The sequence below is a fragment of the Maricaulis sp. ABE4_448 genome (genome assembly GCF_056160825.1).
Genome location: NZ_JBSWXX010000003.1, coordinates 451,523 through 506,432, shown reverse-complemented (window position 1 = coordinate 506,432; position 54,910 = coordinate 451,523). Strand labels below are relative to the sequence as shown.

Annotated in this window: 59 protein-coding genes and 2 tRNA genes (2 of these 61 cut by a window edge); 25 read left to right on the top strand and 36 right to left on the bottom strand. The window is 64.1% G+C overall.

Annotated features, from left to right (window positions below; all coding sequences use genetic code 11):
- Positions 1-345 carry the 3' end of a DUF2855 family protein gene (locus ACXAJV_RS11490; RefSeq protein ID WP_475085426.1) on the top strand. 744 nt of this gene lie to the left of the window's left edge, so the window shows 345 of its 1,089 coding nt (coding positions 745-1,089); its start codon lies beyond the left edge, outside the window; it ends in the stop codon at positions 343-345.
- A gap of 56 nt (positions 346-401) precedes the next feature.
- On the opposite strand, the gene kynU is transcribed toward ACXAJV_RS11490, so the two are convergent.
- Positions 402-1,637 (bottom strand): kynureninase, encoded by a 1,236-nt coding sequence (gene kynU / locus ACXAJV_RS11485; protein ID WP_475085424.1) that lies wholly within the window; start codon positions 1,635-1,637, stop codon positions 402-404.
- 18 nt (positions 1,638-1,655) lie between these two features.
- Entirely contained in the window at positions 1,656-2,504 is an 849-nt protein-coding gene (gene kynA / locus ACXAJV_RS11480; protein ID WP_475085422.1) for a tryptophan 2,3-dioxygenase, read from the bottom strand.
- A 152-nt stretch (positions 2,505-2,656) separates the two neighbouring features.
- On the opposite strand from kynA, the gene ACXAJV_RS11475 reads away from it, so the two are divergent.
- Positions 2,657-3,244: a HupE/UreJ family protein gene (locus ACXAJV_RS11475; RefSeq protein WP_475085421.1), complete on the top strand. Its 588-nt coding sequence runs from the start codon at positions 2,657-2,659 to the stop codon at positions 3,242-3,244.
- A 55-nt stretch (positions 3,245-3,299) separates the two neighbouring features.
- Here ACXAJV_RS11475 and ACXAJV_RS11470 read toward each other — a convergent pair whose 3' ends face one another.
- The 4 genes from ACXAJV_RS11470 to ACXAJV_RS11455 form a co-directional block, all read right to left on the bottom strand.
- Positions 3,300-4,226 carry a peptidase gene (locus tag ACXAJV_RS11470; RefSeq protein WP_475085419.1) on the bottom strand — a complete coding sequence of 309 codons (927 nt, stop codon included), beginning with the start codon at positions 4,224-4,226 and terminating at the stop codon, positions 3,300-3,302.
- Between the two features lie 165 nt (positions 4,227-4,391).
- Positions 4,392-6,287: a M2 family metallopeptidase gene (locus tag ACXAJV_RS11465; protein ID WP_475085418.1), complete on the bottom strand. Its 1,896-nt coding sequence runs from the start codon at positions 6,285-6,287 to the stop codon at positions 4,392-4,394.
- 73 nt (positions 6,288-6,360) lie between these two features.
- On the bottom strand, positions 6,361-6,816 hold the full coding sequence (locus ACXAJV_RS11460; RefSeq protein ID WP_475085416.1) for a YaiI/YqxD family protein: 456 nt from the start codon (positions 6,814-6,816) through the stop codon (positions 6,361-6,363).
- Positions 6,813-7,946 carry a M14 family metallopeptidase gene (locus tag ACXAJV_RS11455; RefSeq protein WP_475085415.1) on the bottom strand — a complete coding sequence of 378 codons (1,134 nt, stop codon included), beginning with the start codon at positions 7,944-7,946 and terminating at the stop codon, positions 6,813-6,815. The genes ACXAJV_RS11460 and ACXAJV_RS11455 overlap by 4 nt, the downstream gene beginning before the upstream one ends.
- Positions 7,947-8,065: 119 nt before the next feature.
- Here ACXAJV_RS11455 and ACXAJV_RS11450 point away from each other — a divergent pair, with 119 nt between their 5' ends.
- On the top strand, positions 8,066-8,548 hold the full coding sequence (locus tag ACXAJV_RS11450; RefSeq protein ID WP_475085414.1) for a hypothetical protein: 483 nt from the start codon (positions 8,066-8,068) through the stop codon (positions 8,546-8,548).
- Here ACXAJV_RS11450 and ACXAJV_RS11445 read toward each other — a convergent pair.
- Positions 8,491-9,165 carry a protein-methionine-sulfoxide reductase heme-binding subunit MsrQ gene (locus ACXAJV_RS11445; protein WP_475085412.1) on the bottom strand — a complete coding sequence of 225 codons (675 nt, stop codon included), beginning with the start codon at positions 9,163-9,165 and terminating at the stop codon, positions 8,491-8,493. The genes ACXAJV_RS11450 and ACXAJV_RS11445 overlap by 58 nt on opposite strands.
- 3 nt (positions 9,166-9,168) lie before the next feature.
- Positions 9,169-10,182: a protein-methionine-sulfoxide reductase catalytic subunit MsrP gene (gene msrP / locus ACXAJV_RS11440; RefSeq protein ID WP_475085410.1), complete on the bottom strand. Its 1,014-nt coding sequence runs from the start codon at positions 10,180-10,182 to the stop codon at positions 9,169-9,171.
- A gap of 178 nt (positions 10,183-10,360) precedes the next feature.
- Here msrP and ACXAJV_RS11435 point away from each other — a divergent pair, with 178 nt between their 5' ends.
- From ACXAJV_RS11435 to ACXAJV_RS11420, 4 genes are read left to right on the top strand one after another with little or no spacing between them, the layout of a single operon-like run.
- Positions 10,361-11,905, top strand: coding sequence for a GNAT family N-acetyltransferase (locus ACXAJV_RS11435; RefSeq protein WP_475085409.1), 1,545 nt, complete (start codon positions 10,361-10,363; stop codon positions 11,903-11,905).
- Positions 11,893-12,375: a GNAT family N-acetyltransferase gene (locus ACXAJV_RS11430; RefSeq protein WP_475085408.1), complete on the top strand. Its 483-nt coding sequence runs from the start codon at positions 11,893-11,895 to the stop codon at positions 12,373-12,375. The genes ACXAJV_RS11435 and ACXAJV_RS11430 overlap by 13 nt, the downstream gene beginning before the upstream one ends.
- Positions 12,372-13,862 (top strand): RimK family protein, encoded by a 1,491-nt coding sequence (locus ACXAJV_RS11425; protein WP_475085407.1) that lies wholly within the window; start codon positions 12,372-12,374, stop codon positions 13,860-13,862. The genes ACXAJV_RS11430 and ACXAJV_RS11425 overlap by 4 nt, the downstream gene beginning before the upstream one ends.
- Complete coding sequence (locus ACXAJV_RS11420; RefSeq protein ID WP_475085406.1) at positions 13,855-14,247, top strand: GFA family protein; 393 nt, start codon at positions 13,855-13,857, stop codon at positions 14,245-14,247. Before ACXAJV_RS11425 ends, ACXAJV_RS11420 begins: the two co-directional genes overlap by 8 nt.
- 9 nt (positions 14,248-14,256) lie before the next feature.
- Here the strand turns inward: ACXAJV_RS11420 and ACXAJV_RS11415 are convergent, their stop codons facing one another.
- Together ACXAJV_RS11415 and ACXAJV_RS11410 are read right to left on the bottom strand one after the other, a co-directional pair.
- Complete coding sequence (locus ACXAJV_RS11415) at positions 14,257-14,385, bottom strand: entericidin A/B family lipoprotein (RefSeq protein ID WP_271186615.1); 129 nt, start codon at positions 14,383-14,385, stop codon at positions 14,257-14,259.
- A gap of 112 nt (positions 14,386-14,497) precedes the next feature.
- The gene (locus tag ACXAJV_RS11410) at positions 14,498-14,626 is read right to left on the bottom strand and encodes an entericidin A/B family lipoprotein (RefSeq protein ID WP_475085404.1); all 129 of its coding nucleotides are present in this window, start codon (positions 14,624-14,626) and stop codon (positions 14,498-14,500) included.
- 190 nt (positions 14,627-14,816) lie between these two features.
- On the opposite strand from ACXAJV_RS11410, the gene ACXAJV_RS11405 reads away from it, so the two are divergent.
- Positions 14,817-15,569, top strand: a complete 753-nt coding sequence (locus ACXAJV_RS11405; RefSeq protein WP_475085403.1) for a siderophore-interacting protein — start codon at positions 14,817-14,819, stop codon at positions 15,567-15,569.
- Between the two features lie 134 nt (positions 15,570-15,703).
- Here the strand turns inward: ACXAJV_RS11405 and ACXAJV_RS11400 are convergent.
- A tRNA-Ser gene (locus tag ACXAJV_RS11400) sits at positions 15,704-15,791 on the bottom strand.
- 204 nt (positions 15,792-15,995) lie between these two features.
- Here ACXAJV_RS11400 and ACXAJV_RS11395 point away from each other — a divergent pair.
- The 6 genes from ACXAJV_RS11395 (at position 15,996) to ACXAJV_RS11370 (ending at position 21,439) form a co-directional block, all read left to right on the top strand.
- Positions 15,996-16,868 carry a septal ring lytic transglycosylase RlpA family protein gene (locus ACXAJV_RS11395; RefSeq protein ID WP_475085402.1) on the top strand — a complete coding sequence of 291 codons (873 nt, stop codon included), beginning with the start codon at positions 15,996-15,998 and terminating at the stop codon, positions 16,866-16,868.
- A 99-nt stretch (positions 16,869-16,967) separates the two neighbouring features.
- Complete coding sequence (locus ACXAJV_RS11390; protein WP_475085400.1) at positions 16,968-18,113, top strand: D-alanyl-D-alanine carboxypeptidase family protein; 1,146 nt, start codon at positions 16,968-16,970, stop codon at positions 18,111-18,113.
- A gap of 5 nt (positions 18,114-18,118) precedes the next feature.
- Entirely contained in the window at positions 18,119-18,751 is a 633-nt protein-coding gene (tmk, locus tag ACXAJV_RS11385; protein WP_475085399.1) for a dTMP kinase, read from the top strand.
- Positions 18,748-19,791 carry a DNA polymerase III subunit delta' gene (locus ACXAJV_RS11380; RefSeq protein ID WP_475085398.1) on the top strand — a complete coding sequence of 348 codons (1,044 nt, stop codon included), beginning with the start codon at positions 18,748-18,750 and terminating at the stop codon, positions 19,789-19,791. The genes tmk and ACXAJV_RS11380 overlap by 4 nt, the downstream gene beginning before the upstream one ends.
- 8 nt (positions 19,792-19,799) lie before the next feature.
- Positions 19,800-20,582, top strand: coding sequence for a TatD family hydrolase (locus tag ACXAJV_RS11375; protein WP_475085396.1), 783 nt, complete (start codon positions 19,800-19,802; stop codon positions 20,580-20,582).
- Positions 20,579-21,439, top strand: coding sequence for an MBL fold metallo-hydrolase (locus ACXAJV_RS11370; protein ID WP_475085394.1), 861 nt, complete (start codon positions 20,579-20,581; stop codon positions 21,437-21,439). Before ACXAJV_RS11375 ends, ACXAJV_RS11370 begins: the two co-directional genes overlap by 4 nt.
- 6 nt (positions 21,440-21,445) lie before the next feature.
- Here the strand turns inward: ACXAJV_RS11370 and ACXAJV_RS11365 are convergent, their stop codons facing one another.
- A complete protein-coding gene (locus tag ACXAJV_RS11365) occupies positions 21,446-21,895 on the bottom strand; it encodes a DUF411 domain-containing protein (protein ID WP_475085393.1) in 450 nt (149 codons plus the stop codon).
- Positions 21,896-21,977: 82 nt separating this feature from the next.
- On the bottom strand, positions 21,978-22,145 hold the full coding sequence (locus tag ACXAJV_RS11360) for a hypothetical protein (protein WP_475085392.1): 168 nt from the start codon (positions 22,143-22,145) through the stop codon (positions 21,978-21,980).
- A 383-nt stretch (positions 22,146-22,528) separates the two neighbouring features.
- Between ACXAJV_RS11360 and mazG the strand changes: the two genes are divergently transcribed.
- Positions 22,529-23,347, top strand: a complete 819-nt coding sequence (gene mazG / locus ACXAJV_RS11355; RefSeq protein WP_475085390.1) for a nucleoside triphosphate pyrophosphohydrolase — start codon at positions 22,529-22,531, stop codon at positions 23,345-23,347.
- A gap of 8 nt (positions 23,348-23,355) precedes the next feature.
- On the opposite strand, the gene hflX is transcribed toward mazG, so the two are convergent.
- From hflX to dusB, 10 genes are all read right to left on the bottom strand, one after another.
- Positions 23,356-24,705 carry a GTPase HflX gene (gene hflX / locus ACXAJV_RS11350; protein ID WP_475085389.1) on the bottom strand — a complete coding sequence of 450 codons (1,350 nt, stop codon included), beginning with the start codon at positions 24,703-24,705 and terminating at the stop codon, positions 23,356-23,358.
- A complete protein-coding gene (gene hfq / locus ACXAJV_RS11345; protein WP_291887800.1) occupies positions 24,702-24,977 on the bottom strand; it encodes an RNA chaperone Hfq in 276 nt (91 codons plus the stop codon). The genes hflX and hfq overlap by 4 nt, the downstream gene beginning before the upstream one ends.
- A gap of 107 nt (positions 24,978-25,084) precedes the next feature.
- Positions 25,085-25,933 carry a D-amino-acid transaminase gene (locus tag ACXAJV_RS11340; RefSeq protein WP_475085386.1) on the bottom strand — a complete coding sequence of 283 codons (849 nt, stop codon included), beginning with the start codon at positions 25,931-25,933 and terminating at the stop codon, positions 25,085-25,087.
- A 10-nt stretch (positions 25,934-25,943) separates the two neighbouring features.
- Complete coding sequence (locus ACXAJV_RS11335; protein WP_475085385.1) at positions 25,944-27,347, bottom strand: potassium transporter TrkG; 1,404 nt, start codon at positions 27,345-27,347, stop codon at positions 25,944-25,946.
- A gap of 3 nt (positions 27,348-27,350) precedes the next feature.
- Positions 27,351-28,724, bottom strand: a complete 1,374-nt coding sequence (trkA, locus tag ACXAJV_RS11330; RefSeq protein WP_271186658.1) for a Trk system potassium transporter TrkA — start codon at positions 28,722-28,724, stop codon at positions 27,351-27,353.
- A 21-nt stretch (positions 28,725-28,745) separates the two neighbouring features.
- The gene (gene ntrX, locus ACXAJV_RS11325; RefSeq protein WP_475085384.1) at positions 28,746-30,134 is read right to left on the bottom strand and encodes a nitrogen assimilation response regulator NtrX; all 1,389 of its coding nucleotides are present in this window, start codon (positions 30,132-30,134) and stop codon (positions 28,746-28,748) included.
- A gap of 3 nt (positions 30,135-30,137) precedes the next feature.
- Entirely contained in the window at positions 30,138-32,351 is a 2,214-nt protein-coding gene (locus ACXAJV_RS11320) for a sensor histidine kinase (RefSeq protein WP_475085382.1), read from the bottom strand.
- Between the two features lie 77 nt (positions 32,352-32,428).
- Positions 32,429-33,697, bottom strand: coding sequence for a sigma-54-dependent transcriptional regulator (locus ACXAJV_RS11315; RefSeq protein ID WP_475085380.1), 1,269 nt, complete (start codon positions 33,695-33,697; stop codon positions 32,429-32,431).
- Entirely contained in the window at positions 33,697-34,746 is a 1,050-nt protein-coding gene (locus tag ACXAJV_RS11310) for a two-component system sensor histidine kinase NtrB (RefSeq protein ID WP_475085379.1), read from the bottom strand. The genes ACXAJV_RS11315 and ACXAJV_RS11310 overlap by 1 nt, the downstream gene beginning before the upstream one ends.
- Positions 34,743-35,744: a tRNA dihydrouridine synthase DusB gene (gene dusB / locus ACXAJV_RS11305; protein WP_475085378.1), complete on the bottom strand. Its 1,002-nt coding sequence runs from the start codon at positions 35,742-35,744 to the stop codon at positions 34,743-34,745. Before dusB ends, ACXAJV_RS11310 begins: the two co-directional genes overlap by 4 nt.
- 84 nt (positions 35,745-35,828) lie before the next feature.
- Here dusB and ACXAJV_RS11300 point away from each other — a divergent pair, with 84 nt between their 5' ends.
- A complete protein-coding gene (locus ACXAJV_RS11300; protein WP_475085376.1) occupies positions 35,829-36,980 on the top strand; it encodes a bifunctional 2-C-methyl-D-erythritol 4-phosphate cytidylyltransferase/2-C-methyl-D-erythritol 2,4-cyclodiphosphate synthase in 1,152 nt (383 codons plus the stop codon).
- Positions 36,977-37,477, top strand: coding sequence for a CinA family protein (locus ACXAJV_RS11295; RefSeq protein WP_475085375.1), 501 nt, complete (start codon positions 36,977-36,979; stop codon positions 37,475-37,477). Before ACXAJV_RS11300 ends, ACXAJV_RS11295 begins: the two co-directional genes overlap by 4 nt.
- Here the strand turns inward: ACXAJV_RS11295 and ACXAJV_RS11290 are convergent.
- Together ACXAJV_RS11290 and lipA are read right to left on the bottom strand one after the other, a co-directional pair.
- On the bottom strand, positions 37,448-37,948 hold the full coding sequence (locus ACXAJV_RS11290) for a type II toxin-antitoxin system RatA family toxin (protein ID WP_475085374.1): 501 nt from the start codon (positions 37,946-37,948) through the stop codon (positions 37,448-37,450). The two genes, ACXAJV_RS11295 and ACXAJV_RS11290, sit on opposite strands and share 30 nt — an antisense overlap.
- A gap of 10 nt (positions 37,949-37,958) precedes the next feature.
- Positions 37,959-38,936, bottom strand: a complete 978-nt coding sequence (lipA, locus tag ACXAJV_RS11285) for a lipoyl synthase (RefSeq protein WP_475085372.1) — start codon at positions 38,934-38,936, stop codon at positions 37,959-37,961.
- Positions 38,937-39,319: 383 nt separating this feature from the next.
- On the opposite strand from lipA, the gene ACXAJV_RS11280 reads away from it, so the two are divergent.
- Positions 39,320-40,468, top strand: coding sequence for a peptidoglycan-binding domain-containing protein (locus tag ACXAJV_RS11280; RefSeq protein WP_475085371.1), 1,149 nt, complete (start codon positions 39,320-39,322; stop codon positions 40,466-40,468).
- Between the two features lie 60 nt (positions 40,469-40,528).
- Positions 40,529-41,014: a thioredoxin domain-containing protein gene (locus ACXAJV_RS11275; RefSeq protein WP_475085370.1), complete on the top strand. Its 486-nt coding sequence runs from the start codon at positions 40,529-40,531 to the stop codon at positions 41,012-41,014.
- A gap of 677 nt (positions 41,015-41,691) precedes the next feature.
- Here ACXAJV_RS11275 and ACXAJV_RS11270 read toward each other — a convergent pair.
- Positions 41,692-42,315: a class I SAM-dependent methyltransferase gene (locus ACXAJV_RS11270; RefSeq protein ID WP_475085368.1), complete on the bottom strand. Its 624-nt coding sequence runs from the start codon at positions 42,313-42,315 to the stop codon at positions 41,692-41,694.
- A gap of 90 nt (positions 42,316-42,405) precedes the next feature.
- On the opposite strand from ACXAJV_RS11270, the gene ACXAJV_RS11265 reads away from it, so the two are divergent.
- Positions 42,406-43,302 (top strand): LysR family transcriptional regulator, encoded by an 897-nt coding sequence (locus tag ACXAJV_RS11265; protein ID WP_475085366.1) that lies wholly within the window; start codon positions 42,406-42,408, stop codon positions 43,300-43,302.
- Between the two features lie 71 nt (positions 43,303-43,373).
- On the opposite strand, the gene rpsI is transcribed toward ACXAJV_RS11265, so the two are convergent.
- Entirely contained in the window at positions 43,374-43,871 is a 498-nt protein-coding gene (gene rpsI, locus ACXAJV_RS11260) for a 30S ribosomal protein S9 (protein ID WP_475085365.1), read from the bottom strand.
- A 1-nt stretch (position 43,872) separates the two neighbouring features.
- Positions 43,873-44,337: a 50S ribosomal protein L13 gene (gene rplM, locus ACXAJV_RS11255; protein WP_475085364.1), complete on the bottom strand. Its 465-nt coding sequence runs from the start codon at positions 44,335-44,337 to the stop codon at positions 43,873-43,875.
- Positions 44,338-44,561: 224 nt separating this feature from the next.
- On the opposite strand from rplM, the gene ACXAJV_RS11250 reads away from it, so the two are divergent.
- Both ACXAJV_RS11250 and ACXAJV_RS11245 read left to right on the top strand, forming a co-directional pair.
- Positions 44,562-45,977 (top strand): alkaline phosphatase PhoX, encoded by a 1,416-nt coding sequence (locus tag ACXAJV_RS11250; RefSeq protein ID WP_475085362.1) that lies wholly within the window; start codon positions 44,562-44,564, stop codon positions 45,975-45,977.
- On the top strand, positions 45,878-47,002 hold the full coding sequence (locus ACXAJV_RS11245) for a hypothetical protein (protein ID WP_475085463.1): 1,125 nt from the start codon (positions 45,878-45,880) through the stop codon (positions 47,000-47,002). The genes ACXAJV_RS11250 and ACXAJV_RS11245 overlap by 100 nt, the downstream gene beginning before the upstream one ends.
- On the opposite strand, the gene ACXAJV_RS11240 is transcribed toward ACXAJV_RS11245, so the two are convergent.
- Positions 46,999-48,024 carry a COX15/CtaA family protein gene (locus ACXAJV_RS11240; protein ID WP_475085360.1) on the bottom strand — a complete coding sequence of 342 codons (1,026 nt, stop codon included), beginning with the start codon at positions 48,022-48,024 and terminating at the stop codon, positions 46,999-47,001. The genes ACXAJV_RS11245 and ACXAJV_RS11240 overlap by 4 nt on opposite strands.
- Positions 48,025-48,188: 164 nt before the next feature.
- Here ACXAJV_RS11240 and ACXAJV_RS11235 point away from each other — a divergent pair, with 164 nt between their 5' ends.
- Complete coding sequence (locus ACXAJV_RS11235; RefSeq protein ID WP_475085359.1) at positions 48,189-49,433, top strand: NAD(P)/FAD-dependent oxidoreductase; 1,245 nt, start codon at positions 48,189-48,191, stop codon at positions 49,431-49,433.
- 31 nt (positions 49,434-49,464) lie between these two features.
- Positions 49,465-49,833 carry a VOC family protein gene (locus ACXAJV_RS11230; protein ID WP_475085358.1) on the top strand — a complete coding sequence of 123 codons (369 nt, stop codon included), beginning with the start codon at positions 49,465-49,467 and terminating at the stop codon, positions 49,831-49,833.
- A 26-nt stretch (positions 49,834-49,859) separates the two neighbouring features.
- Here ACXAJV_RS11230 and ACXAJV_RS11225 read toward each other — a convergent pair.
- The 6 genes from ACXAJV_RS11225 to ACXAJV_RS11200 all read right to left on the bottom strand — a co-directional run bounded on the left by ACXAJV_RS11225 (position 49,860) and on the right by ACXAJV_RS11200 (position 53,590).
- Positions 49,860-49,937 (bottom strand) — tRNA-Pro (locus ACXAJV_RS11225).
- Positions 49,938-50,043: 106 nt separating this feature from the next.
- Positions 50,044-50,490 (bottom strand): MerR family transcriptional regulator, encoded by a 447-nt coding sequence (locus ACXAJV_RS11220; RefSeq protein WP_475085357.1) that lies wholly within the window; start codon positions 50,488-50,490, stop codon positions 50,044-50,046.
- Between the two features lie 35 nt (positions 50,491-50,525).
- Entirely contained in the window at positions 50,526-50,831 is a 306-nt protein-coding gene (locus tag ACXAJV_RS11215; RefSeq protein WP_475085356.1) for an integration host factor subunit alpha, read from the bottom strand.
- A 97-nt stretch (positions 50,832-50,928) separates the two neighbouring features.
- Positions 50,929-51,906 carry a beta-ketoacyl-ACP synthase III gene (locus ACXAJV_RS11210; protein WP_475085355.1) on the bottom strand — a complete coding sequence of 326 codons (978 nt, stop codon included), beginning with the start codon at positions 51,904-51,906 and terminating at the stop codon, positions 50,929-50,931.
- The gene (plsX, locus tag ACXAJV_RS11205; RefSeq protein WP_475085354.1) at positions 51,903-52,958 is read right to left on the bottom strand and encodes a phosphate acyltransferase PlsX; all 1,056 of its coding nucleotides are present in this window, start codon (positions 52,956-52,958) and stop codon (positions 51,903-51,905) included. The genes ACXAJV_RS11210 and plsX overlap by 4 nt, the downstream gene beginning before the upstream one ends.
- Positions 52,959-53,053: 95 nt before the next feature.
- Complete coding sequence (locus tag ACXAJV_RS11200; protein WP_475085352.1) at positions 53,054-53,590, bottom strand: ubiquinol-cytochrome C chaperone family protein; 537 nt, start codon at positions 53,588-53,590, stop codon at positions 53,054-53,056.
- 119 nt (positions 53,591-53,709) lie between these two features.
- Here ACXAJV_RS11200 and ACXAJV_RS11195 point away from each other — a divergent pair, with 119 nt between their 5' ends.
- On the top strand, positions 53,710-54,204 hold the full coding sequence (locus ACXAJV_RS11195) for an outer membrane protein assembly factor BamE (RefSeq protein ID WP_475085351.1): 495 nt from the start codon (positions 53,710-53,712) through the stop codon (positions 54,202-54,204).
- Positions 54,205-54,313: 109 nt separating this feature from the next.
- Here the strand turns inward: ACXAJV_RS11195 and ACXAJV_RS11190 are convergent, their stop codons facing one another.
- A protein-coding gene (locus tag ACXAJV_RS11190) for an acyl-CoA thioesterase (protein ID WP_475085350.1) crosses the window boundary here: on the bottom strand, positions 54,314-54,910 show its 3' portion. Its footprint extends 189 nt past the window's final position; 597 of the gene's 786 nt are visible here — the last part of the coding sequence; its start codon lies beyond the right edge, outside the window; its stop codon occupies positions 54,314-54,316.

Genomic DNA, 54,910 nt, shown 5'->3' with positions numbered 1-54,910 from the left:
CGCGAGACCGTGCATACGCATTTCGGCGACGCGCTGAAGCATGATTGTGTCGTCGGTTCGACGAATAATCGCGGTTTCGGCCAGGTCGACGGCCTGCCCGGTCCGCGCCCGGCCTTCTTCTTTGCGCCGGACCAGATCCGCAAGCGGCACAAGGATTGGGGCGCTGACGGGTTTGCCAGCCGTTATGCCGCTGCGGAAAGTCATTTCCTGGCCCATCTTGCCCGCGCCGGCGACAGCTGGGTCAGCGTCGATACGCGGACCGGTTTCGACGGTGCCCAGGCCGTGATGACGGATCTGGCGGCCAATGGCGGCAACCCCGCCATCGGGCATGTGATCCGGTTGTAGATGCGGACACGCATCTGCCGTGGCCGGGCGCGGCGAAAACGGCGGTTTATCCCCGCCTAGGTCACGGCAGCGCGGGCGTGGAAGTGCGGTTTATCCCACGCCTGCGTGGCCATGATATCCTGCAGAATTTCGACGGCCTGCCACACATCCTCGTGGCTGACATAAAGCGGGGTGAAGCCGAAACGCATAATGCCCGGATCGCGGTAATCGCCGATCACACCGCGATCGATCAGGGCCTGGACGATCGGATAGCCCTGATCATGCGTGAAGGAGACCTGGCTGCCGCGGATTGCGGCATCGCGCGGACTGGCCAGTGTGAAGCCGTGCCCGGCCAGGCGAGCCTCGACCTGCTCGATGAAAAGGTCACACAATGCAACAGATTTGGTGCGGATATGGGTCATCTGTGTATCCGCAAAGATGTCCAGACCGCACTCCAGTGAGGCCATTGCGAGGATGCTCGGCGAGGAACATCTGAACCGGTCTATGCCGGGGGCTGGCTCATATATGTCACTGAAATCAAACGGCCGTGCATGGCCCAGCCAGCCGCTGAGCACCGGCATGACACGGTCCTGGTGACGCTCCGCGACGAAAATGAAGGCCGGGGCACCCGGTCCGCCATTGAGATATTTATAGCCGCAGCCGACCGCGAAATCGGCATTGCAGGCATTCAGGTCGATCGGCAGGGCGCCGGCCGAGTGGCACAGATCCCAGATCACCAGCACACCCTTGTCCTGGGCCGCGCGCGTGATTGCCTGCATATCGTGCAGATAGCCGGTCTTGTAGTGGGCCTGGGTGATCAGCAGCGCTGCGACCGTCTCGTCGAGCGCATCGACCAGCTCTTCGGTGGCAACCAGCCTGTGCTCGACCCGGCCGCCGGAGGCCGCGGCCAGACCCTGCATCATGTAGACATTGGTCGGGAAATTCCCGGTCTCGGACAGGATGACGGGCCGTTCGGGCCGCAATTGAATACAGGCCGACAGGGCCTTGAAAATATTGATGGACGTCGAATCGGCAACAACGACTTCCTCCGGCTTCGCCCCGATCAGCGGAGCCACCTTGCCGCCCAGCCGGCGCGGCATGTCCATCCAGTGATTGGTGTTCCAGGAGCGGATCAGATCCTGGCCCCATTCGCGTTCGACCACATCGGCCATCCGCGCCGCGGCCGTCTTTGGCCGGGCCCCCAGCGAATTGCCGTCCAGATAGATCACACCCTCGGGCAGGTCGAACAGGTCGCGGAAACCGCGCAGCGGATCGGCGGCATCAAGGGCGCGGACGTCTTCGAGCGTTTTCATGCGAGGCCTCGTGAAGCTTCAGAGCGTGGTGCGCACGGTCCAGATTTCCGGGAAGAAGCGCAGATCCAGCGCTTTGACGAGATAGGACACACCCGACGTGCCGCCGGTGCCCTTGCGATAGCCGATAATGCGCTCGACCGTCTTCATGTGGTTGAAGCGCCATTGCTGGAATTTGTGCTCCAGATCGACCAGTTTTTCGCCCAGCTCATAGGCTTCCCAATGGGTCTCGCTGTCGCGATAGATGGTGCGCCAGACATCCTCGACCGCTTCGGACGGTGCATAGGGCTGGGTCCAGTCACGCTCGACCAGTTCAGCCGGAATGGCATAGCCGCGGCGGGCGAGCAGGCGCAGGGTCTCGTCCCACAGGCTGGGAAGTTCCAGCGCCCGCGTCACCATCTTGTGGGCCGGCGGATTATCCTTGTGCACGCGGGCGAGGGCGGCATTCTTGTTGCCCAGCCGGTATTCCAGCGTGCGGTACTGAAAGGACTGGAAACCCGAGCTCTGACCCAGCGCGTCGCGGAAGGCGAGATAGTCGGCCGGGGTCATGGTGGAGAGCACGTCCCAGGCGTGGATCAGCTGTTCCTGGATGCGGCTGACGCGAGCAAACATCTTCAGCGCCGGCCCGATCTCGTCACGCCGCAGATGGGCGATACCGCCCTCGGTCTCGTGCAGGACCAGCTTCATCCACAGCTCGCCGACCTGGTGGATGACGATGAACAGCATCTCGTCATGCTCTTCGGTCTGGCATTTCTGCGAGGTGAGGAGCCGTTCCAGCCCCAGATAGCCGCCATAGGACATGGCGTCCTTGAAGTCCCAGTGGATGTTCTCGCCGGACACGTCCACGCTGGACGAGAATTGCTCGCTCATTCTGCCTCTCCCGCGGATCGGTTCGGGCGGATCGGGCCGCCGTCTTGTTTGTATTGTCCCGGTCTAGCCTGCTTCGCGGCCAACCGCGAGCCGCGCTTGAAGCGGGCGGCGGGTGTGGCTAGCGTCTGCGCGCATCATGAGGGGGAGACAGCATGCTTGCCGAAGTCAGCGAACAGACCGTGTGGGACGTGATCGGGCTCTATCTGCAGCTCGGCTACACGCACATCCTGCCCAAGGGGCTGGACCATATCCTGTTTGTGCTGGCGCTGTTCTTCGCCTCGACCCGTCTCAAGCCGCTGGTCTGGCAGATCTCGGCCTTCACCGTTGCCCATACGCTGACACTCGGTCTGGCAACGCTGGGCCTGGTCACACTGCCGGGCTCGATCGTCGAACCGATCATCGCCCTGTCGATCGCCTTCGTCGCGGTGGAAAATCTCGTCTTCAAGGACATGACCCGCTGGCGGCCGATGATCGTCTTTGTTTTCGGTCTCTTCCACGGGCTCGGCTTTGCCGGCGTACTTTCCGAACTCGGCCTGCCCGCCGGGCAACTGGTGCCGGCCCTCTTGAGCTTCAATGCCGGTGTGGAATTGGGGCAGTTGACGATTGTGCTCGGCTGCTGGCTCGCGCTGCACCGCTTCCGCGACACGACCTGGTATCCCTGGCTCGTCCGGATCGTGTCGATCGGCATCGCCCTGATCGCGCTCTGGTGGACGCTGGAGCGGACGCTTCTCGGCGGCTAGCGTAAATGAAAAGGGCGACCGCCTGGCCGCCCTTCCGATCGCCTGAAAGACGGCGCTATTTCCCGCCCGGCGCGTAGCCGAGCCGAATTTCCGAAATCCGCAGCGTGGTATCCGCCCGGCTGGAACTATAGGTCCCGACATAGATGTCGTAAACGCCGCGCGTACCGGCCGTGAAGCTGATGCCGGCATCCGTGCCGATCGCGTCATCATTGCAGAACCACTGACCGTCCGGAGCGTTGATCGCCAGGGTCGTGTCTGCGCTGCCGTGCGTGTAGATGTGCAGCGTGCCCGAGCCGTTATAGGTCAGCTGGACCGTCGGCGCGTAATCGACATAGCCGCGGCACTGGCTGGAGATTGCATCGGCCGCGCGGATATTGCCACCCGCCTGCAGGTGGATCTGTTCCGGATCCGGCAGGAAGCCGCCATTCACGGTGACATTGTAGCGGGCCGGTGCCGAGATATCGACGCCGCTGGCGCTCTGCATGTTGAGCCCGCCACGCACGGTGGCTTCGCCGAGTTCTGAAATGAACAGGGTGGCCGGAACACCCGATCCCGTCGAATAGGTGCCGACCCAGATGTCGTAGCGGCCCGATTGGGGTCTCTGCCAATGGAGGAGGGGGTTAAAGGGGGCGTCCGCGCCATCATCGTCGCAATACCAGCGCCCGTCCGGACCGTTCACCACCAGCGTGGTGTCGGCTTCGGAGTCGACATTGATGAAAAGGTCCTGCGAGCCGGCCGTGTAGTAGAGCGAAAAGTCCGGTGCATTGGCGATATAGCCGCGGCAGTTGGAAAACCGGTTCTGCGCCCGGATCGATCCGCCGGCGGTCAGACGCCGCACATACGGGTCAGGAAGAAAGCCGGAGGACAGGTTGATCGAGCCGAAGGACGGCTGAAGCGAATAGTCCTGGGCTGATACCACCGGCGCAAGGAAGAGCGCTGCGGCAAGGCCGGCGGCGGCCGGACGAAGGAAATCCTGGAACATGAGCAACCCCCTGTCTGCTGCTGTGACAGGGTAAGCCGCAACGCCTGCACGCGGCAATTGCAGAATGGCCTGCTTCGACAATTTGCCGATCTGTGAAATTGCCTCCCGGATGAGAAAAAGGCGGCCCCGAAGGACCGCCTTTTCCGATTTGCAATGAAGCGGAGTCTACCAGCCGCAATTGCGGTCGGCATTCTCTTCTTCCAGATGCTGCATCAGCGGCTGGAAGTAGGAGATGATGGCCGAGCCATCCATTTCCCGGGTGCCGGTGAAGGCTTCCAGTGCGTCCGGCCAGGGCTGGGACGCGCCCATTTCCATCATCGCATTGAAGCGTGCGCCGACTTCCTCGTTTCCATAGATTGAGCAGCGGTGCAGCGGGCCTTCCCAACCGGCCATGTCGCAGGCGGCTTCGTGGAATTGGAACTGCATGATGAAGCTCAGGAAATACCGCAGGTACGGAACATTGTTCGCAATGTGATATTTCGAGCCCGGATCGAAGGCGTCGCCCGGCCGGTCGACCGGCGGCACAATGCCCTGATAGCTCTCGCGCAGCGCCCACCACTGCTCATTATACTCTTCCGGCGTGATCTCGCCGCGCAGGACCTGCCAGCGCCACTGATCCATCATCACGGCGAAGGGCAGGAAGGCGATCTTGTCGAGCGCCGTATCCATCAGCAGCGACAGGTCGGCGCTTTCGTCCGGCATGTCGGCCTCGTCGAGCAGACCGATCTGCACCAGGTATTCCGGCGTCACGGAGAGCGCGATGAAATCACCGATCGCTTCGTGGAAACCGTCATGGGCGCCGGTCTGGAACAGGACATCCTGTTCGTTATAGGCGCGCTGGTAGAAATTGTGACCGAGCTCATGGTGCACGGTGACGAAGTCGTCGCCATTGATGCGCGTGCACATCTTGATGCGCAGATCGTCTTCGTAATCCATGTTCCAGGCCGAGGCGTGACAGGCCACCTGGCGGTCACGCGGCTGGGTGATCAGCGAGCGATCCCAGAACGTGTCCGGCAGCGGCTCCATGCCCAGCGAGGTGAAGAAGCTTTCGGCGGTCTCGACCATCTGGTGCTGGTCATAGCCGGCCTCGACGAGCAGGTCGTCGAGATTATAGGCCGGACCGCTGTCGCTGACCGAGGCCACATCGCTGAGCGATGCCCAGGACTGGGCCCACATATTGCCCAGAAGATCGGCCCGGATCGGGCCTTCAGCCGCCTGGATCTCGTCGCCATAGAGATCGTTGAGATTGGAGCGGACATGGCAGTGCAGCTGCTGATAAAGCGGCTCCACCTGGCCCCACAGACGCTCGACTTCCGCTTCCATCTCGTCAGCCGGCATATCGTAGTTCGACAGCCACATCTGGGCGAGATTGTCGAAGCCCAGGTCACGGGCACCCTGATTGGCGATCTCGACCATCTCGGCATAGTCCGTCGACATCTGCTCAGGATCATAGGCGCGGCGCCACCCATCCCAGACATGTGCCAGGAATTCCGGGTCGCGGCTGGTCCGCATGATGTTTTCCAGCTCGTTGTGATCGACCATCTCGCCGTCGATTTCCATCAGGCCGGACGAATAGGACGAGCCCATGCGCGTCGTCAGCTCGGACAGGCGCGCCGCAGCCGCGCTGTCAGCCGGGGCGGGCAGGGTGATGCCGGCGCGCAGGAAGTTCATCTTCCGCGCCATGGTCTCGGGCAGGTCGAGGTCGGCATAGCGGGCGGTCTCACCCGCCGCGGCGACGGACATTTCCGTGGCCTGTGTCGACATGCGTTCGAGCAGCCAGTTGGTGTCGTAGGTGATGAAATTGTTCTGGACCCAGGCCGTGCGCGAGGCGAATTCGCCGAACTCGCGCATATCTGCCTCGGTCTCGGCCAGGAAGGCTTCGGCGTCGGCGATGGTCACTTCGCCGGTCTCAGCGCCCCCGGCACCGGAGGCCGCGTTGCCGGTTTCGCTTGCAGCCGGTTCGCTGGCATCCGGCACGGAGCCGAAGCCCGGTGCGAAATAATAAACGCCGGCGCCGGCCAGAATGGCGCCGATCGCGACGCCGCCCAGTAGTGCTCTCATTGGTCTCTCCCCTTCACGCCCTGAACGGGCGATTTGCTTACCCGCGCCCATCCTCGACTTATCGGCTTGCGGGTCAAGCGCCGCGCGCCGAGCCGGCCTGCTGCATGACGCGCTCCATACCGTCGAGAAAGGCCGACCGGTCCTTCGTTCCGAAGGGCCGGGCGCCGCTGGTTACGGTTCCCGCTTCGCGCAGATCGCTCATCAGGTTCCGCGTCGCCAAAGAGGCACCGATATTGTCTACGGTCCAGAGCTTGCCGCGCGGATCGATCCCGATGGCACCCGCCTTGATGCAACGGTCGGCCAGGGGGATGTCGGCGGTCACGAAGACATCGCCCGGACCGATCTGTTCGGCGATCCAGTTGTCGGCGGCGTCGAGGCCTTCATTGACGATCACCAACCGCGCCCATTGGGAGTTGGGCCGGCGCAGCCCGCCATCGCAGACGAAGAGCATTTCGGTGCGGTGGCGTTCACCGACCCGGATGATCTCGTCCTTCACCGGACAGGCATCGGCATCGACGTAAATGGTCACCGCAGGCGATCCACCAGGGCCAGCATGGCGTCGAGATTGGCCGCGCCCAGCTTGCGGCAGCGCTCCGGCGACCAGCCATGCTCGCTGTCGGGCAAGTCGGCATTGTCCTTGAACGGCATCTCCAGCGTCATCGCCAGGCAGCGGAATTCGTTCGCCAGATAATTGGTACAGACGGACAGGTTGGCGGTTCCCGGCGCGTCGACGGCATAACCGTGCGCGGTCTGGAAGTCCGGGCTCGCCGTCTTCAGCGCCGCCTTGTAAGCGTCCAGCAATTCCTGGCCCTTGGCGTCGAAATTCGGCGCGCCTTCACCGCCGGCGATGAAGTTATAGGGCAGGGCCTCGTCGCCATGGACATCGAGGGCGAGGTCGATCCCGGTCTCGCGCATGCGGTTGAGCACGTGGAAGACCTCTGGCGAGTTCTCGACGCTGGCCTTGTCCCATTCGCGATTGAGATTAACGCCCTTGGCATTGGTGCGCAGGTGCCCGCGTTTGCTGCCATCCGGGTTCATATTCGGAACAATGTGGAAAACAGCGCGGTCCCGCAGGACACGGGCAACCGGGTCTTCATCATCGAGCAGGCGCCCGAGAAATCCTTCCATCCACCATTCCGCCATGGTCTCGCCGGGGTGCTGGCGGGCCGTGACCCAGATCGTGCGCTTGCCGCTGCCCGGCGCGCCGACGCGCAGGAGGTCCATCGCCTGACCGTCAAGGGTCTCGCCGAGGACTTCGAGATCGACATCGACATGGGTTTGCGCCCAGGCAATGAGGTTCTGGTGGCGCTCCATCGAGTAGGGCGCGAAATAGGCATACCAGACCGTGTCGCACTCAGGCGTATGGTGCAGCGTCAGGACACCGTCGGAATAATCGGTATCGATCCGGAACCAAGTCTCCCGGTCATAGGAAGCGCAGGCACGATAGTCCGGCCAGCCTTCCAGATAGGCGGCCCCGCCGGCATTCTCGATCGCCATGGACAATGCCGAGCCGCGTGCGCCGGTCACCCGGAAGTGGAACCATTGATAGAAGTCCGAGCCGTGATCCTTGCGGATTTCCAGACGGATGCGTTGAGGATCGGCGGCATCGAGAACCTCGATATTGCCGCTGTCGAAAGCGTCGGTGATGTGAAGGCTCATAGGGTCGTCTCCGGCAGCTCGCGAAAGGGTGACTGGCTTGTGAGGGGGATAGCCCATAATGCCCGTCCGAGATATGGGGCGGCGGCATGTGCCGGTTCGCCAAGAGGCTGGAGGCCTGCATGAAGACCTGGATCTGGCGGATCATCACGATCGGACTGCCGCTTTTCGTCAGCGCAATTTTTCTCGATTCGCTGCGCTATAAATTTACCGACGCTGCGGAGACGCAGGTGATCTTCGGCCTGCTCGACGATTGGGCGGCCAGCTGGGGCGCGGCGGGCCTGTTCGGCCATACCGGACTGTTCAGCCAATACGTCATCGGTTCGGCCGAGCTCGTTGCTTCCGCGCTTCTGCTCACCGGTTTCCTGCCGGGGCTGAAGCGCCTGCAGGCGCTGGGCAGTCTTCTCGGTCTCGCCATCATGACAGGCGCGGTGAATTTCCATCTGTTCACCCCGCTGGGCATTGATCCGAACAATGATGGTGGCGGCCTTTTCGTGGCCGCCTGCCTGGTCTGGCTGTCCTGTCTTGCCTTGCTGGTGATCAACCGTCACGAGGCCGCGGGGCTGGGCCGCGATCTGCTGCGGGCACTGCGTACCAGCCGGTAGCCCAGCAGCAAGGCCAGAATGCCGCCATGGATCCAGGGCATCGGCTGATTGCCCTTTTCCATGAAACCGTGGTGCAGCACGGCCAGGAGCGCGATGGGATAGATCGCCCAGTGCAGCTGCTGCCAGCGCCGGGCGCCCAGCCATCGCACCATGGCGTTGAACGAGGTGATGGCCAGCGGGATAAGGCCGACAAAGGCGACCATGCCCAGCGTGATGTAGATCCGCTTGGCGACGTCTTCCCACAGGCCCGCAAACATGCCGGCAACGCTCATATTCGCCGCGATCAGGAGGTCGAGTCCCAGATACGCCGCAACGTGGAGCAGGGCATACCAGAATGCCGCCAGCCCGATGCGTCGGCGCACCTTCATGACGGGCAGCCAGCGCGTGATATCCCGGAACGGCGTTACGGCCAGCGAGATCAGGAGGATCCGCAACGCCGTATCGCCCAGGAAACGGTGCGTCGTCTCGATCGGGTTGAAGCCGAGGGCGTGCGGCTGACCGTTGAGCAGCATCGCCCATTGCCAGCCGAGCCAGAGCCCGGGCAGGGCGAGCAGCCAGAAGGTGAGGGGTTTCAGCCCGTGACGGCCGAAACTGCGCAGAATGGCACTCTTCGCCATGGCTCAGTGATTCTCGATCAGATCCATGCCGGCATAGAGATGCGCGACCTGTTCGGAATAGCCGTTGAACATCTCCGTTTCGCGGCGATTGAACAGATTGCCGCCGATCACGCGCTCGCTCTGCTGGCTCCAGCGTGGGTGGGCGCGGTTCGGATTGACGTTGGAATAGAAGCCGTACTCGTTGGGCGCGGCCTTGTTCCAGGCGGTTTCCGGCTGCCGGGAGACAAAGCTGATCCGGGTGATCGACTTGATCGACTTGTAGCCATACTTCCACGGCACGACGAGCCGTACCGGAGCGCCATTCTGGTTGGGCAGGACATCGCCGTAGAGACCGACCGCCAGGAAGGCGAGCTCGTTCATCGCCTCATCCATGCGCAGACCTTCGACATAGGGCCAGTCCAGAACCGGGAAACGCGTACCGCGCATCTCGCGCCGGTCGAGATGGGTTTCGAAGGCGACATAGCGCGCGTCCGAGGTGGGTTCGAACTGCTGCAGCACGCTGGCAAGCGGTACGCCGATCCAGGGGATCACCATCGACCAGGCCTCGACACAGCGCAGCCGGTAGATGCGCTCCTCCAGAGCGCCGAAGTCAACGACGTCCTCGAGCGCGAAACGGCCCGTCCGGCCGGCATGCCCGTCGACCTCGATGGACCAGGGATCGACCGACATCTGGTGCGCGTGGCGGGCAGGGTCCGACTTGTCGACGCCGAACTCGTAGAAATTATTGTAGCCGGTGACGGCATCGACGGGGGTGAGCGGATCGGGAAGGCTGTAGCCACTCTCGGCATATTGCAGACCGCCTGAAGCCGGGGCCGGCTGACGGACTACGGCAGCGTTGGAAGCCGTGGTCGCAGCGCGCGTGGAGGCTTCAGTCTCCGAGCCGCCGCAACCCACCAGGCCGGTCACGGCAGCGGCGCCACCGGCCGCCATGATCTGGCGCCGGTTGATGTAGAGCGCGCGCGGCGTCACGTCCGCTTCTTGCCCCTGCCAGGGTTTGGGCTTGCGATAGAAAAACATGGCTTCGGTCCATAACTAGCTTTGTTGACCTTGATGATAGGGCGCAAACGCGCCGCGTCTTCCCGGTCCACGCGATCGTGATGAGGATGTCAGGCCGCCGTGCAGCCTGAATGCCGGATGGCTTGACGCCGGCACCGGCTTGAGACCAGGTGATGCAGACAACAGATCGAACGGTCCCATGCCCCGCCACACATCCCGCTCCGCTCTCAATGTCCGCAATGCCACCTTGCAGGACATTCCCGGTATCGTCGCCCTGTCCGGGAAGGTCTATCCTGTGATGGGGGCCTATTCGGAAAGTGAGATCCAGGGGCAGCTCATCAACTTCCCCGAAGGTCAGGTCGTCGTCGAATATGAGGGCGAAGTCGTCGGCTATGCCGCCAGCTTCATCATCGACGAAGCCGCTGCGCTGTCTCCGCACACATGGGACGCGATCACGGGGAATGGCTATGCCTCGCGGCACAATCCGAAGGGCGACTGGCTCTACGGCATGGAAATCTGTGTCGATCCGGACCGCCGGCGCCTGCGTATCGGCCAGCGCCTCTACGATGCCCGGCGCGAACTGGCCGAGCGGATGGAGCTGAAGGGCATCGTGTTCGGCGGCCGGATGCCGCACTGGAAACGGCGCCGCAAGCAGTATTCGACGCCCCGGGCCTATCTCGCCGCCGTGATGGCCCAGGAGGTTGCCGACCCGGTGATCCGCTTCCAGACCCGTATGGGGTTCGAGCCGATCGGTGTGCTGAAGGCCTATCTGCCGTCGGACCGGGAGTCGGGCGGCTTTGCCACCCACATGGTCTGGCGCAATCCCTATGCGATCGAGCAGACCAAGAGCGACAGCGCACCGCCAGGCTCGAAGGATGTGGTGCGCGTTGCCACGGTTCAGTTCCAGCAGCGGCGCGTGTCCAGCTTCGAGGAATTCATCGGCAATATCGAGTATTTCGTCTCGGTGACCTCGGATTATCGATCAGACTTCGTCGTCTTCCCCGAACTGTTCACCCTTCAGCTTCTTGCGCTGGAGGAGACGCGTCTGACACATGCCCAGTCGATCGAGCGGCTCACGGAATATACGCCGCGCTTTGTCGAGGAAATGCGGCAGATGGCGATCAGCTACAATATCAACATCATCGGCGGCTCGCATCCGACCCGCACGGATGATGGCGACATCCAGAACGTCGCCTATGTCTTCCTGCGCGACGGTTCTGTTCACGCCCAGGAGAAGATCCACCCGACACCGTCGGAGCGTCACTGGTGGAATATCAAGGGCGGCGACCAAATCGGCACGATCCAGACCGATTGCGGCCCGGTGGGCATCCTGATCTGCTATGATAGCGAGTTCCCCGAGCTCGCCCGCAAGCTGGCGGATGAGGGCGCCAAAATCTTCTTCGTGCCGTTCTGCACCGATAACCGGCAGGGCTATATGCGGGTGCGCTACTGTTCCCAGGCTCGGGCCATCGAAAACCAGTGCTATGTCGTGATGTCCGGCAATGTCGGAAATCTGCCGGGTGTGGAAAACATGGACATCCAGTACGCCAAGTCCTGCATTCTCACCCCTTGCGACTTCAACTTTGCCCGTGACGGGATCGCCGAGGAATGCTCGGAGAATGTCGAAACGGTGTCGATTGCCGATCTCGATCTCACCGATCTCGACTGGGCGCGCCAGGAAGGCACCGTCCGCAATCTGCGCGATCGCCGCTTCGACCTCTACGCCATTCGATGGAAGCGGTAGCCGTCCGCGAAGCCGGTCCGGGCGACCTTCTGGCTATCGATGCGATCGAAGCCGCCAGCTTCGATCGTGACCGCTTTGCGCGGCGCAATCTCGCCCGGATGCTGAAGGGGGGGCGGACCCGTTTTTTCCTGGCAGACGAAGGCGCCGGATACCTGGCGTTGAGCCTGCGGCGCGGCGGCCGCACCGGGCGGATTTATTCCCTGGCGATCCATCCGGACGCGCGTGGGCGAGGGGCTGCAAGCGCGCTGATCGCCGCGGCGCGCAAGCTGGCTCTGTGTGAAGGGCTGCGTGCACTGCGCCTTGAGGTCAGGGAGAGCAATCTGGCTGCACGCCGGCTCTATGAGCGCGAAGGATTTTGCTTGCGTGAGCGGCGTCCGGCCTATTACGAGGACGGCGAAGCGGCCCTGCAACTCGAAGCGCTCCTTGATTCCCAGGAGCCGGCACGGCCCCGGGAGACACGCATCTCGTGAGCGACTGGCTCATTCTCGTCGAACACGCCACCGACGTGGCGCAGCACGAAACGCCGCACAAGGTTCTGCGTGTGCGGGACTATCTGGCGAACCCGCGTCTCTTCATGTCGCGCCGTCCCAACATCATCAATCTCGCCCGTTCCTATGCCTACCAGTCCAACGGCTATTATGCATCGCTACTGGCCGAGGCACGCGGGCACCGGATCGTGCCAACGGCCCAGTCCATGGTCGAGCTGTCGCGCAAGACGCTCTACGCCCAGGCACTGCCGGAACTCGATGCGGCATTGGCGCGAGAGATTGAAGGGCGGACTATGCCGGCCGTTCCGCTCCTTGTGGCTTTCGGCCGTGTGCGTGAACCGGGACTGAAACGGTTCGGGCGGCTGCTGTTCGACTGGTTCCGGGTTCCCGTCCTTGAAGTGAGCGTCAACCCGGGCGGCCGGATCGAACGTATTCGTCCTGTGCCGCCCAACACGCTGAAGGGCGAGGCGCGCAGCTTTTTCCTGGAAAGCCTGGACGCCCACACGGGACGAGCCTGGACGGCCCAGAAGGACCGTGTGCCGGCGCGCTGGTCTCTGGCTGTTCTTGCCGATCCCAAGGAAGCCCTGCCGCCCTCGAGCCCGGCCTCTCTGAAACGCCTCGCAGCGGTTGCTGCGAAAATGGGGGTTGAAGTTGCCCCCATCGGTCCCAACGACCTGTCCAGCCTCGCGGAGTACGACGCGCTCTTTATCCGCGCGACGACGGCCATCGACAACTACACCTACCGGTTCGCACGACGCGCGGAACAGGAAGGCATGCCGGTCATCGATGACACGGCCTCGATGATCCGGTGCACCAACAAGGTCTTCCTGAAGGAGCTGATGGAGCTGGGCGGTGTACCGTGTCCACGCACCGAAGTGTTGGACGAGAACCAGTCCCTGGACGGGTTGATCGAGCGGTTGGGCAGTCCGGTCGTGCTCAAGGCGCCGGATGGATCCTTCAGCCGCTCGGTTCACAAGGTCGCCAGCGAAGCCGAACTGAAGGAACGCGCAAAGGCGCTGTTCAAGGACACCGCCCTGATCATCGCCCAGGAATACATGCCCACCGCCTATGACTGGCGCGTCGGTGTACTGGACGGAAAGCCGCTCTATGCGTGCAAGTACAAGATGGCGCGGGGCCATTGGCAGATCATCAAGCATGGCGAGGGCGGCAAGGTCACCGAAGGTGGTTCGGAAACGGTCGCCGTGGAAGATGCTCCGGCCGAGGTCATTGATGTCGCGGTGAAAGCTGCCCGTATGATCGGGCAGGGGCTTTATGGCATCGACCTCAAGCAGAATGATCGCGGCGTCTTTGTCATCGAGGTCAATGACAATCCCAATCTCGACGCGGAGGTGGAAGGCTTGGTGCTCAAGGATGCGCTCTGGCAATCCATCATCAGCTGGTTCGCGGACCGGTTGGAGCGCCGTATCGGCGGTGCACCGGGGCAGGCTGCGCGGGACGCGGGTGCCTGAAGCTGTGCCTTACGACGGTCATTGTCATTGCGGGCGCCTGGGCTGGACCCTGAACACCGAGCCGCAATGGCTGACGCGTTGCAATTGTTCGTATTGCCGGCGCAGCGGCGCGATCTGGGCGCATGCGAGCCAGGCCGAGATCGAGCTGCACGGAAACCCTGCCGACAGGATCCGCTACACGCATGGCGAGGCAACGCTCGCATTCGTGTCATGCCGGCATTGCGGTTGCACGACGCATTGGGAGAACCTGTCTGCAGGGGCCGGAGATCAAAGCTCGGAGGAGACGCGCATGGCCGTCAACGCCGCCATGTCGGACCCTGAACAGATTGCACATCTTCGGGTCCGGCAGTTTGACGGCGCTGACAGCTGGAATTTCCTGGACTAGCGCGGCTTATCAATCCGCGGCGTCCTGGACGGCTTCACCCGCGTCCTCGACATCCTGTCCGGCACCGCGGACCGTGTTGCAGGCGGCCAGCGAAAGCGTGGTCAGGGCAAGAAGAAGGCCGATCACAAGGTTTTTCATCGCAACAATCTCCATTTGCAGAACATGTGCAGGAGATACGCATAAGTGCAGGAAAGGGTTCCGCACCCTGTCCTGAAACTTGCGAAAAAAATTCAGGGTCTGCCCAAACAGCCTAGCTTGACGCGTCTTGCACGGCCTCACCGGCGCGTTCGACATCCTGCCCGATCCCGCGGATCGTGTTGCAGGCAGCAAGCGAGAGGGTAGTCAGGGCGATCAGGACGCCGGCAGCAAGCTTTTTCACTGGGAGATTTCCTTTTTGGAACACTCCTGGAGATTAGCACGTGCGGGCCGCTTGGGAAGCCGGTGAAGGCGAGCGTGAACGCGCGGCAAGACCTCGATCTTACCCCGTAGCCCACAAGACCTGCGAAATTGTGCTCATGGCTGACATGCAAATGCTTGTAAGTCGCAAAAGCCACCTCATATGAGAGGTCATGAAACCCAGACCTGCCCCCCAGATATTCGATGTGCTGTCCTCGCAGCGTGTGACGCCCAACATGCACCGTGTTTCTCTGGGAGGTGCGGCCTTGCAGCGCTTTCCGGCCAGCCAGGCTGGCGGATATGTAAAACTCATGCTGCCGTCCGACGGCCGCACCGCTGTCCGGACCTATACCATCCGGCATCATCACGAGAACGCACTCGATATCGACTTCGCCCTGCACGGCGCCGGCGGAGAGGGCGGCCCTGCGGTGAGCTGGGCCCAGAATGTTCGCCCGGGCGAGCAGGTCCTTGTTGGCGGTCCGGGACCGGCCAAGCCGCTTCCGCCGGATGCAGAATATTACGTCGTGGCGGGGGACATGACGGCCCTGCCGGCCATTGCGGTCAATCTGGAAGCGCTTCCCCGGGAGGCGTCAGGGCAGGCGGTCATCGAGATTCAAAGCGAAGCCGACCGGCAGGCAATCGATCATCCACCCGGATTCAACATCCGTTGGCTGGTCAATGCACAGCCAGGCACCAGCCCGCATCTTTTCGAGAGCGCAATTCGAGCCATTCCCTGGCCAACCGGACAGGTTTATGGCTGGTGTGCCAGCGAGTTCGACCTTATGCGCCGCCTGCGCGGCTATCTGCGTGACGAGCGCGGATTGGGGCCGTCGGAACTCTATATCTCGAGCTACTGGAAGCGCGGTCTCGTCGAGGATGAACACAAGGCGGTCAAGCGCGCCGACGCGGACGCGCTCGCTGTCTAGTCGACCCACACCAGCCTAGCCTGACAGTGGGAACGCACATCACAGGCTTCCGGCTTCGCCGCGGCTCGCAGCTCGACCCGGGTGCCTTGCGGTCCGGCCGGTCTTGAAGGATAGCGACAGGGATTTGGACCCGGTGGCGGAGGGGGAGGGATTCGAACCCCCGGAACCTCGCGGTTCAACGGTTTTCAAGACCGCCGCAATCGACCACTCTGCCACCCCTCCGGTCACGCGCAGATAACGGCGATATGGTCGCTGGTGCAAGTGTGGATGCAGAATTCAGCGCAGGTCAGCCAACCCGTTTCAGCATGGTCTCGACATGAAACAGGGTTACCCTCCCTTCACCAATCCGGGATAGTCTCGCTACAGTGTCGTCAACGCAAATCCGGTTCAGCCTTGTCCAGACTGTCTCTTGCTCTTGTTGGTCTCGTGACTGCCACGCTCGCTGCGTGCGCATCCTCGCCCGAACGCTATTCCAGCTATCCGGCCTCGGTACCGTCTACACCGCCACAGACGAGCGGGACGGCGACGCCGGTCGATATCGATGTGGCAGGACTGATTGCGACAGACAGCGGTCACCAGAAGGTCGGCAACCCCTATCGCGTGGGAAGCCGGACCTATCGCCCGCAGCGGGATGATCGCTATGATCGCACCGGAATAGCATCCTGGTATGGTCCGAATTTCCATGGAAGACCAACGGCTAATGGGGAAGTCTTCGACCAGTACGCGATGACTGCCGCGCACACGACCCTCCCGATTCCCTCAATCGCTGAGGTCACCAATCTGGAGAACGGGCGCAGCATCATCGTTCGCGTCAATGATCGCGGCCCCTTCGTCGATGACCGGATTATCGACTTGTCACGGGCCGCGGCAACCGAGCTGGATTATGTCGGTTCGGGCCTTGCCCGGGTACGGGTCCGCTATCTCGGCCCGGCCCATCCCGATGCGCCGCCGCCACAGCGCAATGTCCGGGTTGCCGGGGTGCCTGCTGCAGTTCCCGCTGGGCAACCATCCAGTCCGGCCCCCACGCAGACCGTGGCTGCTGCTGAGGACGCTCCGGTCCGCGCCGGAGGGGATGTGACGCTGCAGCTCGGCGCTTTCAGCGATGCTGACAATGCCGATCGGCTGGTCCAGCGCGTCGCCGGAGCGGGCGAGGTGTGGGTCGAGCCCGGCCAGTCCGACCATGGCCCGATATATCGGGTCTTTTTCGGACGCTGGGCCGATCGCAGCGGCGCCGATGCTGCGCGGGCGACCTTGGCTGATTGGGGGGTGTTCGGCGCCCGGATCGTCGCCCTCGACTGAGCCTGCTGCGTCCGTGACGCTGGACGCCATGGTCTTGCCGCGCTTTGATGCTTCCTGTTGCCAAGCCGCCCCATCTGATTCCGGCCAGGGAGTTCCTCCGTGCGCAGTCTTCTCGCGATTCTTCTTCTCGCCATTCCGGTTGCCGCCGCGCCGGCCGTCGCCCAGAACACCTATGAGACCGATGCCAGCCATGCGGTGATCATGGATTTCGAGACCGGGACAATCCTGTTCTCGAAAAATGGTGACGAGCCCATGCCGCCGGCCTCCATGTCCAAGATGATGACCGTCCTGATGACGCTGGAAGCGATCGAAGCGGGGTCACTGTCGCTGGACGATGAATTGCCCGTGTCCGAAGAAGCCTGGCGCCGCGGGGGCGCGGCTTCGGGGTCGTCGACCATGTTCCTGGACGTGAACAGCCGGGCGCGGGTCGAGGACCTGCTGCGCGGTGTTATCATCCAGTCCGGCAATGATGCCTGCATTGTTCTGGCCGAGGCGATCGGTGGCAGCGAGCCGGCCTTCGCCGACATGATGACCGACCGGGCGCGCGAGCTGGGTCTGGAAAATGCGCACTTTGCCAATTCCACGGGCTGGCCCGATCCGGATCATATGGTCAGCGCGGAAGATCTTGCCCGCATCGCCCAAATCCTGATCCGCGATCATCCGGATTTCTATGGCATCTGGGCCGAGCGGGAATTCACCTATAACGGCATCCGTCAGTACAATCGCAACCCGCTATTGGGCGTGTTTTCGGGCGCTGACGGTTTGAAGACCGGCCATACGGAAGACAGCGGCTACGGGCTGGTGGGGTCTGCCGAACGCGATGGAGAACGCCGTATTATCGTGTTCAACGGCATGGACTCGAATGCGGCCCGCGCTGCCGAGGCCGAGCGCATGATGCGCGCGGCGCTCGCCGATTACGGCGTCTACGATCTTTTTGCTGCCGGTGACACGGTTGAGCATGAAGCCGAAGTCTTCATGGGCACGGCGTCCACCGTCGCGCTGCGTGTCGACGAGGATATTGCGGTCGGCCTGCATCGCCGCGCCCGCCGCGACATGACGGTTTCGGTGAACTATGACGGTCCCGTTTCCGCGCCGATCGCGGAAGGCGATGTTATCGCCACGTTGATCGTCGAAGCGCCCGGCATGGAGCCGCAGGACTTTCCGCTGGTCGCAGCGAATGACGTTTCCCGCAAGGGGCTCATGGGCCGTATCGGCGCCGCACTTGTTCACATGATCCGGGGCTGATTGGCGTGCGGGGCAAGTTTATCACCCTTGAAGGTGGCGAGGGCGCCGGCAAGACGACGCTGATCAAGGCCGTCCAGGCGGCCCTGGTGGCAAAGGGTCTGGATGTGGTCGTTACCCGCGAGCCGGGCGGCACGCCCGGCGCTGAAGTCTTGCGCGACATCCTGCTCAAGGGGGCAACGGATCGCTGGTCCCCGGTCACCGAAGCGTTGTTGATGTATGCCGCCCGTGTGGATCATGTCGAGCGACTGATCGAGCCTGCGCTGGCCCGTGGCGCCTGGGTGATTTCCGACCGTTTTGCCGATTCCACCATGGCCTATCAGGGCACGGCAGGCGGCGTTCCGCTCGACCGTATCCGTCAGCTGCATGCGGCCGCGCTGGGCGACTTCCGGCCGGATCTGACCCTGGTGCTCGATCTCGACCCGCGGACGGGGCTGGAGCGGACGGTCGCGCGCGGCGAGGATGCGACGCGATTCGAGCGCTTCGACGGAGATTTTCACGCCCGCCTGCGCCAGGCCTTCCTGGATATCGCTGCGGGCGAGCCTGACCGCTGTGTCGTTCTGGATGCCCGTTCCGATGCGGATGCCGTGGCTGCGGCGGCTCTCCAGGCCATCGAGACACGGCTCAGCGCCCCGGTATGAGTGCCGATCCGGATACCGGGTCCGACGTCCTGCCGGGCTGCCTGCCGCCGCGCGAGCGCTATGATCTGTTCGGCCACGAGGCCGCAGAACAGGCTTTCGCAAAAGCCTGGCAGAGCGGGCGCCTGCATCACGCCTGGATGATCACGGGACCGCGCGGCGTCGGCAAGGCCAGCTTCGCCTGGCGGGCCGCACGCCGGGTTCTCGGTGCTGTGCCGATGGACGAGGGCGGCCCGCTCGGCTCCAGCCCGCAGGACCCTGTCTGCAAGCTGCTGGAGGCCCAAGCCAATCCGGACCTCCTGCTGCTTCGGCGTCCATGGGACGAGAAACGCAAGCGCTGGCGCGCCGAGATCACCGTGGAAGAAGCGCGGCGGGCGCCGCATTTTTTCGAGATGAGTTCCGGCGCCAAGGGCGGCTGGCGCGTCTGCATCGTCGACAGTGCCGACGATATGAATACCAACGCCGCCAATGCCTTGCTGAAAACTCTTGAGGAGCCGCCTAAACGTGGTGTCCTGTTTTTGGTGACCCATACACCGGGCCGCCTGCCGGCCACAATTCGTTCACGCTGCCGTCGCCTCGATCTGCGCGCGCCATCCGTCGAGGCGACAGCCGAGTGGCTTGCCGGGATCAGCGATGCCGATGCCGGTGGTGCGTTGGCTGCGTCCCGGCTGGCCGCGGGCGCACCGGGCCGGGCGTTGTCGCTGCATGTCTCGGGCGGCGTCGGCCTGGCCCGCGATGTCGAGGCCATTGTCGAGAAGGGGCGTTCGGCCGGCGAACCGGAAATGCGCCGCTTGGCCGACCGGATTTCCACAAAGGCCGGCGAGGATCTGCGCGGCCTGTTCTACGAGGCGCTTTCCGGCGCCCTGCGCAATCAGGCGCGCCGCCGGGCTGCCAATGGCGAAGACGTGACAGCCTGGCTTACGGCGTGGCGGGAGCTTGGTTCGCTTGTCCGGGACGCCGAGGCACTTTATCTCGACCCGAAACAGAGCGCGCTGGCAGCCCTTGCGATTGCCCGGGACGCTGCGCGAAAGGAAGTCGCCTGAGACCGGTCATGTTTATCGACACACACGTCAATCTTCACGGCGAGCAGTTTGCCGACGATCTAGACGCCGTCATCGAACGGGCCCGTGCAGCCGGTGTGGAGCGCATGATCGCGATCTGCTGCCGTCTCAGCGATTTCGAGGCTGTCTCCGGCATCGCCGAGTCCCATGACGACATCTACTGCACGATCGGCGCCCATCCGCACCACGCCAAGGACCGGCCGGACATCACAGCCGGTGAGTTGATCGAGATCGCCCGCCATCCCAAGGTCGTCGGCATCGGTGAGACGGGGCTGGATTTCCACTACGGCTATTCCCCGCGCGAGGACCAGTTCGCCAGCCTGAAAGCGCATATCGAGGCGGCGCGCCAGACGGATCTGCCGCTCGTCCTGCATACCCGCGAAGCGGATGAGGCGATGGCGGATCTTCTGGAAGAGGAAATGGGGAAGGGGGCCTTCCGGCCCTTGCTGCACTGTTATACCGGCGGTGCCGACCTGGCCCGCCGGGCCGCTCGGCTGGGCGCCTGGTTTTCGGCGTCAGGGATCGTCACCTTCAAGAAGGCCGAGGATGTGCGTGCCGTGTTCCGCGACGAGGTGCCGGACGACCGGGTGATCCTGGAAACCGATTGTCCCTATCTCGCGCCCGTGCCGCATCGCGGCAAGCGTTGCGAGCCGGCCTTCCTGCCCGATGTCGCAGCGGGACTGGCTGCCGTGAAGGGCTGGACGGTCGAGGAGTGTGCAGCCCGGACCACGCAAGCCGCGCTCAACCTGTTCGACCGGATCGAGAAACCGTGACGGGCCTGGTCCGGATAACCCTGCTGGGCACGGGGTCCTCGGGCGGCGTGCCGCGTGCGAACGGCGATTGGGGCGACTGCAGTCCCAACAATCCGCGCAATCGCCGCCGCCGCTGCTCGGCGCTGGTCGAGCGTGCAGAAACACGTGCTGATCTGGATGGCGGGGAGGCGGTGACGCGGGTCGTGATCGATACGTCGCCGGACTTCCGTGAACAGATGCTGTCAGCCCGGGTGACACGGATCGACGGTGTCGTCCTGACCCATGATCATGCCGACCAGACCCATGGCATCGACGACCTGCGGGCCTTTGCATACCTGCAACGTCAGCGCATCCCTGTGTGGATGGATGCACCCACAGCAGCAACATTGGTGTCGCGTTTCGGATACACATTCGACACACCGCCGGGTTCCAGCTATCCGGCCATTCTCGATCGCCGCAACATGCCGGATTTCGGCGAGCCGGTGACGATTGACGGGCCGGGCGGTGAGGTTTCGCTCATTCCGGTCGACCAGGAGCACGGATCGATCCGTTCGCTCGGCTTCCGGATCGGCGATATCGCCTATTCGCCGGACGTCAACGCCCTGCCGGAGGCGAGCCTGCCGCTGCTGGACGGTGTGGGCTGCTGGATTGTCGATGCCCTGCGCCGCGAACCCCATCCGACCCATTTCACCGTCGACGATGCCCTGAAAGCGCTGGAACGCGTCGGCGCCCGCTTCGGCGTGCTGACCAATATGCACATCACGCTGGATTACGACGTTCTGGTCGACACGCTGCCCGAGCATGTCTGGCCCGGCTATGACGGGATGCGGCTGATCTGGGACGGCGAGCGCGTGCGTTTCGATGACCTTCCGGAGTAGGGTGCCTCAGCCCTCATGGCTGGCAAAAATCGCCAGGTTGTCGCCGGAAAAGGCATACACATCATAAGCTTCGCTATAGCCCGGGATTTCCATGCCCGGCGATCCGGCCGGCATGCCGGGCACGGCGATACCGGCAATCTGCGGCCGGGTCTCCAGCATTCGCAGGATATCCTCGGCCGGCACATGTCCCTCGATCGTATAGTCGCCAATCCGGGCCGTATGGCAGGACCACAAGGCCTGCGGCACGCCGAACTCGGTCTTGACCGGCACCACATCCGGCATGTTGCGGACCGCGACCCGGAAACCGGCCGCCTCGACATGCTCGATCCACGCACCACAGCAGCCGCAGGTCGGGGATTTGTAAACCATCATGACAGGATGGTCCTCCGCGCGGGCGCGGCTGGAGAGCGCCAGGCTGGCCAGACCGGTCAGGACAAGGGTGCGGCGGTCGATCATGAAGGGCTCCGGGGCTTTTTTGCGTTTCGTCGCACTGTCTAGCAGACAAGGACTGACAGGACGATGCGGCGATCCGCGCATTCTAGTTCGGCGGACAGACAATCTTGCTCGCACCGTCACGCTCGGCCCGGACGCAATCCGGCCTGTAATGCGCATCACCCTCGGCCAACTGGACCTCGGTGCCTGTGATCGCCGCGACGCCCTGAAGGCCGGTCAGGGTGCCGAGGATGACAAGAGCGGGAAACGGCATGAGGAACCTCTCCAGACGCGATACAGGGAACACTTTCGCTACAAATGTAACATCGATTCCCGGCGTGTTTTCGTGACATCGCAGTTCGTTGTGACATCATGCGGATACCGACCCAATATTTCTCATAATATTTATTATGCGCTAAATTGATATCGCAACCCGGCACTGCGGCTTCGGCGCCCTCGTCGGTTTGAGGGTCAAATTCCGGTGCAATTTCAAAGTTAAATGCTCAACTATCAAACCAATATCTCATTCGGGTTTCTGGTTCGCGTGGTATGGCAGGTGTATTCTGTGTTGCGGCTTGAAGTATCCTGCATCGCGTCGCGCGGCCGTTACGGGCTAGCATGGCGTTCGATTCCCGCGACCGCCGCCACGGAGCCGACATGACCGCGCCATCGCCCGATCTCGCCCCTATCGATCGCCTGCTCGCCGTCATGTCGAAACTGCGCGATCCGGATGGCGGCTGCCCCTGGGATCTGGAACAGGATTTCCGCTCGATCGCCCCCTACACGATCGAGGAAGCCTATGAGGTTGCCGATGCGATCGAGCGCGGCGCCCATGGCGAGCTGAAGGACGAGCTGGGCGATCTTCTCCTGCAGGTCGTGTTTCATGCCCAGATGGCGCAGGAAGCCGGCCTGTTCGACTTTGCCGATGTCTGCCGCGCCATCAACGACAAGATGATTCGACGCCATCCGCATGTTTTCGGCGATGCGGACACGCGTGACAGCGAGACGCAGACCGTCGAATGGGAGGCCATCAAGGCGGCCGAGCGCGCCGGATCGGCCAAGGGTGATCGCGTGCTGGACGATGTGCCGGTTGCCCTGCCCGCACTCAAGCGCGCCCAGAAGCTTCAGAAGCGCGCAGCCCGCGTCGGGTTCGACTGGCCGGACGCCGAGCGCGTTCTGGACAAGGTGGATGAGGAAATCGCCGAGGTCCGCGAAGCCATCGCCTCGGGCAATGCGGCGCATATCGCCGAGGAGATCGGCGATCTGATGTTCGTCTGCACCAATCTTGGCCGCAAGCTGAAGGTTGATGTCGAGACCGCAACGCGCGATGCCAACGCCAAGTTCGAGCGCCGCTTCCGCTATATCGAGGACCGCCTTGCAGCACAGGGGCGCAAGCCCGAGGATGCCAGCCTGGACGAGATGGAAGCGCTGTGGACCGAGGCAAAGCTCAAGGAGAAGGCCGCGGCACCGGCCTGAATCCCTCCCTAGAATTCGTCCTCTTCCACCTCGCCAATCCCTTGCGGGATGGCCAGGTCAGGAAATTGGGCCCGGAAGCGACCGGCTTCGGCCGGCGCGAGGCGCACCCTGACTGTCGTCACGCCGGTTTCCGGGTCCATTTGGCTATCACGGATCTCGCCATGGGAATGCAGCCAAGCGAGCGCGCGCGGCTGTTCCGGCGGCACGCGCACCTCGATCCGCTCATCATCGGTCGCCAGAGCTTTTTCGATCGCATCGACCAGTGCATCCACACCGTCGCCTGAGACCGCCGACAGCGGCAGTTTGACGGCCCGGCCCGCCTTCATATTGGCAATGTCCGCCTGGATGGCGAGATCCTCGGCGTCTTCGAGTCCGAGGTTATCGGCCTTGTTCCAGGCTTCGATCATCGGCTGCTCGTGCGCGGGGCCGGCCTCGATGGCATCGAGCACGCTCATCACATCGCCGATCCGGCCCTCGTGATCAGGATCCGAAGCGTCAATGACATGGACCAGGAGATTGGCCTCCCGCACTTCTTCCAGTGTCGCCCGGAAGGCCGCGATCAGCTCGGTCGGCAGGTCGGTGATGAAGCCCACTGTATCAGACAGGAGGATGCGCGTGCCACCAGGCAGGTCGACGGCCCGCACCGTGGGGTCGAGCGTTGCGAAGGGCATATCCTGGGCAAACACCCCTGCCCCAGTCAGCTTGTTGAAAAGCGTGGATTTTCCCGCATTGGTATAGCCCACCAGCGCGACCGTCGGGAACGGGACGTCCTGGCGCTGCGCGCGGTGGAGGCTGCGCGTGCGCCGGACTTCCTCAAGCTGCCGGCGCAGCTTGGCCATTTTCTCGTTGAGCAGGCGCCGGTCGGTTTCGATCTGCGTTTCACCCGGACCGGCCAGGAAGCCGCGGCCGCCACGCTGACGTTCCAAGTGGGTCCAGGTCCGCACCAGGCGCGAGCGCTCATAGGCCAGCCGTGCCAGCTCGACCTGCAGCACGCCTTCCTTGGTGCGCGCACGCTGGCCGAAGATTTCAAGGATCAAACCGGTACGGTCTATCACCTTGACATTCCAAGACTTTTCCAGATTTCTCTGCTGAATCGGCGACAAAGCCGTATCGATCACGGCGACATCCGCCGTGTTTTCCTCGATCCGCGCCTTCAATTCATCCAGCTTGCCGCGGCCGAAATAGCGTCCCGCATCGATCTTGCGGATCGGTGCGATGAAGGCCTCCGCCACTTCCAGATCCAGCGCTTCGGCCAGACCGGTGGCTTCTTCCAGACGCGCCTCGGAGCGCGCCACGCCATCGCGGGCAGTGGGATGAATGACAAGGGCGCGCGATACCGGCGCCTCGCGATCAATCAATCCGCGGTGCTTTCGTCCGTCGCGTCATCCTCGTCCGCCCTGTCCGTATCGAACAACTGAACCGGCGCAGCCGGCATGATGGTCGAGATGGCATGTTTGTAGACGAGCTGGGAAAGCCCGTCGCGGCGAAGAAGAACACAGAAGTTGTCGAACCAGGTTACGACGCCCTGAAGCTTCACACCATTGACCAGGAAAATGGTCAGCGGCGTTTTCGTCTTACGCACCGAGTTCAGGAAGACGTCCTGCAGGTTTTGTTTTTTATCGTGCGACATGTCGGCTCCACATGACTCGCTTGAAGCAAGCGATTCGCCAAACAGGGTATACAGGCCCCGCCATGGCCTGCAACCATCTCATCTTTCCGAGAAAGCCGGAATGTTGATCACACGGCTGCCAGATAGGCCTGACGCAGCTCGGCAGATACCGAACCCGGTTCGCCATTTGCCACCGGACGGCCGTCGATCTGCGTCACGGGCATCACGAAATTCGTGGCCGATGTGAGGAAGGCCTCGCGGGATTCAAGCGCTTCGGCGATCGTGAAGGGGCGTTCTTCCAGACGATAGCCGGCGGCCGTCGCTGTGCGGATCAGCGTTGCCCGCGTGATACCGTGCAGGATGGCGTGATCGGCGGGCCGCGTGACCAGCGCGCCATCGGCCGTCAGGATCCAGGCGTTGGACGACGTGCCCTCGGTGACGAAGCCGTCGGCATCCACTTGCCAGGCCTCATAGGCGCCGGCATCACGCGCGGCCTGTTTGGCGAGCGTGTTGGGCAGCAGGTTCACGGTCTTGATATCGCAACGTGCCCAGCGCTGGTCGGGTACGGAGATGACCGAAACCCCCTGCTCTGCCCGTCTGGCCACGGCATCCAGGTCGAGACGCTTGGTCGTGAGGACGAGGGTTGGCCGGGTGCCGGGGGGCGGAAATCCATGGTCGCGGCGCGCCCGGCCGCGGCTGATCTGGAGATAGACCAGACCATCGCTGATGCGGTTGCGGCGGATCAGTTCGCGGATCAGGATCGTCAGCGCTGCGCGGGTGACCGGATGCGGGATGCGCAGCTCGCCCAGGGACCGGTCCAGCCGGTCGAAATGGCCGTCGGCGTCCAGCAGCCCGCCCCGGCGCACCGCCCAGACCTCATAGATGGCGTCGGCGAACTGGAAACCCCGGTCCTCAATGTGTACGGCGGCAAGGTCGTGGCGCTGGAAGCGGCCGTTGACATAGGCAATCCTGGACACGCGTTCTCTCTTATTTCCTGATGAAGAGCGCCCATATCGCCGCGACCGCGGCGAGCACCTCCAGACGCCCGAGAATCATGGCTGAAATAAGGATCGGTTTGGCGTTGTCCGCAAGCTCGTCCCACCCATGTCCTGCATTGATCTCGTGCAGCAGCGGTCCGGCATTCGCCAGCGCGGCGGCATTCGCCAGAAAGGCGGTCTGGAAATCCAGCCCGGTCAAAGTCAGCACCAGGGCGCCAATCCCCAGGCAAGCCAGGAAACCCAGCACATAGGCCCAGATACCGATCAGCGCCGTGTCGTGCACCGAGCGTCCGCGGAAGGTGACGGGCACCAGGCTGGACGGGTCGGTCAGTACGGCGAGCTCGGAGCCCATGCGACGCCAGAGCAGAAGAATGCGGGAGATTTTCACACCGCCCGTGGTGGATGCCGCCGCCCCGCCCACGAGCGCCACGAAGACTGCTGCCACCGGGACCGGCGATGCCGGCGCGGACACCGTGTACCCGCTGGTCGAGACGACGAAGAAGGCGTCAATGAAGTGCGAGGGGATGTGCGAGGTGTCGGCGATCACGTAGAGCCCGCCCAGGCCGATAACAAGCGCAGCGATACCGGCAAGGTCAGGGTCCCGAAGCACGCCCCGGTCGCGCAAGGCATCCCAGAACAGGGCGATATTCACCGATCCGGCGAGGCAGGCCAGCGCCACGATCAGCATCGATACCGTGCCGAAATTCGTCGCCAGCCCCCCATCGACCGGTGCATAGCCCGAGGTGGAGATCGCGGACATGGCCAGCACGGTGGCGTCGAAGAAGCCGTTGCCGGCAAACAGCAGGAGCAGCCAGGTGATAGCGGTCAGCACGGCATAGACCAGTCCCACCCGCCGAGCCGCGACCGGCAGGTGGGAGAGGATATTGTCAGGCCGCACGGTGAGGAGTGCTGACTTGCGGATCGCGGGCACATCCCGGTCGAGCGCGGCGAAGACGGCAATGGCCAGCAAGAGGGTCGCATACCCGCCCAGCCAGGCCAGAACGGCGCGCCAGAAGATCAAGGAGCGCGGCAACTCATCGGCGGGCAGCAGGGTCGCGCCGGTTGTGGTGAGAGCCGAATAGGCCTCGAACAGCGCATCCATCGGGCCGAAATAGCCGGTCAGCCAGAATGGCAGCGCTGCAAAGGCGGGGGTCGTCACCCAGGCGAGCAGGGCCAATCCCAGCGCATCGAGCGCGCTGGCCCCGACCTGGACGCCGCGCGTGGCTGCCAGGACAAGCGCACCCGGCACGAAGGCCAGCCCGGCCGTGGTGATGAAAAAGGGCGCCAGGTGCCATTCCTCCACGGCAGGCGCACAGACCGCCGCCAGCAGTGCGATCAGCGCGACCAGCACCCACAGAGCCCCCAGGGGGCGGAAGAGCGCCGCCGGCGACATGGATCAGAAATATTCCAGGCTGACCCGGAACAGGTGCTCGACCTTGGGCACCAGCGCCTTGTTGCAGAACAGGAGAACGCGGTCGTTCTCGCGGATCCGGCCCTCGTCGCAAGGCAGGATCACCTTGTCGCCGCGCACCACGGCGCCCAGTGCCACCCCGTCCGGCAATTCCAGCTCGTCCAGCGTCTTGCCAACCAGTGGCGAGGTGGACAGGGCGATACCTTCCAGCGCTTCCGCCTCACCGCCGCCAAGCGTCTGCAGGCCGGTAATCCGGCCGCGGCGAATGTGCTGGAGAATGGTCGACACGGTGGTCGCACGCGGATCGATCAGCACGTCGATACCCAGCGGTTCACGCATGCCCTCGAAGGTGCGGTCATTGATCAGGCTGAGCGCGCGCTCGGCCCCTTCCCGCTTGGCCATCACGCCTGAGAGCATGTTCACCTTGTCGTCATTGGTGACGCAGATGACCAGCTCGGCATTGGCGACGCCGGCTTCGCGCAGCATGCGGGCATTCAGACCGTCGCCATGCAGCACGACGGTCCGCTTGAGCCGTTCGGCCGCATGTTCGGCGCGGGCCTTGTCGGCCTCGATCAGCCGCACCTTCACCCCGCCGGCGCGTTCCAGGGCGCGGGCGACATAGACGCCGATATTGCCGGCCCCGACCACAACGACGCGGCGGATCTGCTCGGCGCTGCGGCCGAAAATGTCGAGCAGTCGCCGCACCTGTGCGCTTTCGGTGACGACATAGACATCATCGCCCGGCAGCAGCGGGTCCTTCAGCTTGGGAATGAAGAGCGTGCGTTCGCGCTGCACGCCGACAACGGCCAGGCGCAGGTCCGGGAAGAGTTCCATCACCTGTTCGGTGGTGGAACCTGCCACCGGCGAGGTTTCCTCCAGACGCAGGCCCAGCAGCTGCACCCGTCCGCCGGCGAACACTGCCGTGGAAAAGGCGCCGGGCGTTTCCACCCGCTGCAGGATGGCGCGGCCGACCTCGAGCTCGGGCGAGATCACGACATCGACGGGCAGATTGCCAGTGGAGAAGAGATCGCCCCAGGCCGGATCGAGATATTCCTGGGCCCGCACCCGGGCGATCCGCATCGGCGTGGAGAACAGGGAGTGCCCGACCTGGCAGGCGATCATGTTCACCTCGTCCGAATAGGTCACGGCGACCAGCAGATCGGCTTCCGCCGCCCCGGCCTTTTCCAGCACGTCCGGATGCGAGGCATGGCCCACCACGCCGCGCACATCGAGGTCGGTCACGACATTGTCGATCAGCTCGGTCGACCAGTCGACGACGGTCACCGCATTGCCTTCCCGCGCAAGTGCCCGGGCGATGCCGACCCCGACCTGCCCGGCTCCGCAGACTATGGCTTTCATGTCGTCTCCGTGGGGTGCGGACTAGGCCGCGCCGTCGCGCTGCGGCGAGGTGACGCCGAGCGATTTGAGTTTGCGGTGAAGCGCCGACCGTTCCATGCCGATAAAGGCCGCCGTGCGGGAGATATTGCCGCCGAACCGGTCGATCTGGGCCTTGAGATATTCACGCTCGAAATTCTCCCGGGCCTCGCGCAGCGACAGGGCAATCATCTTTTCGGCATCGAAGCCGGTCTCGTGATTGTCGCGCGTGACGACTTCCGATGGCAAGGCGTCCAGCGTGATCGGCTCATTGGCCGGACCGGTGGCGAGGATCAGCAAGCGCTCGATATTGTTGCGCAGCTGACGGACATTGCCCGGCCAGCTGTGCGCCTGCAGCGCCGCCATGACATCATCGCCGAAGGCCCGCAGCGGCAGGCCGGCCGATTGCGTCAGGTTCTTCACGAAATGATCGACCAGCGCGGGAATATCCTCGCGCCGCTCGGCCAGGGCCGGCACGGTGACGGGCACGACGGCGAGACGGTGATAGAGATCCTCGCGGAAACGGCCTTCCTGGATGCGCACGGCCAGATCCTGGGCGGTCGAGGAGATCACCCGCACATTGACCTGCACATCCCCGGCCCCGCCGATCCGGCGGAAACGCTGTTCCACCAGCAAGCGCAGGAGCTTGCTCTGGGTCGCCGTCGGCATGTCCGCGATCTCGTCAAGATAGAGCGTGCCGCCATGGGCGCGTTCCAGCAGGCCGACATGTTTGACCGAGCCGTCATCATTCTCGCGGCCGAACAACTCCTCCTCGACCCCTTCCGGCGACATGCCCGGCGCGCTGACGGCGACGAAATCGGCATTGGCGCGTGGCGAATTTTCGTGAATCAGGCGGGCGACCAGTTCCTTGCCGGCGCCCGAGGGACCGCGGATCAGGACACGGCTGTTGGTGGGCGCAACGCGCTCGATCAGCTGGCGCACCTGCAGGATGCCGCTGGAATCGCCGATCAGCGTGCTCTGAGCCTGGGTGCGGGCGCGCAGCTCGGCATTCTCGCTGCGCAGACGGCTCGTCTCCAGGGCACGCTGCACAGTGAGCAGGAGCTTGTCGCTCTTGAAGGGTTTTTCCAGGAAGTCATAGGCGCCCTTGCGGATCGCCGCGACGGCGGTCTCGATCGTGCCGTGGCCGGAAATCACGATTACCGGCAGGTCCGGATCGAGCGCACGGAATTCGTCGAGCAGTTCGATCCCGTCCAGCCGGCTGCCCTGCAACCAGACATCCAGAATGATCAGCGACGGCTTGCGCTGGCGGATCACCGCCAGGGCACCATCGGCATCGGCTGCCTCGCGCGGCTCATAGCCGTCATCCTCGAGCAAGCCGCCGATCAGCTCACGAATATCGGCCTCGTCATCGACGATGAGAATATCCCGGGCCATCTATCAAGCCTCCTTCAGGGATTGCGGCGCCGGATCGGCCATGTCCGCCAGCGGGAAGACGAGACGCACGACGGCGCCCTGCCCGCTTCGCGGAATGTCCAGTTCCAGACGTCCGTTATGGTCTTCCATCACGCGCTTCACGATGGCGAGGCCGAGGCCCGTGCCCTTTTCGCGCGTGGTCATATAGGGTTCGGTCAGGCGTTCGCGATTGGGTGTCGGCCAGCCCAGACCATTGTCGGCGACTTCGATCACGGCATAGCCGTTTGCCTCGGTCAGGCTGACGACGAGCTGTCCCGGGCCGCCGTCCTGATCCATGCGGGTCGAGACGCTCTCGCAGGCATTTTTGAGAATGTTCGCCAGCGCCTGCACGGAAAGGCGGGCATCACACAAGGCATGCACCTGCACGCCGGGATACTCGAACACGATCTCGATATTCGGCGAGGCGACCCGCTGGGTGAAGACCGAAGACTTCACCAGCTCGCCCATCTCGACGCGCTCCACTTTCGGCTGGGGCATGCGGGCAAAGCTGGAGAACTCGTCGACCATGCGGCCGATATCGCTGACCTGGCGCACGATCGTGTCGGTGCAGCGGTCGAAGGTCTCGACGTCGGAGGTGATCTCGTCGCGATATTTGCGCCGGATCCGCTCGGCCGACAGCTGGATCGGGGTGAGCGGGTTCTTGATCTCGTGGGCGATGCGCCGCGCAACCTCGCGCCAGGCCGCATTGCGCTGTGCAGTCACCAGGCGTGTCACATCGTCGAATGTGATGACCAGGCCGGCCTCCTCGTCCATCGAGGCTCGCGCTGTCAGGTGACGGATCTGGTCGTCCGGCGCGTTAAGATCGATCTGCGCCTCGGCGACAGCACCCGGACGGCGGCGCGCTTCCGTGGCGATCCCGGCCAGCTCCGGCGTGACTTCATCAATGCCGACACCGATCAGATCGTCCGTTCCCGGCGCCAGCATGGAAATCGCCGAGCGGTTGATCAGCGTGATCCGGTTATCCTTGTCCAGACCGATCACACCGGCCCGCACCCCGGCGAGAATCGCCTCGATAAAGGCGCGGCGCTGTTCGGATTCGGCATGGGCTTCGATCAGTTCACGCCGCTGGCTGCGCAATTGCCGTGTCATCCGGTTGAAAGCCCGGGCAAGCGCGGCGATCTCGTCATCCTCGCGCCCCATCTGGACGCGCGCATCGAGGTCGCCGCGACGCACACGCTCGGCAGCCCCGACCAGGCGCGAGATCGGCGTGACCACCCGGGTCGCCGCCGACAGGGCCAGCCAGATCGAGCCGATCACGATCAGCACTGCGACCTCGAAATAGAGGAAGTAGAACGACCCCCGGACGCGGCTTTCCTGATTGCCCGCATCGCGCAATTCATTGCGCGCCTGCGCCATCTCGCGGAACAGATCGATATTCACCGGATAGGAGACGAAGAGATAGGCGTCCGGATAGGCATCCAGACGGTAGAGGAGCCGCATCACATCGACGGCTTCGGCAGACGAGCTGGGCGTGGACACCGCGACATCGCCGTCATTGGCATAGTCGTAAAGCACCTGCGACGGCGCGACATAGTCCTCGTTTTCCCGGAAACGCGTGCGGGCCAGCAGGGTACCGCGGCCATCGACGATATAGGCCGCCGCAAGCCGTCGTGCTGCGGCCTGGTTGTTGAGATAGGTGATGTACTGGATCCGCGATGTGGTGAAAGCCTCGACCGAACCGTCCTGGCTGAGATCGGTGGCCATGCTTTCCACATGACCCGACGCTGTGGCCGCTTCTCGCTCATAGAAATCGAACGCGACATCTTCCAGCCGGTCGACCAGTGTGGCGATCCGGTCGTCGAACCACAGGTCCACACCCCGCGTAATAACAAAGCCCAAGAAGATAGCGGCGAGGACCGCCGGCGTGGCCGCGGCGATCGAGAACAGCGCCACGAAGCGCAGATGCAGGCGCGGCGTCGGCTCGCCGAAGCGGCGCGCCCTCACCCGTCGCACAAAGCGCAGCACGACGACGCCGGCGAGGCCGAATAGAAGCACGAGATTACCGACGAGAATACCGAGCGCGATCCGGTTATTGGCGCCGGTCAGCCCGCCTTCGTTCAGCAGGATGAAGGCGGCCACGCCCAGAAGGCTGAGCGAAACCAGAAAGCCCGCACCGAACAGTGCCGCCGAGCGCGGGGAAATGTTCCGGATCAGAGTGTTCCTGGACGCGTTCGGCAAATCAGCCTCACATGCTTCAAGAGAGCAAGCTTACTCCTGCGTTGCACGAAATCAACACAGTGCCGCACCCGCAACAGTTAGCCTGTTCCCTCGTCTGTTCCGTCCAGCTCGGACAGTCGCCGCGCCAGCGTGTTACGGTTTAGCCCGAGCAGGTCGGCTGCCCGCGACCGGTTGCCACTACAGCGGTTGAGCGCCTGGGTGAACAGGGCTCGCTCCAGCGCGTCGACCGCACTCTGGCGCGCATCCGGCCGCGACAGGGCCAGCGCGGCCAGGGCATTGGCATGGACAGCAATATCCTCGCTCGCATTGGCACCGTCGGCATTGAGCGCTTGGGCGACATCGTCCAGTGCAGCCACCCGGCCCCGTGTTGCGAGCGCCAGGCGCGACAGCACCGAGCGCAGCTCGACGACATTGCCGGTCCAGGGCGAGTTCACGAGATAGTCGACGGCCTCCTTGGACAGGCGCACCGGGTCCTGTTTGTCGCGGCGGGCAAACTGGCCGAGGAAGGCTTCGCACAGGGCGGGGATATCGCTGCGCCGTTCGCGAAGTGGCGGCACGGTGATGACGCATTCGGAAAGCCGGGCTGCCAGCCGGTTGTCGATGGGATTGGACGGTGCCTGCGATACCGTGGCGATGACACGGCCAGCGCCCCCGTCCAGCGCATCGCGCGCCGCACGCTGCTGTTCCGCGCTCCATTCCTCCAGACGCAGCCAGACCACCTGACGGGCAGCCTGGGTAGAGCTGAAAATATCGGTCGCCGTGTTGGAGGGCGTAACGACGACGGCATCCTCGGAGGCTACACCGCGGGCGCGCAGCAGGGCTTCGGCCGCCTGGCGCTTGCCGACACCGGGCTCGCCCGTGATCATGACATGGGCTTGGCTGGTGGCGGCCCGGGCGATGGCCTTGAAGGCCGACTGCATCGCGACGGATTGGCCGATGAAGCCCGTCGGCTCATCGGTCGAGCGCGATTGCTGGCCGGCTCGCTTGTCGCCCAGCGCCGCCGCGACGGCCGAGATCATATCATCCAGGTCGAAGGGTTTGGGCAGGTATTCGAACACACCGCCCTTGGCGGCATTGATCGCGGTAGAAGCGGTGGCCTGGGCGCTCATCACAATGACCGGCATCTGAGGGCGTAGCCGGGCCACCATGCCGAGATTATCCAGAAAATTCGTTCCGTCCAGCAGAACGTCGGCCAGCAGGAGATCGCCCTCGCCATTGCGGATCCAGCCCAGTGCGGTATCCGGCGAGGCCGTCGCGCGTACCTGGTAGCCCGCCGAGCCCAGCGCCCGGGAGAGGATGAGTTTCAGGCTTTCATCGTCTTCGAGAAGCAGGATGCGCGCGCTCACTATGTTTCCTCCCTGGCGACCGGCAGGCGCAGGTTGAAACCCGTCCGTCCCGGTTCGCTTTCATAGTCCAGCTGGCCGTCATGCAGCGCGGCGATGCGCGCGGCGAAAGCCAGCCCCAGCCCCTCGCCCGCCGGCTTGGTGGTGACGAAGGGGGTAAAGATACCCGCGCCCAGCGCATCGGGGATGCCCGGACCATTATCCCGCACGACAAGGACCAGCGGCGTCGGATTCGCGCCGGTACGGCTGCGTGGTCCCGTATCGAAGCGTGTTTCGACCCGGATTTTCGGATCCGGCATGTCGCGCACCGCATCCAGCGCGTTCTGCAGAAGGTTGAGCACGACCTGCAGCAGGAGATCCCGGTCGCCATCGACCGGCGGCAGCGAGGGATCGAAATCCTCTTTCAGGATCGGTCTGACGCGCGGTTCGGCCCGCACAATGCTCTCCATCGCATCCATGGCCAGGTGATTGAGATTGACCTCGCCACGCTCACCCAGACGGATATCCCCCACCCGGCTCCAGTGATTGGCCAGGCGGGTGATGCGGTCGACATCCTGGATGATGAGCTGGGCGAGCTCGGCGGAGGCCTCGATATTGCTCTCACGCCGGATCAGCTGCGCAGCACCACGCACACTGGCGAGCGGGTTCTTGAGTTCGTGCGCCAGCATGCGGCCGAAGCCCAGAGCCGGCGCCTGGGAGGCCTTGGCGCCCGGTTCCCGGTGCGGCAGCACGGACAGCGTCACTGAAGACGTCTCGTCGGACCAGCGCGCATGCAGGTCGAACGGTCCGCCGGGACCGAGCGCACAGCCCAGCGCGACCACGGTTCTGCGGGTTGCGCAGGCCTGATCGACAATCTCGGCCAGATTGGCGCAGACCGGCGACTGGGTGCCGAAATCGCCCTTCCGCAGGTGGCGGGCCGACAGGCCCAGCCATTCCTCAGCCTGGGTATTGGCCCAGGTGAAGCGGGCATCTTCGGAGAATTGCAGCAAGGGGATCGCCGCCATTTCGGCAGCGGGTTCGGCCGGCGATGTCGGGGCCGCGGGTCCGTTCATGCGACGGCCCGTTTTTCCGGCACGGCCAGCCGGGCCAGGACATCGTGGATCGCCGCGGCATCCGTCGAACGGCACAGCGTGGCTTTCAGCCCCGAGAGCCAATCCGGATCGCATCCCTCCGCTTGCGCCTCGACATCAACAAAGGAGGCGAAGTGCTTGCGCATCATGCGAATTCCAAGCTCGCCGCCATAATGATCGAGCGACATGTCGAACTGTGCGGCCAGCGCCGGCAGCTTGTCGGCCCAGGGCGTTTCGACGGGCTTGCCCAGCAGCGCAGCGCCGATCTCGCCGACCAGCCAGGGCCGTCCCTGCGCGGCGCGGCCGATCATCGCTGCATCGGCGCCGGAGGCCGCCATGGCCTTGCGGGCATCCTCGGCGGTATGGATATCGCCATTGACGATCAGCGGGATGGAGACCGCCTCCTTCACCGGACGCACCGCCGACCAGTCGGCCTCGCCCTTGTAGAATTGCTGGCGTGTACGCCCGTGCACCGTCACCAGCTGGATACCGGCATCCTCGGCCCGGCGCGCCAGTTCCGGTGCGTTGATACTGTCATGATCCCAGCCCAGGCGCATTTTCAGCGTCACCGGCACGCTGGACGCGGCGACAGTCGCCTCGATCAGGGTCAGCGCATGATCGAGATCCCGCATCAGGGCCGAACCGGAGAGGCCCTTGGTCACCTGGCGGGCGGGACAACCCATATTGATATCGACGATATCGGCCCCGGCATCGACGGCGATTTTCGCGCCTTCCGCCATCCAGTGTGCCTCACGCCCGGCCAGCTGGATCACGCAGGGCGACAGGGACGCGTCCAGCGCCGCCTTGCGCACCATGTCGACCCGGCCGCGGGCCAGCGCATCGCTGGCGACCATTTCCGACACGACCATGCCCGCCCCGAAACGCTGCGCCTGGCAGCGGAAAGGCAGGTCTGTCACGCCCGACATGGGCGCCAGAATGGCCGGAACGGTGATCCGGTGGGGACCGATCGAGAAGTGCATGCGTCTGGACAAATCCTGAAGGGGCATCGTAAGCCCGTCAGGCTAGCGATTATGCTGCGCTGCGGCAATGCATGAGGGTGCCGGATGACAATCGATGCCATCATCGTGGCTGCGGGACGCGGCGAACGCGCCGGCGGCGGTATTCCCAAGCAATTCAGGTCTCTGGCCGGCCGCAGCGTGCTGGCGCGGACGCTGGACGCGCTTGCCGGCCATGCTGCAATCCGCCGGGTCATTGTGGTCGTCAATCCACAGGATACGGATCATGTCGAAGCCGTGCGCGGGGAAACCGCCCGCAGTTTCACAACGGTGCCCGGCGGAGCCACCCGGACCGATAGCGTCCGGGCCGGGCTGGCGGCGCTGGCGGACGCCCCCCCCGATGCGGTGATGATCCATGACGCTGCCCGCCCCTTCCTGTCCGCCGCATTGATCGATCGCCTCGCCGGGGCGCTGGACCGGCACGACGCCGTGATCCCCGCCCTGCCCGCGACCGATGCGCTGATGCGGGTGATGACCGATGGCATGATTGCCGAACCGGTCGACCGGGCGGTCGTGCGCGCTGCTCAGACGCCGCAGGCTTTCCGCTTCGATGCGCTGAGCGTCGCCTATGCGCGGCTGGGCGGCGGCGGACTGGCGGATGATGCCGCAGTGATCCTGGCTGCGGGCGGCCAGGTCCACACCGTCGAGGGCGATGCAGACAATTTCAAACTGACCATGCCGGCAGATTTCCGGCGCGCGGAGGCGATGCTGATGGGCGAGACGATCACGGTGAGCGGCCAGGGTTTCGACGTGCACCGTCTGGAGCCGGCCGAAACGATGTGGCTGTGCGGTGTGGAATTGCATGAAGGCCTGGGTCTGGTGGGTCACTCGGACGCCGATGCAGGGCTGCATGCCGTCACCGATGCGGTGCTGGGCTGTGCCGGCGCCGGCGATATCGGCCAGCACTTCCCGCCCTCCGACCCGAAATGGAAAGGCGCGGCGTCCGATGCTTTTCTCCTGCATGCGCTGGAGCTCCTCCGGCAAGCCGGCGGCGAGGTCATCCATGCCGATGTCACGCTGATCGCTGAACGGCCCAAGATCGGGCCCTATCGCGAGGCAATGCGGACCCGGCTGGCGCAGCTCCTGCGACTCGATCCAAAGCGCGTCAACATCAAGGCCACCACGACGGAAAAACTCGGCTTCACCGGGCGCGGCGAAGGCCTCGCCGCCCAGGCCATCGTCACCGCGAGACTGTCATGATCTTCAACCACTCCCTCGTCGACCAGGCGGAAACCCTGCTGGAGCGGGCGCGCACTGCCGGCGTGATGATCGCCACGGCGGAAAGCTGCACCGGCGGACTTGTCGCTGCCCTGCTGACCGAAATCCCGGGCTCGTCGGATGTGGTGGATCGCGGCTTCGTGACCTATTCCAACGCCGCCAAGACCGAGATGCTGGGTATTCCGGCGCGGGTCATCGAGGCGCAGGGGGCCGTATCCGACGAGGTCGCGCGCCGCATGGCCGAGGAAGCGCTGCTGCGCTCGAATGCCGATATCGCCGTGTCAATCACAGGCGTGGCCGGCCCGGGCGGATCGGAGCGCAAGCCGGCCGGCCTGGTACATTTCGCCCTCGCCCGCCGCGATGGCGCGACGATCACCGAGGTCCATCGGTTTGGCGATCGCGGCCGTGATGCGGTGCGGCTGGCCAGCGTGGCCACCGCGCTCGACCTGTTATCGCAGGGCGTCGATTTCTTCGGATAAGTCCCTGGACGGGTTGCCCGTCCGGGTAAAGCGACGCTCGGCCTCGGTGGAGAATTTCTGCACCAGGATGCGGCCTGCCCGCTCGCGATTGGTCTCCAGCAGCATCTGCAGGATCGGGTTCTTGAACGCCGCCCGGATCGAGAATTCCACCAGGGTGGACCCGTCCGACAATTCCCGGAAACGCCAGGCGTTTTCCAGCACGCGGAAAGGCCCGGCGACAAAGCTGACATCAATCGAGCGGCGCGAGGCGTCGGCGATCACCCGCGAGGTGAAGCGTTCCGAGACGAATTTATAGCGCACACGCGCTTCCGCCGTCAGCTCGGTCAGTGGGCCGTCGCGCGCTTCGTTGAGCACGCGCATCGCGGTGATCTGCTCGATGAATCTGGGATAGGTGCGCACATCCATCACCAGATCGAATAGATCGTCCGGTGCATGGAACAGCCGCAGGCGTTCGCGGGTCTCGACGGTCACGCCGGCCCCGTCAGCCGCGCGCCAGCATGGCGTCGCGCGCCTCGCGGAGCTTGCGGAAATCATCGCCGGCATGGTGGCTCGACCGGGTCAGCGGTGTTGCGGAGACCATCAGGAAGCCCTTGGCGCGGGCGATCGTCTCATAGGCCTTGAACTCGTCCGGCGTCACGAACCGATCGACGGCGGCGTGCTTGCGTGTCGGCTGGAGATACTGGCCGATGGTCAAAAAATCGATGCCGGCGGAGCGCATATCGTCCATCACCTGCATCACTTCTTCCTTGGTCTCGCCCAGGCCGACCATGATTCCTGACTTGGTGAATTGTGCCGGATCGCGCTCCTTCACCCGCTCCAGCAGACGCAGGGAGTGGTAATAGCGCGCCCCCGGGCGGATCGAGAGATAGAGCCGCGGCACGGTTTCCAGATTGTGGTTGAACACATCCGGTTTGGCGTCGATGACGCGCTCGGCCGCACCCGGCTTGCGCAGGAAGTCCGGGGTAAGGATCTCGATCGTCGTGCCCGGCGTCTCACGTCGGATCGCCTCGATCACATCAACGAAATGCTGCGCACCGCCATCATCGAGATCGTCCCGGTCGACCGATGTGATGACGACGTGATTGAGCCCCATCTGGGCCGTCGCCTCGGCGACACGGCGGGCCTCGTCATGGTCGACCGGACCCGGCAGGCCCGTCTTCACATTGCAGAAGGAGCAGGCCCGGGTGCAGGTATCGCCCAGGATCATGAAAGTGGCGTGCTTCTGTTCCCAGCACTCGCCGATATTGGGGCAGCCGGCTTCCTCGCACACGGTGACGAGACCGCCCTTCTTCACGATCTCCTGCGTCTCCGAGAAGGTCTTGCCCAGCGGCGCCTTCACGCGAATCCAGTCCGGCTTGCGCAGGACGGGCGTATCGGCTCGCTTCTGCTTTTCCGGGTGACGGGCAGCGCGGACGTCGGACGCGGCGCTGCGCGCCGTATTGTCGATCAGATTGGCCATGCCCAGCACATAAGCCCGTGCGCGGTTTCCATCAAGTTGAGCCTGCGGTTCCGGATGTATGAGGCCCGGCAACAACGACCAGCGAGTCCGCGCGGCGGTGTGCTGGGCGGATATCGCTGGTGAGAGATTTTACCATGCTGAAATGCTGATATTTTTTGTCTTTTCGTATTTAAAAGATTGCCATTGCCTTGCCGGGCCGTTAACGAGTTGTGCCTACGTGTATTGTGCCAAGGGGGGCAACCATGAAGCGTTTCTTGCTGGCAGGCGCCGGTTTTAGCTTAGCCGCATCTCTGTTTTCGACTGACGCCTATGCGCAGTCTGATTCCGAGCTCCGTCGACAACTCCAGGAAGCGCAGCAGCGCATCCGTCAGCTTGAAGGTCGCATGAATGCCGACCTTCCGCCGGCCAGCGCCGATGGTCAGTGCTTCTCCCGCGTTCTGGTGCCGCCGCCGCCGCAGACCCTTACCGAGACGGTCGTGCTGCAGGCCGAGCGTACCGAGACCTTCATCATCCCGGCTCAGTACGAGACGGTTTCCGAACGGGTCGTTCTTGAAGAGGAACGCGTGGTTCGCCGTGTCATCCCGGCGCAGTACGAGACCGTGACCGAACAGGTGATGATCGCTCCGGAGCGTGTCGAAACGCGCATCATTCCGGCGCAATACCGCACCGTCACCGAGACCATCACGATCGAAGAAGCCCATATCGAGCCGGTGGTCATTCCTGCCGAGTACGAGACCTACACGGAACAGGTCCTCGTCCGCGAAGCCTACACCACCTGGCAGCCGTCCCAGCCGCTGTTCGCAGCAGCTGATACCGATGCTCCGAATGCGTCGGCCTACGCCCGGCAGAATTTCTCCGCGTCCGATTTGCGCGAGCTTCCGACGGGCGAAATCCTTTGCCGCGTCGAAGTGCCTGCCGAATACGAGACCGTGACCCGGACCCGTCTGGTGACGCCGGAACGTATCGTCTACCGTACGGCCAATGGCGGCACGTCGGACACGCCGGTTACGCTTCCCGGTCGCACTTCGACCGTCACGCGTCAGGAACTGGTGACGCCGGAGCAGGTTGTCGAAGACGTCATTCCGGCTCAGTACGAGACCGTGACGCGCACGGTTCTGGTCGAACCTGAGCGCGTCGTCGAGGACGTCATTCCGGCGCGCTTCGAAACGGTATCGGCAGAGCGCATTGTCTCGCCGGCCCGCGAGGAAACCCGCGTGATCCCGGCAGTCACCGAAACCGTGACACGGACCGTCTTCAACGGTGAAAGCGGTCTCGACTGGCGCGAAGTGCTTTGCGAGATCAACACCACTCCGGAGGCGATCCGCCAGATCCAGATTGGCCTGCGTGATGCTGGCTACAACCCGGGTCCGATCGACGGCATCTTCGATATGCTGACCTATGATGCCATGGTTGCCTACCAGGAAGCCAATGGTCTGCCGACCGGTCAGCTGACGCGTGTGTTCGTTGAGCACCTGGGTGTTCCGTGGGCTCCGCTGACGGTGAACTTCTACCCGAATTCGGGCGTGCAATAACCACGAGGGATCGGCTGCGGGCGAATACTCGCCCGCAGCCGCCCAACTCGCATGACACAAATGATCGCCCGTATCCTCGCCTGCCTTCTTCTTGCGGGCCTCGCAGGACCAGTGGCGCTCAGCGATACCCCGCCGGGCATTACGACCGCCTACTTCAGGGCTGACTGGTGCGGGAATTGCCGCCTACTCGACCCGGTCTGGGAAGATGTGCGTGGCCGTTCGACACAGAACGATAGTTTTGTCACGCATACCGTACTCGACATGACGGCCTCCGCAGCGCGTTATGACGCCAGTGTCATGACCCTTCTGGATATGCGGCTGGGGCCTGTCTACAACCGGTATGCCGGCCTGACCGGGCTCATCTTCATTGCCGCATCGGACACGGGTGAGCTTGTTGACTGCTTCACCCGGCTGGATACCGCGTCGGGCATGCTTCAAAGGCTGGAAGCAGCACAGCGTATGGTGGCAACGCATCCGCCCGGTGAGCGCCCCGACCCTGTCGGCGAGCGATGCCCTCCCCCGCTTCGGATCCCGCCCGGCGGATGACACCGGAAAGACGTGCCGGTCGTACTGGCGGAACACGTCCGGGGAAAGCGGCACTCTGTGACCCTCACCCAGCACGAAACTCTCCACGGGCCGGTCGAGCTTTTTGCCGGTGTCCCCGCAGATGGCCACGCCGGAGCCTGATGCTGTCACCCACCAGGCGCGGACGAGCTCCGCACGCTCCCGGGCACAAGGAGCTGAGCTCATGCGGAAACCGTCTGCGAGCATAGGTGCATCTGGGAGGGTGGGGATAAGTTCTAGCGCTTTTCTCTCTCCGCCGTCATCCCCCGGCCTGTCCGGGGGACCTCAGCCATCGTGTCGGCGGGGACAAGCCCCTCGCATTACAGCGAAATCGCCCCCCGGCGAGCGCAGGTCCCCCGGACAAGCCGGGGGATGACGACGGGTTGGGGTGGGTGAGTGAGGCGGGGATAAGTGCGAGATCGCGGGTACCGTGCCTCACGAACCGGGCCCTGACTGAAGCCCGCGCCCGCGAAAGCGGGTGTCAGGGTGACGGTGTTTGTGGGGGCGTTGACACCCCCTCTCCCCGACCGGGGAGAGGAATCAAAGGTGAGGGGCGGCCGCGCAGCGGTCCACTCAGGACTCTTTGCAGCGCTGCCGCGAGCGCCTCATCTGCCCTGCGTGCACAGTCTCCCCAGACGGGAGAAGGACGTGACGCACCCCTACTCCGGCTTGCGGCAGATCAGGAAGAGGGCCTTGGAACGTTTGGGCCACCAATCGTATTCGATCCGGAAGCCCGCAGCTTTCATACCCTCGCGGACGCGGCGGGCCTTGAGCACTTTCACATGCGGGGCCAGGCCGAAGAGCTGCATGAGCGGGATGATCGGCACCAGAAACCACAGCCCGTCGGCAATGCACACCGTGCTGCTAACGAAGACCCCGCCGGGCTTGAGCAGGCGGAAGGCCCGGGCGATGGCGGCATCGGGGTCCTGCATGAGGTGGATGATGGACAGGCCGAGCACGGCGTCGAAGCTTTCCGGTTCGGCATCCAGCTCGTCGAAATTCGCACGCTGGAAGGTGATGTTCTGCAGACCGGCCTCGCGGGCGCGTTCACGGCCGAAATTGAGCATTTCATCGGAAATATCGGTGGCCAGATAGTGCTTTACATGGGGCGCGTGCAGCACGGCGGTCCCCCCCGTGCCGCAGCCGAACTCCAGCACCTCGCTGTCGGGCGTGAGATACTCCCGCGTCTTTTCCAGCTTGTGCTCATAGGCCGCCTCGTCGCCGATCGGCGACTTGAAGTATTTTTTCGCCGTGCGGTCCCAAAAGCGCTGGTTGCGGTCCATCGATTCAATCCCCTGTTTGTCAGCCACCATGTACCCATACGCAAATCGGATATAAATCTGCAAATCCCTGCAGCTGATATACAAAAACCGATGAACTGGACGAGTATCGCCTTTGACTGGAACCAGGTCCGCGCCTTTCTGGCGACGGTGGAGGAAGGATCATTTTCCGCCGCAGCGCGTGCGCTGGGTCAGACCCAGCCGACCCTGTCACGCCAGATCACGGCGCTGGAGGAGGCTCTGGGTGTCACCCTGTTCGAGCGCGGTCCGCGCGGCATGCGGCCGACCGGCGCTGCACAGGAGTTGGTCGAACACGTCCGCGCCATGGGCGAGGCCGCCCAGCGCATCTCACTGACGGCGTCCGGTCAGGCCAACTCCGTGGAGGGTTTTGTCTCGATCACATCGACCGACCTTGTGGCGACCTATTTCCTGCCGCCTGCGCTGGAACGCCTGCGCACCATCGCGCCGAAACTGCAGATCGAGATCATCGCCTCGAACACGGTGCGCGATCTGACCAAGCGCGAGGCGGATATCGCGATCCGGCACGGCCGTCCGGACCAGCCGGACCTGATCGCGCGGCTTTTGGGCGAGACCAGTGCGCATCTGTATGCCGCGCCGGCCTTTCTCGACCGGGTGGGCCGGCCGCAAACGGCCGAAGAGGTCAGCCGGCTCGACTTCGTCGGCTTCGAGCGCGATCCGCGCATTCTGGAGTTCCTGAGGGAGCTGGGGCTCGATCTCACACCGGAGAGTTTCCGTGTCACCTCGGAGAGCGGCCCGGCCTATCTCGCCCTGATCCGCCAAGGTTTCGGCATCGGCGTGATAACGCGCGACATGATCGGTTTCTGTCCCGATCTGGAGCCGGTCTTTCCGGCCCTGCCCCACATCCCGGTCCCGGTCTGGCTGGTCACTCATCGCGAGCTCAATACCAGCCGCAAGATCCGGCTGGTCTATGACACGCTGGCCGAGGAGCTGGGCAAGCTGTGGCGGTGAACCCGCAATAAAAAACGGGCGGCGCCAGCGGCACCGCCCGTCTCTTTGAAATCGGATCGCTCCGAAAACCCTTAGCGCTTCGAGAACTGGAAGCTGCGGCGGGCCTTCTTGCGGCCGTACTTCTTACGCTCGACCACGCGGCTGTCGCGGGTCAGGAAGCCATTGGCTTTCAGGACCGTGCGCAGGCCCGGTTCGAACATCGTCAGCGCCTTGGAGATACCGTGACGCACGGCACCGGCCTGACCGGACAGGCCGCCGCCAACAACGGTGGCGACAATGTCGAACTCGTCCTTGCGCTCGGCGGTTTCCAGCGGCTGTTGCAGCAGCATGCGCAGAACCGGGCGGGCGAAATACTGTTCCTGGTCCTTGCCGTTCACAGTGATCTTGCCATTGCCGCGCTTGATCCAGACGCGGGCGACCGCGTTCTTGCGCTTGCCGGTCGCGTAGGCGCGGCCGTGTTCGTCGATCTTGGGCTCGGCCGGGACAGACTCTTCAGTCGCGACGGCGCCGGTATCGGCGTCCTTCATGACGTCTTTCAGGTCTTCGAGCGAGCGGGCTTCGTCACTCATATCAGCCTCGCGTATTCTTGGTGTTCATGGACTTGAAGTCGACCACTTCCGGCTGTTGGGCCTCGTGCTTGTGGTCGGCACCGGCGTAGACGCGCAGGTTCGAGAACTGCTGACGTGCCAGCGGGCTGTCTTTCGGCAGCATGCGCTGAACGGCCTTCTCGACGACGCGCTCAGGAAAACGGCCGTCCAGCAGCTTCGCCGGGCTGGTTTCCTTGATGCCGCCGGGGTGACCGGTGTGCCAGTAGTAACGCTTGTCGTCGCGCTTGCGGCCGGTGAACACGACCTTGTCGGCGTTCACGACGATCACATTGTCGCCCATGTCGACATGCGGGGTGTAGTCCGGACGGTGCTTGCCGCGAAGACGCGTCGCGATGTAGGCAGCCAGACGGCCGACAACGGCGCCTTCTGCATCGATCACGACCCACTTCTTCTCGACATCCGCCGGTTTCACGGAATAGGTCTTCATAACTCTCTCGCCTTTGGCCGGTTGGCCCCGGTTTGAATTCGAGCGCGCCGTTTAGAGGTGAAATGCGATCCGGTCAAGCCTGGGCGGAATTCCGCGTTGAATTTTATACACCTGCGCATACGGTTAAATAATACCACATATATCGAATGCGTCATTTTTCCGTCGTGAACCCGTTGTATTGCCACACTAAATTACACCCTCCTCTGAACGTCCGGAGTTGTTCGATGTCCCTGTCCCGCCGCAATTTCCTGAAATCCGCCACAGCGACCTCCGTCGCCTTCGCCGGACTGCCGGCGCTGGCCGGCTGTGCGCGCGCTGACGGGATCACCCAGCCCTGGCTGAACCAGATTGAGGGCTTTGGCGAGCTGGTTGCCGATCCGGCCGGCCTGTTCGACCTGCCCGAAGGCTTCACCTATGAGGTCATCTCGACCGTCGGCGATGCCATGACCGACGGTCTGGTCGCGCCGGGCGATTTCGACGGCATGGCGTGTTTCACCCGCGCGGACGGCAAATGGGTCCTGGTGCGCAATCACGAACTCACACCGGACGACATCGGGAAGTCGGCCTTCGGACCTGATGCCGCCGGACTGGACCTGATCGATCGCGACAAGGTGCATGACTGGACCGATGACGGCGCCCCGCATTTGGGCGGCACCAGCCATCTCGTCGTCGATCCGGAAACCCTGGAAGTGACCGAGCAATACATGTCACTGGCCGGCACGATCAATAATTGCGCCGGCGGTGCGACGCCCTGGGGCAGCTGGATCACCTGCGAGGAGACCGAGTGGCAGGCCGGCGGCGATGCCCAGGTCGACCATGGCTATTGCTTTGAAGTGCCCGCAGATGCGACGGGCCTGGTAACGCCGGTGCCGATCATCGGTATGGGCCGTTTCCGTCACGAGGCGATTGCCGTCGATCCGGCTTCGGGCTGCGTCTACCAGACCGAGGATCGCCGGGGCCTGGCACTCTTCTACCGATACATCCCGGATGTGCCGGGCGAGCTGGCCCGCGGCGGCCGGCTGCAGGCGCTGGCCGTGCGCGGCCAGCCGGGTCTGGATACGCGCAACTGGACGGGCAACGCCCTGCCGGTCGGCGACTGGGTCGAGGTGGAATGGGTCGATGTCGCCGATGTCGAGAACCCGGACAATGACCTGGCCGAGCGCGGCCATGCCGATGGCGCCGCCATGTTCACCCGCGGCGAAGGTCTGTGGTGGGGCGAAGGCGAGTGCTATTTCGCCTGCACCGATGGCGGTCCGGCCCGGCTGGGCCAGATCTTCCGCTACCAGCCCAGCCCCTTCGAAGGCACCGAGCGCGAAGCGGAACAGCCCGGGCGCCTGCAGCTCTTCGTGCAATCGGACGATGCACGCGTGATGGAGAAATGCGACAACGTCTGCGTGGCGCCCTGGGGCGATCTGATCGTCGTGGAAGATGGCGACGAGGATCAATACATCCGCGGCGTGACGCCCGAAGGCCGCGTGTATACGATCGGCCGGAATGCCGATGCGGCCCCCGATGGCGAAAAGAGCGAGATTTGCGGTCCATGTTTCAGTTCCGACGGTTCGACCCTGTTCTTCAACGTGCAACGCAATCCCGGCCGCACTTTCGCGGTTCGCGGTCCCTGGGCCGAGCGCTCGCTCTAGGCGCCAGCCTGCTGGCCCTGGCTGCTTGCGGCCAGACGGGCGAGGACGCGGCTGAGGCGCCGGACGCGACAAGCGGTCCGGAGACACTGGAAGTGCTGGTCACGGCGGCTTTCACCGGCGTGGAAGGCGGCGCCAGCGCCCTCGCCTTCCTGCCGGATGGCGATGCCCCCTCGCTCGGCCTGGTGATCTCGGCGCCGCGCGAAGGCGGTCTGGACATCTTCAATCTGGACGGTGAGCTGCAGCGGCGTCATGCCGGTGCCCGCCTGACCGGTCTGGCGACTGCCCCGGGCTTCCAGCTGCGCGGGGAAGACCTGCCGCTGGTCTTCGGGGCCTCGCCCGACAATGGTGCCGTGTTCGGCTATGCCATCGTGCGCAATGGCACCCAGGTCCTTGATCTGCCGCTGGGCGAAACCGGGACGGATTCCGGTGTGGCCGGCCTGTGCCTGCTGCGTGAAGGCGCCGGATTTGTCGAACTCGTCGTGCTGGAAACCGGTGCGAACGCGACTGTCTGGCGCGTCCGCGACGCCGGTGGCGACACGCTGTCGGTGGAAGAGATGCGCAGCTTCCCGCTGCCGGCCCCGGCCCGCCAGTGCGCCGTGTTCGACGGCGAGATATACACTGCCAGTCCGGCCGCCGGCGTAACCCGCCTGTCGTCCGAGGGCACGGTTCTGGCTGAAGCCAATATTCCCGCCTCCGGCATCGCCGTGGGTGAGTTCTCTGGTACGCGCCTGCTGCTGACCACCGACGGGGCCGGCGAAACCGTGCGCAGCTTCGACGGCCGCACGCTGGAAGAGCGCGATGCGATCGATGTCGTCGACGGCCTGTCCACACCGGGCATCGGCCGCCCGGGGGCAATTGCCGTGTCGCCGGCCGATTACGGTTTCACCGCCTATTCCAACGGCATGCTGTCGATCTTTGACCAGGCCGATCAGCGTGTGAAAGTGATCTCCCGCGATGCCTTCTCACGCGCTGTGATCACCGGCAGCAATCCGGTCAGCCCGTCAACCGACAGCGAGGCGGGCTAACCGGCCCGCCGCGCCGTCCAGGCGGCGCACAGTGTCGCAATGAAGAGCAGGACGGCGCCCAGCTGGTGCGCCAGCGACAGGCCCAGGGGCACAACCGCCAGCAGGGCGGCGATGCCCAGGGCGATCTGGCCGACGACCAGGGCCGGCAGGATCACCATGAAGGGTTTCAGCGACACACGCGGTTCACGCCAGATCGTTATCGAGTAGGCGAAGACCGCCAGCGCCACGAGATAGCCTGTCCAGCGGTGATGCATCTGCACCGCCGCATGGCTCTCGAAAATCGCCGGGACGAAACTCATTCCGCCCAGATAGCCGTCCGGGATCAGATCGCCATTCATCAGCGGCCAGGTGTTGTAAATGCGGCCCGCATCCAGTCCCGCCACGAAAGCGCCCAGTATGATCTGCAGGAAGACTAGGGCCAGCAGCGCAAAGGACACGCCGCCAAGGGTGCCGCGGCGCAGGGGCGGCGGTCCGAAACGGGCTTCCAGCGACAGCCAGACCGAATAACCCAGGATGATGAAGGCCATGCCCAGATGCGTGGCGAGCCGGTACTGGCTGACATCCAGCCGGTCGACCAGCCCGCTGGCGACCATCCACCAGCCGATCGCGCCCTGGGCGCCGCCCATACACAAAAGCAGGAAGAGGCGCGGCTTGAGCCGGGCGCTGAGATGGCCGCGCAGCCAGAAGAAGACGAAGGGCACGGCGAAGACGAGGCCGATCAGCCGTCCCAGCTGGCGATGCCCCCACTCCCACCAGAAGATGAACTCGAACTCCGCCAGCGTCATGGAGGCGTTCTGTTCCTGGAATTCGGTGGTGCGCTGATAGAGGCGGAATTCCTCTTCCCAGTCGGACTGGGTGAGCGGCGGGATGGCACCGGAGATCGGCTTCCATTCGGTGATCGACAGGCCGCTGTCGGTCAGGCGGGTCGTGCCGCCGACAATGATCATGCCGACAACCATGAGAGCGACGATGAGCAGCCAGTTGGAAACGGCGCGACTGGTGGTACTCGTATGGTAGGCCATGGAACCTCCGCTGCGCGGTAACTACCGCAATCGGCGAAGGGGGCAAGGCCCGGGGCGCAGCTTCAGGCTTGCGCATCTGAGAATGCACTCGCACATCGAACGCTGACGCGCCATTGTGTCGCAGACAGAACCAAAAAGACGAAGCAAGACGGGGGACGAACAGCATGACGGACGCGACGGTCATAATCCTGGGGGCCGGCCAGGCCGGCGGACAGTGCGCCGCGAGCCTGAGACGCTCCGGTTTCGACGGGCGTATCCTGCTCGCCGGCAGTGAGCCGCACCCGCCCTATCAGCGTCCGCCCCTGTCCAAGGCCTATCTGGCCGGCGAGATCGGCGAGGACCGGCTCTGGCTGCAACCGCCGGAGGTCTGGGCCGACCAGAAGGTCGACCTGCGCCTGGGCATTACTGCGACGGCCATCGACCGGGACGCAAAAACCGTCAGCTTCGACGACGGCTCAACGGAAACCTATACCCATCTCGTCATCGCCACGGGGTCGCGCGTGCGCCCCCTGCCCGTCCCCGGCGCCGACCTGGATGGCGTGCGCTATCTGCGCACCATTGCCGATATCGACGTGCTGAAGACCGATTTCCAGCCGGGCAAGAGGATCGCGATTGTCGGCGGCGGCTATATCGGTCTGGAAGCGGCTTCGGTGGCGAAGAAGCTGGGTGCGGAACCGGTTGTCATCGAGGCGATGGATCGCCTCCTGGCGCGGGTCGCGGTGCCCGAATTGTCAGCTTTCTATCTGGACGCCCACCGCACGCGCGGTGTGGCGGTCGAACTGTCCGCCCAGGTCGAGGCCATCGAGGGCAGCCAGGGCCGCGCCGATGCCGTGCTGCTGGCCGATGGACGCGAAATCGCCTGCGACAGCGTGCTGGTCGGCATTGGCGTCCTGCCCAATCAGGAACTCGCCTCTGCGGCGGGGCTGACCACAGGAAACGGCGTCAGTGTCGACAGTGAATGCCGTACTTCGGATCCGGCGATTTTCGCGATCGGCGATTGTGCCGAACAGGAAAACTGGCTGACAGGCACACGGGTCCGGCTGGAATCCGTGCCCAATGCGCTCGACCAGGCCAAGCATGCGGCCGCTTCGATCTGCGGCTCACCGGCGCCGAAGCCGGAAGTCCCCTGGTTCTGGTCCGACCAGTTCGAGCTGAAACTGCAGACCGCCGGCGTGATCGGCCGGCAGGACACGACGCTGCAGCGACGCCCGGCCGATCCGGCTGCCGGTCACTTCACCCTGTTCCATCTCAAGGACGGCGTGCTCATCGCGGCGGACTGCGTCAATGACGCCCATGGCTTCATGGCCGCCAAGATGATGATCGCCCAGCGCGCCAAACCGGACCTGGACGATCTGGTCAATCCGGATGTGCCGATGAAGGATGTGATGAAGGCGGCCCTCGCCCGCTAGACGGCGAACGGCCGGAGCAGAGGAGATCGATATGGCTAAAGCACTGGGAATTGGCGGCGTTTTCTTCCGCGCCAAGGATCCGAAAGCCCTCGCGGCATGGTATTCAACGCATCTGGGGATCAATCCGGCGCCGACCGATATGGCGATGACGCCCTGGGTTTCCGGCAAGGGTGTGACCGTTTTCGCGCCGTTCGCGGCCGACACCGAGTATTTCCCGGCAGACCGCGCCTTCATGCTGAACTTCCGTGTCGATGACATGGATGGCCTGCTCGCAGCCCTAAGCGAAGCGGGTATTGAGGTATCGAACGAGCAAAGCATGCCGGAACTGGGCCGCTTTGCCCGCATCCATGACCCGGAAGGCAATCCGGTCGAGCTCTGGGAGCCCGCTGCCGGCAGCTAAAGACCGGCCTGGAATTCAAAGAAAAATGGTCGGAGCGGCGAGATTCGAACTCGCGACCCCCGGTCCCCCAGACCGGTGCGCTAACCGGGCTGCGCCACGCTCCGACACTCACTTTTGGACAGGCGGACCCGTCCGATGGGGAGGCCGGTTATAGGGTGAGGCGAAACCGGCTGCAACCAGCCTGTCAGCGGAAAATGCAATCGGTGCGGCTTACGGCTCGATGGCCGATTTCAGCTTGGCACGGGCGTTCTCGAGATCGGCGATGATGTCGTGCAGCTGGCGCTGCGGCCCGTCGGCCGGGCGCGGCGTGGCCGGTACCGGCTGGGCCGGTGTTTCAATGTCGGCGGCATCCACCGCCATCGGGCCGGTCTCCACCACGCCGGCGCCGAGATCCATCACGGACGAAACGCCATTATCCTTGAGGAATTTGCGGGCGCCCTTGATGGTGAAACCGTCTTCATAGAGCAGGCGCTTGATGCCGCGCAGGAGCTGCAGGTCCTGCGGCCGGTAGAAGCGGCGTCCGCCAGCACGCTTGAGCGGACTGATCTGGGGAAACTTGCTCTCCCAGAAACGCAGGACGTGCGCAGGCACATCCAGCTCCTCGGCGGCTTCGGAGATAGTCCGGAAGGCTTCCGGCGATTTCTTGCTGACCGACATGTGTTACCGCGCCAGCGCCGCCCTGCCCGATCGGATCAATCCTTGGACAGGGAGGAGTCGACGCGCTCCTTGAGAACTTGCGACGGTTTGAACACCAGAACGCGGCGGGCATCGATCGGGACTTCCACACCGGTCTTGGGATTGCGGCCCACCCGGCCGCGCTTGTCACGCAGCAGGAAGGAGCCGAAGGATGAGAGTTTGACGCTCTCGCCCGCGGCCAGCGTATCCGAGATCATGCCGAGTACGGATTGAACGAGATCGGCTGATTCCTGCCGCGACAATCCGACTTCCTGGTACACGGCTTCCGCCAGATCTGCTCGCGTTAAAGTTTTGTCCGACATAACCATCCCCACATAGATGAGCACAGGCTACGCCTGCTTACCCCGGAAGGTCAACGCCAAGGCCTTGGTTCAACGGAATAAACACGACGATTTCGCGCTAGAAGCGCGCCAGAACCGCGCCCCAGGTGAAACCGCCGCCCAGAGCCTCCATCAAAACGAGATCGCCACGCTTGATCCGGCCGTCCTGGACCGCCCGGTCAAAGGCAAGCGGAACAGAGGCGGCCGAGGTATTGCCGTGATCGGCCACGGTGGAGATCACTTTTTCGGTCGGGATCGACAATTTTCGCGCGACGCCTTCCAATATCCGTTGATTGGCCTGGTGCGGCACGAACCAGTCGACCTCCTCGATCGGGATACCGGCCCGGCCGGCGATCGTCGTCATCGACTCGGCGATATTGGTGACGGCATGGCGGAAGACCTGGTTGCCGACCATGCGCAGATGGCCCACTGAGCCGGTGGAGGACGGGCCGCCATCGACATGGAGCAGATCCTTGAAGCGGCCATCCGAGCGCAGATAGGTCGCGAGGATGCCGTCTGCGCCATCGGTGCCGGCCGCTTCGCCGGCCGTCAGCACCATCGCCCCCGCCCCGTCGCCGAACAGCACGCAGGTCGAACGGTCGGTCCAGTCGAGAATGCGGGACATCGTCTCGGCGCCGACGACGAGCGCCGTTTCCGCCTGTCCGCGCGCGATCATGTTGTCGGCGACCGAAATTGCGTAGACAAAGCCGGTACACACCGCCTGCACGTCGAAGGCCGCGCCCTTCGTGGCTCCCAGCCGCGCCTGCAGCATGGTGCCGACCGAGGGGAAGGTGAAATCCGGCGTTGTGGTTGCCACGACGATCAGGTCGACATCGCCTGCCGTCAGCCCGGCATCATCCAGCGCCCGGCGGCAGGCCTGCTCTGCCAGATCCGCCGTCGTCACGCCCTCAGGTGCAATATGACGCTGACGGATGCCGGTGCGTTCGCGGATCCAGCTGTCGCTGGTGTCCACCATTGCAGAAAGGTCTTCATTGGAGAGAATCTGGTCGGGCAGATAGCTCCCGATACCGGCAATACGCGCAAGTCGGTCGGTCATGAGGCCGCAGCGACACCCTGTTCTTCGGATTGGGCGAACTTGTCGAGATTCTTGCGGATCTCGGACATGAAATCACTCTGGGCCATGACATAGGCGAGGCCCAGCGCGGAGGCGAAGCCTTCGCCATCGGCACCGCCATGGCTCTTCACCACGATACCCTTGAGACCCAGCAGCACGCCGCCATTGATATAGCGCGGATCCATGCGCTGGCGCAGCCGGTCGAGCGCACCGAGCGAGAGGAGGCCGGCGGCAACCTTGCTGATCAGGGAGCTGGTCAGCGCCTCGCGTACCCAGCCCGCCACCAGCCGCGCCGTGCCCTCGGCGGTCTTCAGGGCGATATTGCCCGTGAAGCCGTCCGTCACCACGACGTCAATGCTACCGCCGGAGATATCATTGCCCTCGATGAAGCCCTGATAAGCGATATCGAGACCGGAGGAGCGGATCAGCTGGTCCGCCTCGCGCACGACATCATTCCCCTTGAGTTCTTCCTGGCCGACATTCAGCAGACCCACTGTGGGCGCCTCACCGCCGAACACGGCGCGGTGATAGGCCTCGCCGAGAATCGCGAACTCGACGAGCTGAGTCGCACCGCACTGCACATTGGCGCCGACATCGAGCACAACGGTATGCCCTTTCGGCGTTGGCCAGTTGGCCGAGATCGCCGGGCGATGCACGCCCTTCTTCATGCGCAGAATGACCTTGGAGATCGCCATCAGCGCACCGGTATTGCCGGACGATACAATAGCACCGGCCTCGCCGGCCTTGACCGACTGGATGGCGTTCCACATCGAGGAGCCGCGCGCCCGGCGCACGGCCTCGGACGGTTTGTCGGTCATCTGTACGAGCGTATCAGTGTGCCGCAATTCGCATACGGCAGCGACTTTGGGATTGGCAGCCAGAAGGGGCGCCAGCAAAGCCTCATCGCCGTGCAAGAGGTATTTTGCCTTGCGGTCCGGCCAGCGTTTGAGCGCATGGCCAATACCCTCGACGACCGCCTGGGGACCCAGATCGCCCCCCATGGCGTCAACGGAAATCGTGGGGATAGCTGTCATGAGCCGCGATATTCAATCCTTCGCAAGGGTGGCGTAGCGCCGGGCCCGCGGAACTTAGACCATGCTTGTCGAGATGCAAGACGGCAGGCCTGCTGTCACGCCGCGGGAAAGGCCGGGCGGGCGCCAGCGGCGATCGCTTCGCCACCTTGCTCGCCCAGAGCATGGGCAGCCGAGTTGACGTATAGGGCAAGGCGTTCGGCACGAGAATCAGGCCCCTCCAGCCCGAGAAGATTGCGGGCGAGAACCTGCTGCAATTCCCGGCCTTGATCCCCGGCCCCAAGTGCTGTTTCGAGCGCCTGGGCTCGACCGTAAAACCCTTCCGCCATGAAACGGATCTTCTTGCCGACGGCCGAATCTCCAACGCCCAGTTCGCGCATGGCCGCATCGAAATCGTCGAACATGATGTCAAACAGGGCCTGGCTGACGGCCTTGGCCCGGCTGTCCGGCGGTCTGCGCAGCTCCAGCATGACGAGCGCGGTGTGCAGCACGACAAGCTCGAACCGCCCTTCCAGCGTGTCAGCCACGGCGTCATCGCCATACAGGGCAGGCTGGCGCGCCGCGTCCACAATAGCGCGATAAAGCGTTTCAGCAGTCTTCTTTTCCGGTCTGGATGCAAACAGGCGGCGCAGCATGTGATTGCGGGCTCCCATCAATTCACGCTTGAAGCTAAGCTCACCCTTGGTTAGGTCAAGACACGGCAACAGGGACGCTTTGCGCCCGCCCGTCGTGTGCCAGGGAGTTTTGAAAGTCCATGAAGCGTCACCTCAGCCTTGCCCTTCTGGTTGCCGTCAGTGCTGCCGGCGTATCCGCCTGCAACCCGGTGCTTCGCTCCCACGGCTACCGTTACACGGTCACCGAAGAGCCCAACATCGTTCCGGCCGAGGACACCCGCGACACGGTTCTGGCGCGTCTGGGCAATCCCTCGACCACGGGCACGTTCGAGGACGACACCTGGTATTACATTTCTTCGACCCGCGAGAGCCTGGCCTATCTGCGTCCGGCCACGCGCGATCGCCGCATCATCGCGGTCAGCTTCGACGATGCCGGCACGGTTTCGACGGTGAATGAATACTCGCTGCAGGACGGCCGTATCGTCGCCTATGCCGATCGCGAGACGCCGACCCGTGGCCGCGAGCTGAGCTTCCTGGAACAGCTGCTGGGCAATGTCGGCCGTCTGCCGTCCGAACAATTCGGCGGCGAGCAGAACCTGCCAGGCGGTGCCGGCGGTCCGCGCCGGGACCAGTAACCCGGCCGGAGCATTTTCAGCAAAAGTGGGAACCGGTTTTGCGGTTCGAAAATGCGACCACTCAAAAATCCGAAGCAAGTTCATCTGCCTCGATGACGATGAAATTGCGCTAGACTTTCAGAGGCGATGCCGGCGTCGGCTGCCCCTCCCCGTCCAGCGCCACCATGACATAGCTCGCCTCGCCCACAAGACGGCGCTCGCCGCTCATCAGGTCCTCGGCTTCCGCGCGCACCGCAACCTGCATTGAGGTCCGGCCGACCGACACCACATCCGCGATCACATCCAGAAGCTCACCCTCTCTCGTGGGGGCGATGAAGTCGATCTTGTCGGAAGCGGCCATGCCGACATTGCTGCGCGTATGCCGCGAGGCCGAGATATAGGCTGCACGCCCCATCAGCGACATGGCATTGCCACCGAACAATTGCCCCAGATGATTGGTGTCGCCCGGAAAGACGAGCTGCAGCGTGCGGGCGTAACCGGCCGGGCTGGGCGCGAAGTCCGGACGCGAATCAGGGGCCGGCGGCAGGCGTTCCGGATTGGACTTGCGGTCGGCGGCCACCATGGTGAAAGCGCCGCGGGTGCAGATATGACGCACGCCGGTCAGGAGATTCTCCGCCGCCAGTTCGACATCGACGATCATGGAATGCCGTCCCACCATGCGCACTTGGCCGGTCAACTCGACCAGATCGCCCACATAGGCGGGCGC

Bases quoted from the DNA above. Each gene is read 5' to 3' on its own strand.
- kynU (WP_475085424.1), bottom strand. From the start codon at position 1,637: ATGAAAACGCTCGAAGACGTCCGCGCCCTTGATGCCGCCGATCCGCTG.
- kynA (WP_475085422.1), bottom strand. From the start codon at position 2,504: ATGAGCGAGCAATTCTCGTCCAGCGTGGACGTGTCCGGCGAGAACATC.
- ACXAJV_RS11475 (WP_475085421.1), top strand. From the start codon at position 2,657: ATGCTTGCCGAAGTCAGCGAACAGACCGTGTGGGACGTGATCGGGCTC.
- ACXAJV_RS11470 (WP_475085419.1), bottom strand. From the start codon at position 4,226: ATGTTCCAGGATTTCCTTCGTCCGGCCGCCGCCGGCCTTGCCGCAGCG.
- ACXAJV_RS11465 (WP_475085418.1), bottom strand. From the start codon at position 6,287: ATGAGAGCACTACTGGGCGGCGTCGCGATCGGCGCCATTCTGGCCGGC.
- ACXAJV_RS11455 (WP_475085415.1), bottom strand. From the start codon at position 7,946: ATGAGCCTTCACATCACCGACGCTTTCGACAGCGGCAATATCGAGGTT.
- ACXAJV_RS11450 (WP_475085414.1), top strand. From the start codon at position 8,066: ATGAAGACCTGGATCTGGCGGATCATCACGATCGGACTGCCGCTTTTC.
- ACXAJV_RS11445 (WP_475085412.1), bottom strand. From the start codon at position 9,165: ATGGCGAAGAGTGCCATTCTGCGCAGTTTCGGCCGTCACGGGCTGAAA.
- msrP (WP_475085410.1), bottom strand. From the start codon at position 10,182: ATGTTTTTCTATCGCAAGCCCAAACCCTGGCAGGGGCAAGAAGCGGAC.
- ACXAJV_RS11435 (WP_475085409.1), top strand. From the start codon at position 10,361: ATGCCCCGCCACACATCCCGCTCCGCTCTCAATGTCCGCAATGCCACC.
- ACXAJV_RS11430 (WP_475085408.1), top strand. From the start codon at position 11,893: ATGGAAGCGGTAGCCGTCCGCGAAGCCGGTCCGGGCGACCTTCTGGCT.
- ACXAJV_RS11415 (WP_271186615.1), bottom strand. From the start codon at position 14,385: ATGAAAAACCTTGTGATCGGCCTTCTTCTTGCCCTGACCACGCTTTCG.
- ACXAJV_RS11405 (WP_475085403.1), top strand. From the start codon at position 14,817: ATGAAACCCAGACCTGCCCCCCAGATATTCGATGTGCTGTCCTCGCAG.
- ACXAJV_RS11380 (WP_475085398.1), top strand. From the start codon at position 18,748: ATGAGTGCCGATCCGGATACCGGGTCCGACGTCCTGCCGGGCTGCCTG.
- ACXAJV_RS11375 (WP_475085396.1), top strand. From the start codon at position 19,800: ATGTTTATCGACACACACGTCAATCTTCACGGCGAGCAGTTTGCCGAC.
- ACXAJV_RS11365 (WP_475085393.1), bottom strand. From the start codon at position 21,895: ATGATCGACCGCCGCACCCTTGTCCTGACCGGTCTGGCCAGCCTGGCG.
- ACXAJV_RS11360 (WP_475085392.1), bottom strand. From the start codon at position 22,145: ATGCCGTTTCCCGCTCTTGTCATCCTCGGCACCCTGACCGGCCTTCAG.
- mazG (WP_475085390.1), top strand. From the start codon at position 22,529: ATGACCGCGCCATCGCCCGATCTCGCCCCTATCGATCGCCTGCTCGCC.
- hfq (WP_291887800.1), bottom strand. From the start codon at position 24,977: ATGTCGCACGATAAAAAACAAAACCTGCAGGACGTCTTCCTGAACTCG.
- ACXAJV_RS11335 (WP_475085385.1), bottom strand. From the start codon at position 27,347: ATGTCGCCGGCGGCGCTCTTCCGCCCCCTGGGGGCTCTGTGGGTGCTG.
- trkA (WP_271186658.1), bottom strand. From the start codon at position 28,724: ATGAAAGCCATAGTCTGCGGAGCCGGGCAGGTCGGGGTCGGCATCGCC.
- ntrX (WP_475085384.1), bottom strand. From the start codon at position 30,134: ATGGCCCGGGATATTCTCATCGTCGATGACGAGGCCGATATTCGTGAG.
- ACXAJV_RS11310 (WP_475085379.1), bottom strand. From the start codon at position 34,746: ATGAACGGACCCGCGGCCCCGACATCGCCGGCCGAACCCGCTGCCGAA.
- dusB (WP_475085378.1), bottom strand. From the start codon at position 35,744: ATGCACTTCTCGATCGGTCCCCACCGGATCACCGTTCCGGCCATTCTG.
- ACXAJV_RS11300 (WP_475085376.1), top strand. From the start codon at position 35,829: ATGACAATCGATGCCATCATCGTGGCTGCGGGACGCGGCGAACGCGCC.
- ACXAJV_RS11295 (WP_475085375.1), top strand. From the start codon at position 36,977: ATGATCTTCAACCACTCCCTCGTCGACCAGGCGGAAACCCTGCTGGAG.
- lipA (WP_475085372.1), bottom strand. From the start codon at position 38,936: ATGGCCAATCTGATCGACAATACGGCGCGCAGCGCCGCGTCCGACGTC.
- ACXAJV_RS11280 (WP_475085371.1), top strand. From the start codon at position 39,320: ATGAATGCCGACCTTCCGCCGGCCAGCGCCGATGGTCAGTGCTTCTCC.
- ACXAJV_RS11275 (WP_475085370.1), top strand. From the start codon at position 40,529: ATGATCGCCCGTATCCTCGCCTGCCTTCTTCTTGCGGGCCTCGCAGGA.
- ACXAJV_RS11270 (WP_475085368.1), bottom strand. From the start codon at position 42,315: ATGGACCGCAACCAGCGCTTTTGGGACCGCACGGCGAAAAAATACTTC.
- ACXAJV_RS11265 (WP_475085366.1), top strand. From the start codon at position 42,406: ATGAACTGGACGAGTATCGCCTTTGACTGGAACCAGGTCCGCGCCTTT.
- rpsI (WP_475085365.1), bottom strand. From the start codon at position 43,871: ATGAGTGACGAAGCCCGCTCGCTCGAAGACCTGAAAGACGTCATGAAG.
- rplM (WP_475085364.1), bottom strand. From the start codon at position 44,337: ATGAAGACCTATTCCGTGAAACCGGCGGATGTCGAGAAGAAGTGGGTC.
- ACXAJV_RS11250 (WP_475085362.1), top strand. From the start codon at position 44,562: ATGTCCCTGTCCCGCCGCAATTTCCTGAAATCCGCCACAGCGACCTCC.
- ACXAJV_RS11245 (WP_475085463.1), top strand. From the start codon at position 45,878: ATGTTTCAGTTCCGACGGTTCGACCCTGTTCTTCAACGTGCAACGCAA.
- ACXAJV_RS11240 (WP_475085360.1), bottom strand. From the start codon at position 48,024: ATGGCCTACCATACGAGTACCACCAGTCGCGCCGTTTCCAACTGGCTG.
- ACXAJV_RS11235 (WP_475085359.1), top strand. From the start codon at position 48,189: ATGACGGACGCGACGGTCATAATCCTGGGGGCCGGCCAGGCCGGCGGA.
- ACXAJV_RS11230 (WP_475085358.1), top strand. From the start codon at position 49,465: ATGGCTAAAGCACTGGGAATTGGCGGCGTTTTCTTCCGCGCCAAGGAT.
- ACXAJV_RS11220 (WP_475085357.1), bottom strand. From the start codon at position 50,490: ATGTCGGTCAGCAAGAAATCGCCGGAAGCCTTCCGGACTATCTCCGAA.
- ACXAJV_RS11215 (WP_475085356.1), bottom strand. From the start codon at position 50,831: ATGTCGGACAAAACTTTAACGCGAGCAGATCTGGCGGAAGCCGTGTAC.
- ACXAJV_RS11210 (WP_475085355.1), bottom strand. From the start codon at position 51,906: ATGACCGACCGACTTGCGCGTATTGCCGGTATCGGGAGCTATCTGCCC.
- plsX (WP_475085354.1), bottom strand. From the start codon at position 52,958: ATGACAGCTATCCCCACGATTTCCGTTGACGCCATGGGGGGCGATCTG.
- ACXAJV_RS11200 (WP_475085352.1), bottom strand. From the start codon at position 53,590: ATGCTGCGCCGCCTGTTTGCATCCAGACCGGAAAAGAAGACTGCTGAA.
- ACXAJV_RS11195 (WP_475085351.1), top strand. From the start codon at position 53,710: ATGAAGCGTCACCTCAGCCTTGCCCTTCTGGTTGCCGTCAGTGCTGCC.